Below are 57671 nucleotides of genomic sequence, written 5' to 3' on the forward strand. Positions count from 1 at the left end.
ACCTTGTGTCACAACAACCGAGACAAACCTGCGACAGATCACCCGAGACACGACAGCCGGTCGGATCGAGCTGCTCGACCCCCTGCGGGCTCACGAACAGCTCGGCCCTCGGCACCGCGCTCGACGCCCGGTAGCTCACCTTCGGCTTGTCGCCGAGGTCGTAGCGCACGTCGACGCTCTGCGGCAGCCCGTTGATGGCGGCGACCGCGCTCGGCCCCGCCGCGGTGTCGACGTAGGCGGCCTTCACCCGCTGCACCACGGAGCTCGCGGTGAACTGCACGCGCCGCGCGGCGGTGTCGAGGTCGAACCCGAGCGTGGCAGGCAGGTTCGACACGTCGAGGCGCGCCTTCTGCCTGCCGTCCACCACCCCGGCGGCGACGAACGGCTGGCCGCCCGGCGTGAACTCGGTGCCACCACGCGGGTGCTGGTCGAAGTACACGTCGATCTTGCGCAGGCCGGTGACGCGGGCGCTGGCGCCGAGCTTGGTCCCGCTCAGCACCGCCGTCGCGTGGTCGCCCTGCAGCGGCGCGTAGTCGCCGAGTTCCTTGGACACGAACACCTCGGCCGAGCCGAGCGGGGTGTTGGCGTCGAACAGGACGTGCCTGCCCGGCAGGTTCGCATCCACGTTGACGACGGTCGGCAGCTCGCGCAGCGCACCGCGCAGCACGATGGCGGGCGACCGGTCGAAGAACGAGACGTCCAAACTGGACAGTGCACCGGCGGCGTCGTAGTCGAGCGTCACCCGGTCGTTCGCCGAGTTGAGCGCACCACGCCACTGGGTGGGCAGGTTCTTCGCCGCCGCGCGGACCGAGGCGTCGAGCTGCTCCCCCGCGTAGACGAAGTCGGCGAAGAGCACGTCGTTGATCGAGTCGGTCGCGGTGTAGTCGACGATGTCGTCACCGCCGTCGCGCGGGCGGATCAGCGCGGCGGACACCCGGTTCGGCAGCTGGTCGACGACGAGCTGGTCGAACCTGTTGGCGGCACTGGAGTTCGACAGAACCTGGACGTCCAGTTTGGACCGCGAGCTGACCTGCGCGTCGACGGTTGCCCGCTGGTCCCGGTCGCTCGCGCCGGGATCGATGAACGCGTGGGCGGTGAAGACCCCCGGCACGGGCTCGAACCGCGCGCTCGCCACGGTCGGGTCGTAGGGCAGGCCCTGGTTGTCGTCGGTGACGTTCGCAAGACCCGCGGTCACCGCGAGAGAGCTCGCCGCACCGACCTGCAGCACGCTCGCCTTGATGTCGAAGATGCCGCGCAAGACCTGCACCGGCGCGAAGGTGTAGACGCCGATCGCGGCGGTGGGCAGGCCCGCACCGCGCCGGAAGCCGTCGAAGCCGACGGAAAGCCGTTTGTGCGTCGGGATGTCGTAGACGGCCCACACGTGCGCGGGCAGGTCCCGTCCGGCGAACTCGCTGGTGGGCAGGCGCAGGTTGACGAACCCGAGGCCGAGGTGCACCAGGTTGAGCAACGCCTCGATCTTGGCCTGCAGCGTGTTCCCCAGGTCCCGCAACAACTTCTCGAGGTCCAGCTTCTCGATCAGCAGCTCGGGGTGCAGGATGACGTTGAGCGGGTCCTTCAGCAGCTCGTTGACGACGTTGAGCCGGTCGGTGGCGATCGCGATCTCGCGCTCGAGGTTGGTGATCTCCCTGACGGCGCCGACGACGTCGCCCGGTGCCGCGACCGGGACGAGGTCGGTCAGCACGTCCGGCGTGCGGTCACCGGTGACGTCGACGATCGCGGGCACGCCGAGCGGGAGGGTGAGCGAGCACGACACCTGCTTGGTCGCGGACTCGGAGCAGACGCGGTAGGTGATCCTCGGGATGCCGTCGGGCAGCTGCTGCAACAACGCGAGCGGGTCGACCGGCAGCGGCGGTGGCAGGTTGCCGGAGGTCAACGCGTCGATCAGCTCCCGCAGCGTGGCCCGCCTGCCTGGGTCGACGACCTGCGCGGAACGCACCTGCGGCTGCAACGCGTTCGCGTCGAGCGCGGGCTTGCCGTCCGGCGTGGTGCGACCGGCCTTGGCGAGCGTGGCAAGCGCCTCGGCGCTGGTGACGTCGACGAGCTCCTGACCCGGCCGCAGCGGAAGGTCCAATGTGGACGGTCTGACCGGAGGGTTCGGCGTGATCGGCACGCGGTCGATCGGCACCCGGCCGTCGGGACCGGGGTCCAGTGCAGGCAGCGGCGCGATGGGCTGCGCCTTCGACGGCTCGTTCTCGATGTTCGGCGAGCCGTCGCCGCCGGGATCGATCGGGCCGAGCTCACCCGGTGCCACCGGAGGCGTCGCCGTCGCCTGCGCACCGAGTCTGTCCTCGGTCACCGCGGGGTGCTGAGCCGGTTGTGCCGGTTGTGTGGTGGTGTCCGGCGGTGGCGGTGTGGGCGTTGGTTCCGCGTGTGCGGACGGGACGAGAAGCGTGCTCGTCAAAGCGGTGATCACGGCCAACGCGCTGATGCGCAGACGTGCTGAAGCCACGACGACTCCCCCAGTCGAGTAGAGCTCTTCCCCCTGGCTCTACGGCAGACGGAGCGAAGCACAAGGCGCGAATGGACCACAGCCTTTGGTCGGCAACACCACTCGAACGGCCTAGCACAAAGGGCTTGTGACCAGCAGAAACAGAGCGTTCGTCACGTATCGCGGGCGCACGGCCGCCGATTTGGCGCCGATGACCGATCTTGTGGCCGCCGTCACCCCGAGCCTACTATCCAGTAGGTAAGACCCCCTCGGGGCCGCGTTCCTCCCAGGAGACCCTGCCCAATCCCTCCCGGGACGCCGGACCGGTCCCGCGTTCCGCCCTTTCGCACGGCGCCTACTTCAACGGAGAAGCAGCGATGAACGCCTCGTCCGCCCCTGCACGGAAAGCCCTTGCCGGAAGCGCTCTCACGCGCCGCCTGACCCGCGCTGCCGCGACGGCCGCGGTCCTCGCCGCCTGCGTCACCACACCGGCCACCTCCACCGCAGCCGAGCTGCGCGAGGTGATGTTCGTCGGCAACAACTGGGACGGCACCGCCGACGTCGTCAAGTCCACCGGCGACTTCGCCAGGATCGGCCGCCTCAACGTCATCCCCGACAAGACGCAGCGCCTGACGGAGATCTACCTCAACCCGATCAAGCTGGCGTTCTTCCTCGGCATCCGGCAGGGCCCCGGCGAGGGGCACGACCAGTTCGTCGACGACATGTACGCGACCCCCGACGGCACGGCCATGGTGGTGTCCCGCCCCAGCTTCGCCGACGTCGTCTCCCTCGACCTGGCCACCGGCAAGATCAAGTGGCGCTTCCCGGTGTCGGGCTTCCGCTCCGACCACATGGCGGTCTCCCCCGACGGCACCAAGATCGCGGTCTCGGCGTCGACCTCCAACACCGTGCACGTGCTGGACATCAACACCGGCCGCGAGCTCGGCTCGTTCAAGGCCGGCGACAAGCCGCACGAGAACATCTTCACGGGCGGCGGCCGGTACATCTGGAACATGTCCATCGGCGAGGTCAACAACAACTTCGACGCTCCCGACCAGGACTGGCTCAAGGGCGACCGGCACATCACCATCGTCGACACGAGCAACTTCCAGATCGTCAAGACCATCGACATGCGCAGCCGCCTCAACGCCTTCGGCCGCAGCGACCTGTCCAACGCCGTGCGTCCCGCGGTGTTCTCCCCCGACTTCTCGAAGCTCTACTTCCAGGTGTCGTTCTTCAACGGCTTCCTCGAGTACGACGTCGCCACCGACGCGATCACGAGGGTGAAGACCCTCCCGAAGAACCCGAACACGAGTGACGACCGCACCACGTTCGTCAACGACTCACGCCACCACGGCCTGTCCATCAACCCCGACGGCAGCAAGCTCTGCGTCGCCGGAACCATGGACGACTACGCCACCGTCGTCGACCGCGCCACCCTGCAGCAGGGCCCGCTCGTCACGGCCTCCAAGCCCTACTGGGCCACGGTCAGCGGCGACGGCCGTCAGTGCGTGATCTCCGAGAGCGGCGCCGACCAGATCACCGCGATCGACTTCGGCACGGGCCAGAAGACCGTGTCGGTGCCGGTCGGCGACCACCCGCAGCGCGTCCGCGTCGCCAAGATCACCGCGGGCTGGACCGGTCCCACCAGCTGATCACCCGCCGGAGCCGGGCCCGCCGCGGGCCCGGCTTCGAACGGAGCAGCGTCCGCCGCCGTCGCTGCCTCAATCGGCCGTCGCATCCCCGCCGCAACCGCGACACGATGAGGCGGGGAGGCGAGGCCGGTGAAGAAGATCGCCCTGGTCCTGGTGCTCGGTCTGACCGGAGCCGCGTTGAGCGCACCGGCTGACGCCGAGCCGAGAGCGGACAGCGTGCGGGTGTGGAACGAGTACGCGTTGGCAGCGGTGCGCGCCACCCGCGCCACCGACGCCGACGCGGCCCGCACCTACGCGATGCTCAACGTGGCCGTCTACGACGCGGTCAACGGACTGACAACCCCAGCCCGCACCCACGCGCTGATCCCCGGCCCTGGCCCACGCGGCGCCGATCCCCAGGCCGCCGCCGTCGCCGCGGCACACACCGTCCTCGTCCGGCTGGACCCCGACCGGACTTCCAGCTACGACAAGCAGTTGCAGACGGACCTGGACGCCCTGCGCCCCGGCCATCGCCGAGACGAGGGCGTGCGCTGGGGACGCGAAGTCGCCCACCGCGTGGTGGCCTCCCGCGCCGACGACGGCTCGACGCCCGTGCAGAGCCAGCCCGCCGGTTCGGGCCCCGGCGTGTTCCGAGCCGAGTGGTCCGGCACGCAGTACCGCACCGTGCGCCCGTTCGCGGTCTCCGACCCCGCCGCGTACGTACCGGGCCCGCCACCGGCCCTGGACAGCCTCGACTACGCCGCCGCCTTCGCCGAGGCCGCACTCCTGGGCGACGCCGCGATCCCCGCCCCCGACAAGCTCGCCACCTTCCAGTTCTGGTCCGTGCCAACCGGTTCCGCCCAACCGGCCGGCGAATGGGTCAAGATCGCCCTGACCGTGTCGCGCGATCTGCCGCTGGCGTCCTCGGCACGTCTGATGGCGTTGCTGACGATGACGCTGGCCGACACCACGGTCGCCACCGTCGGCACGAAGTTCACCTACCGCCACTGGCGTCCGGCCACGGCGATCCGAGAGGCGGACACCGACGGAAACCCGTGGACCCAGCCGAACCCGGCCTGGGCGCCGCGCGCCGGCAGCGTCGGCGGATCGCCGGAGTACCCGTCAGGACACAGCTCCTACAGCGGCGCGGCGGCCACCGTGCTGGCCGGTTTCTTCTGCGCTGACGGCATCCGCTTCACCCACACCACCGACACCGCACCGGGCGGGCAGCCCCGCACCTACCCGAGCTTCTCCGTCGCCGCTGCCGAAGCAGGCCGCTCACGGGTGTTCGGCGGCCAGCACTTCGAGTTCAGCAACCAGACAGGACTCGCCATCGGCCGCTCCGTCGCCACCGAGGTGCTCGCCACGCGCCTGCTGAAGCGAACCGGCCCCACGCACCACGGCAGCTGTCCGCTGTAGACGGTCAGTCGCGGGGTCCGGCGGCGCGCCGCAGCCGGTTGGCGATCGCCAGCCCCAGCCCGGCCTCCACCGGCAGGGACGCGATGATCAGGTCACACCCCTGCTCGTCGAGCTCACGCAGGAAGCCGTACAACCCGCGCGCGTAGGCGGGCATCGAGTCGGGGACCCGCACCACCGCGTGCACGTCGATTGGCTCGCCACCGAGTTCCGGCGGGAGGAACACCCCCACCCGATGACCCTGCTCCTGCGCGTGCTCCGCCTCGACCACGATCTTCTCGGGCTCGACGAGGACAACGCGCGCGTTCGGCGCGTAGTGCGACGGATGCTGCCCGGGAACCCTCACGTGGCTCGTCTCGGGGACCGCGAGCGACATCCCCAGCACCGCCTCGAGGTCCTCCCGCGTCACGCCACCGGGCCGCAGCACGGCCGGCACGTCCCCGGTGACGTCGACGATCGTCGACTCGACCCCGACCTGGCAGGGCCCGCCGTCCAGCACGAAGTCGACGGCGTCACCGAGCTCAGCCCGGACGTGGCCGGCCGTGGTGGGGCTGACCGAGCCGAACCGGTTGGCCGACGGAGCGGCCACTCCCCCGCCGAAGGCCGCCAGCAGTGCGAGGGCGACGGGGTGGTCGGGCACCCGCACAGCCACCGTCTCCAGGCCACCGGTCGTCTCGAACGGCACCCTCGGACCACGTCTGAGCACCAGCGCCAGCGGCCCCGGCCAGAAGCTCTCGGCCAGCAGCCGCGCGGTCTCCGGCACCTCCGCGGCCCAGTCGTCCAGCTGCTCGGCGCCACCGATGTGCACGATCAGCGGATGGGACGGCGGCCGCCCCTTCGCCGCGAAGATGCGCGAGACGGCGGCCGGGTCCTCGGCGTTCGCGCCCAGGCCGTACACGGTCTCGGTGGGGAAGGCCACGAGGCCTCCTGCGCGGAGCACCTCCGCTGCCTGTTCGGTGTCACCAGTTCGTTCCGACACTCGCGCGATTCTCCCACTGCGCGGATTCGGCCCGTGAACCGGTCAGCGAGTACCTGCCCGTGGCCCTCCCCCTGCCGAATCCTGCCGGTGTTCGGCGTTGCGCCGCGCCGCCTCCGCCCGCGCGCTCGCGGACACCGGCTCCGCGCACCAGGTTTCCAGCACGTCGCGCATGTGCGCGACGAACGCCTGGCCGGACGGGGTCAGGCCGGTGAGCGCGTCCAGCGCCTCGAGCACCGCGGCGCGCCACCGGGCGAACTCCACCTGCGCCTCGAAGTCGCGGTACCGGCGCCAGAACCCCGCCACGCCCAGATGGGCGTACGCCCCCTGCAGCAGGGCGTCAGGTGGCCGCGGGTCCGGGCGCCACGGCGCGTACAGCAGCTCCGCGGACTCCTGGTCGACGAGCGGGAACAGATCCGCCAGCACCGCGAGCTTCGCGTGCTGCACCTCGTGCGCGAACGTGAGCGCGACCTCCCTCGCGTTGTCCGGCAACGACATCGCCACGCAGCCGAACGAGTTGGCGAACGTCACGCTGATCAACCCCACCCGCGGCGCGGACAACGGGGTGAGCACGGTCAGGGCGGCCGCCACCTCCTCTGCGACGCCGCGGTGATCCTCCACCAGCGTCCGCCAGCCCTCGGTGATCCGGGCACGCCACACCGCCGCCTCCCGTTCGTCGGCGAACCGCCCCTGCACGGTCACCTCGTCCGGCAGGTCGTGGAAGGCGATCCCGTCCACCGACAGCCTGAGCCGCAGCCCGCCGTGCTCGGCGCACAGCTCGCCGACCGGCCGCCAGTGCTTCGCCGGGCGTGGCGAGATGACCGTGCGCCCGCGGCCGTCCGACACCACGCTGCCCTCGGCCGAGGTGATCACCCGCGCCGGACCGTCCGCGCGGAAGGTGCCGAGCGAGGGCAGCACGACCTCGCCGGCGGGCTCCAGGTCGATCACACCGGGCACCCTGGCCCGCACCTGCGCCGCGGCCGCCACCGCCGCGAGCATGCCGGGTGCCGCTGCCGTCACGACGCCCTTGCGCAGCAAGGAGTAGGTGCGCAACGCCCACACCCCGACGCGGGGGTGGTCCAGCACCGCGTGCACCTCGGCGAGCGGCGGCCGGGCCAGGGCCGCGAACGCCGCTCTGGTCGCGGCCGCGGCCGGGTGCCTGGTCTTCTCCGCCAGGTCGGCGATCGCGCGGACGAGCATCTTGGTCCTGCTGAGGCGAGCGGCACGCAGCAGGCCGATCGCCCGTGCGCCCCCGCCCCCGCGAGCCAGGGCGGCGAACACCGATCGCGGCACCCCGAGCGCTGCCGTCATCCGGACCTCCCCGCCAGCAACGCCACGTCCCGCCCCACCCGGTCGCGGACGTGGCTGATCAACCGGAACAGGTCGAGGCAGTACACCGAAGGCCCGTCGAACCCCGCCCCTTCCCGGTAGCGGTGCGCGTAGGACCCACCGCCGCACACCCGCCGCAGCTCGCAGTCGCGGCACGCGGGCGGAGGCACCCCGGTCCGTGCGGCACGCACCGCGGGATGCCGCGCCGCGGTGTCGAAGTCGTCGCGGGCGACGTTCAGCCCGGTGGCTCCCGCACCGTCGAAGGCGGTGCTCACCATGTCCGACAGCTCGATGGAACCGTCCGTCTCCACGACGATCATCGCGTGCGGCGTGGTTCCGATGCCCTCGACGCGCGACCACCCGCCGAGCAGCACGGTGATGATCTCGGTGAACAGCCGGACGGTGGTCTCCTGCGGAACGGCCGGGTACCAGCGGTCGAACACCGCGACGAGCCAGTCGGCGTAGGGCGTCCCCCGCGGTCCTCGCCCCGGCGGCGGGGACGACCAGTTCCCGTTGGGCAGCAGGAAGTCCACCGCGGGAGGGGAGAACTCGAGCAGCGCCTCGTAGGTGCGGACCGGGTCGTTCGCCAGGTCGACGGTGCACAGCAGGCCGGCGTAGACCTCCGGCCACTCCCGCAGCTCGGCCAGCGCGGCGGCGACGGCGTCGAAACTGCCGCTGCCGTCGTGCCTTCGCCGGTGCCGGTCGTGCGCCTCCTGATAACCGTCGACGCTCACGCCGACGCGAACACCGAGAGAGGCGAACAACGACAGGAAGGACGACGAGAGCAGCATCCCGTTGGTCTGCAGGCCGAACCGCACATCACAACCGGCGCACGCGTCACGAATGGACCGCACGCAATATTCCAGGTGATTTCGACCAGCCAGCAACGGCTCACCGCCGTGCAACACGACGTCGACCGAAGACAATCCGTGCGTGCGGACATGAGCGGCCATGCGGCGCGCCACGTGGTCGACGATTTCACGGGACATCATCCGGTCGCGCAGCCGCCAGCGCTGGTCGGCCTTGGTGTAGACGTAGCAGTGGTCACAGGCCAGATCGCACCGTCCGTGCACCTTGAGGATGAACTGCCGGAATGGCGCTCCCGATTCCATGGCTCCCTCGATTTTCGCGACAAATCTTTCCCACCCCAGCGGGTGGCGGTCGCCCAGATGGCCGATCGACAGGCAGTACAAAGGTGTCGATAATGCACTGTCCGTAATTTGTCCATGATTTGTCCATTCCACCACAGTGGGCCGAACAGCCCGATCGGAGTACATCATTCGCTAACGGCGACCGAGGGGGCACAGATCTATTATTGTGCATATCGCGCCGCTGAGGGGTGGAGAAGAACGGACGGTGCCGGCACATGGATCACGACGACGTTGAGCTGCGCTCGGATCTGGTGGATCTGACAGGAATCGACTGGGACCAGCTCGGCGCGCTTCCCGACTCCGTGCTCGCGAGATCACTCGAGCAGGTGCTGCGGAACAACAGCACGACCATCGACCAGTACTCCTCCTTCCAGAACCGGATCTGACCACTGCCCACCTGCTCACCGTGGAGCGATGATGACCGCTGACCGGCCGCCACCGGACACGAGCCGCCCCCCGGCGCCCACGATCGTCGCGTTCACGTCGCCGGCGACCGGCATCGGGCGAACCGGGGTCGTCGCCAACCTCGCCTGGGTGCTCGCGGCCGCGGGCAAACGGGTCCTGGTCGCCGACTGGTGCATCGAGGCGCCGCACGTGCACGACTACCTCAAGCCGTTCCACGTCCGCGACCTCACCACGAGAGAACTGCTCGACGAGGTGCTCGTCGTCGCACCGCGCAAGGCGCCGCCGGACGACAGCACCCTCCCGCCGATGGAGGCACGCCGCTACGACCTGCCCGGCATGCGGGCCCGGATCGACGTGGTGGTGTCCCGCGACCCGCTGACGCCGGTGCGCGGCTTCGCCTCCGCGCTGGAGGGCCCCGGCGAGATCCAGAAGCTGCGGGAGATCGTCCGCGGCGCCGCCTACGACTACGTCCTGATCGACGCGCCGACGAACCTCTCGCCGGACGCCGCCAGCCGGATGGCCCGCCTCGCCGACGTCGTCGCCGTGTGCTTCCTGCCGAAGCAGACCTCGATCGGCCCCGCCGCGCAGATCGCCCAGAACGTCTGGGACTCGACGACGACGAGCACCCGGATCATCGCGGTGCCGCTGCAGGTCGACGACGGCGAGGCCGCCGGCGCCGAGAAGAGCAGGCGTGCCATCGCCGAGGCGTTCGGCCCGATGCTCTCCGGGGAGGCTCCCCGCAGCGGGCGCACGCTGTCCGCCGCCGTGGCCGGCATCCCCCGGCACACGCACGACACCTTCGAGGAGACGCTCGCGGTGCTGGTGGACCAGCACGCCGAGCACCGCGCCGCGTACTGGAAGCTCGGGAACGCCGTCACGGCCAGCGACCTGGGCCCGCCGCAGGAGCTGCCTGCCGAGGTGCTCGCCGCGTACAAGCACGCGGTGGGGCTGCCCGCCGAGACGGTGCCAGCGGAGATCGTCCTCGTCGCCTGCGCCGCCGACCGCCGCTGGGCCGACTGGGTCGAGTCGCAGCTGACGATCGCGGGCGCACGGGTCACGCGAGCCGGGGAGGCGTCACCCGGCACGACCCTGGTGGTGATCTCGTCCGAGGAGTTCACCCGGTCGGCCGCGGCGGAACGGGTGCTCCACACGAACGGCGGCTCCCACCTCGTGGTCGTCACCCCGTCCGACGACCCGGTGCCGGAGCCGCTGACCAAGGGCGTTCGTGTGTCGCTGGCTGGGGTGGAGGACGCGTCCGAGGCGAGGCAACGGCTGCTGAAGCCGTTCACGCTGGTGGCCGGCGCCGGAGACGCGGGCGTGCGGTTCCCCGGCCGGACCGATGTGCGTCCGTCCAACCTGCCGCCCAGGCCGGCCGGTTTCGTGGGCCGCGACGCCCATCTGGAGGCCCTGCGCGACCACCTCACGGCCGCGAGCGGACGGCGCGACTGGTGGCTGTCCGGCGCACCGGGAGTCGGCAAGAGCCATGTCGCGGCGGAGTACGCCCACCGGTTCGCCTTCGACTACGAACACGTTCTGTGGATCAATGCCCAGGACCGGCGGACGATCACCGAACACCTCGCGCTGCTCGCGAAGCCGCTGCGCCTGGACCCGAACGGCGACCTCGCCGCCAAGGTGCTCGACCGGCTCGCGGCCGGTCAGGAGGACAAGAGGGTCCTGCTGGTCTACGACAACGCCGACGACCCGGAGGTGCTGCGCGACCTGCTCCCCCGCGGCGGGCCGGTCCACGTCGTGGTCACGTCGAGGCACGTCCGGCGGCCGGGTCCCGAGGTGCTCGACCGGCTCGACCGCGCGGCGAGCGTCGCGCTGCTGCGCGGCGTCCTCGGCGACCTGAGCGTCGAGGACGCGGAGGTGGTCGCGGACCTCGCAGAGGACCTGCCGCTGACGCTGCACCTGGCGGGTGCGTGGTTGCGGGAGACGGCGCGGCAGCTGCGGCAGCGGGCCAACGACCGCGAGACCGCGGCGGCGTGGGCCGCCGCGGAGTTCCGCTCCCGGTTCGAGCAGCAGGAGGTCGGCGAGCACACCGGCGCGGCCGGCCTGGTGCGCACGCTCCAGGTCCTCCTGGCGACGCTGCGCGGCGACCAGCTGGGCGAAGCCGCCGTGCGCGTCGCACAGCTGTGCGTGTTCCTGTCCAGCGAAGGCGTGGCCCTGCGCCTGCTGCGGTCGCCGCCGGTGCTCGCCACACTCGCCGGCTCGTGCGAGGCCGTGGCGTACGACGACCTCGAGCTCGACCGGGTGCTCTGGTTCGGCGCCCGGTACGAGCTGTTCGACCTGAGCTGGGCGAGGCCCGCGTCGGTCCGCCTGCACCGGCTGGTCCAGAGTCTCGTGGGCGAGCTGATGTCCGCCGAGGAACGCGGCAGCAGGCGGTCCTGCACGCTCAAAGCCCTCGCGGCGTTCAGCCCGTCGGAGTGGGAGATCGACAACGGCGAGCGCACCGAGGACCTGCGCGAGCTGCGCAAGCACATCGTCCCGTCCGGCGCCACGACCTCGACCGCGACGCCGGTGCGCCGCTGGCTCGTCAACCAGATGCGCTTCTTCATGCACGAAGGCGGTGCCGAGTCGTGGCGATTCGCGCTCGGCGTCGCCACCGACGTGCTCGCGAACTGGGAGCCGGAGGACGAGCCGGAACTGCGCATGCAGCTGCGGTTCCACATCGCGAACCTGCACCGCTCGCTCGGCGACACGGTACAGGCCCTGCGGCTCGACCAGGCGCTGCTCGCCGAGCAACGCCGCGTCCTGACCCACGATCATCCCCGGACCCTGCGCACCGCGCGCGGAGTCGCACACGGCAACCGCGTGCTGGGCCGGTTCTCCGACGCGCTCGCCGAGGACCGCTCCACGTACCGGCGGTTCCGCCAGACGCTGGGCGACGACCACCCCGACACCTTGCGGGCGGCCAACAACCTGGCGTTCTCCCTGTACCTCGCGGGTGACACCGGCAAGGCTCTTCTCGTGCAGCAGAAGAACCGCGACCGGCGCCGGGAGCTGCTCGGTGACGAGAACCTGGACGTGTGGTGGTCCACCTGCATGCTCGGCAGGTACCTCTACGAGCTCGGCCGCTACGACAAGGCGCTGGACGAGCTCAAGGAGGCGGCCGACCGGCTGGCCGGCCTGCCCGACCGGAACGCGCGGCACGAGCTGCAGACCCAGCGGGAGCTGGCGATCGCGCTGCGCCGTTCCGGACAGGCTCACCGGGCTCGGGCGAAGATGGCGGACGCCGTGCAGAACTACCGCGACCGGTACGGCGAGGACCACCCCAGCACCACGGCCTGCACGCTGAGCTACGCGGCCGACCACCACGAGACCGGCGAGTCCGCGAGAGCCACCGAGCTCGCCCGCTCCGCCCTCGACTGGTTCGGCCGAACCTCGGGCCCGTCGCATCCGTTCACCCTTCTGTGCCGGCTCGATCTGGCGGTGTTCCTGCGCGGCACGGGCGCGGACGAGGAGGCGCTGCGCGAGGCGCGTGCGGCGCGTGACGGACTGCGCGACACGCTTGGTGCGGCCCACCCGTGGTCGCTCGCGGCGGCGATCAACCACGAGGGGATGCGCGGCCGCCTGGACGGAGCCGACGTCGTGACCCGCGAGACGCGCGAGATCTACGAGGACTGCCTGGAATATCTGGGACCCGATCACCCGATCACCGCCACGGTGTCGGCGAACCTCTCGACCGGGCCGGACGAATGGGAGGACGTGGTGCTCGATGTTCCGGAAATGTGAGCAGGGGTGGTTCCGATGACCGCGGTGTTCTACCAGCCCGCGTCGCACATCGACGCGGAGTGGGACGACGTCGCCCAGATCCTCAGGGCCGCGATCGACGAGCGCGTCCTGTGTCACCTCGGGCTGTACAGCGGCGGGTGCGAGGACATGACGTTCGACGTCCTGGGTGACGAGGGCGACGAGGGCGTGCGCGACGAGTACGTGCGGATCGGCCGCGAGCTGAGCGCGCAGATCGGCGAGATCGAGGCCGAGCTCATCCCCGTCAGGACCGGTGATCTGATCCGGACCGTTCTGCACGCCTCGCGGGTGACGATCAACTGCGACTCGGTCGTCCCCGACCAGCACGTGATCGGGTTCGCGTGGGTCGAGGGGCCGTCGGGGGCGCTGTCGCTGCCCGAGGTGCCCAGGGTGCGGCGGGCCGACCAGCTGGTGTCCGGTCTCGCGGACAAGCTGCGCGAGCGGGTCAGCCTCCGCTCGCAGAACCCCGGCGGCTGGCTCACCGAGCGCCCGGCCGACGCGGACGATCCCGGCGCCGCGCCGACGGCCGACGGTTCGATCACGGTGCACGGCACCGCGACCGGCCGGTACGCCGAGCTGTGCCGCAAGGCGATCGACCTGAGCGACCTGCACTACATCGCCTACTGCCGCAACGGTGAGATGATCTTCGCGTTCGACTGCTTCGACGACCGGCGGCTCGGCAGGTACTTCAGCCGGATGATCACCAGGGCCGAGCGCAGGCAGTTCTACGCCGACCTGTGCCGGAAGCTGCCGGAACGGGTCGGGCAGCTCGGCCGCACGGCCAGCCGGGCGCTGAACGGCCGGCTGCAGCGGGTGGTGCTCGACGTCCAGCAGGGAGCGATCTACTACTACCGCATCGGGGCGGGGCACTACCTGGTCGGCGTCACCTTCGACCAGGAAGAAGTCGCGCACGCCGACGACAGGCTCGCGCGGCTGGCCGAAGAGCTCCGGACGCCGTGACGGGCGCGGTCCGGCGGAGCCCGCTGACAGCCACGGTGCTGCGGCTGCTGACGCTGCTGCTCGCCGCGCTCGCCGGTCTCGGTGCCGCGCACCTCTTCGGCCTGCGCGATGTCGAGCACTCCTCCGCGTACTTCTACGCCGCGACGGCGTTGCTGGCGATCGGCCTGTACGGCAGCACGAACGGCATCGACGTCGAGGACGTGCGCCGGCACCTGCGCATCGTGGTCCTCGCGGTCACCGTGGGCGTGCTGATGAAGGCCGCGCTCATCGCGACCGTGATGTACCTGGTCTTCCCTTCACCCGCGTACGTGGTGTTCGCCGTGGCGGTCGCGCAGATCGACCCCCTGTCGACCGCGGCGGCGATGGCGAGCTCGCGGTTGTCGGAGCGGGCGCGGAACATCCTCGCGGCGTGGTCGTCGTTCGACGACCCGATCACCATGCTGCTCACGGTGTACCTGTCGGCGTTCGCGCTCGGGCTGCTCGGCCGGGAGCCGGAGTCGGGCGCGCTGGCGCGCAGCGGTCTGCTGAGCTTCGGCACGAACGTGCTCGTGAACCTGGCGTTCGCGGCGGCCGTCGCCGCCGTGTGGCTGCTGGTGAGGCGGATCCGGCACGGCACCGGCCGGCTGGTGGCCGAGGTGGGTCTCGTGGTCGCCGCACTGGCCGTGGGCGTGTGGCAGTTCCTGATGCTGGGCGTCGCGCTGGTCGGGCTGGTCGTGCGACCGCGGATCGACCGCGTGCTCGGCAAGGTGGTGCAGGCGGCGTTCGTGATCGCCGCGCTGGCTCTCGGCGTGCTGCTCGTCGGGGGCGTCCAGGTGTGGCCGGGGGTCGTGCTGGGGCTCGCGACCTTCTTCGCGCAGGTCGTGGTCGGCCTGCTGCTGACCCGCGGGCTGACCCGCAAGGACCGCACCTACCTGGCGTTCGCGCAGCAGAACGGGATCACGGCGATCACCCTGACGTTGCTGCTCGAACCCGACTTCCCCGGCGCCGTCGCCGTCGTCGCTCCCGCCATCCTGGTGGTCAACGTCCTGCACGCGCTGTTCACGGGACTGTGCGACCGCTACGGCGACTCGGTCGCGGCCGCGGTCACCTCTCGCCGACGACCGACGCCAGCACCGCCGACTGCACACGGTTGCTGAGCTCGTTGAACGTCGTCTTCAGGTGTTCCAGCCGCAGGGACGACAGCGGCGCCGACATCTCACCCTCGACGGCGCGCGGGGTGAACTCGTCGAGCCCTTCCAGCCGGAAGAGCGGGACGTACTCGTAGATCGTGTCGTACGCGCGGCACAGGGCGCTCAGCCGCTCGCGGTCCCCCGGCTGGACCTGGCCGGTCGGCGACGGCACGTACGTCCGGTACCAGTCGTTGATCCCGTGGCGGAACGCGTCGAGCAACCGGTGCAGCAACGACGCCACGCCCAGTGCGGGAAACGTCTCCTTGGAGCGCAACGGGCCGCGGATGTTGACCCTCGCGTCGATGGCCCTGTTCAGATCGTGCTCGGTGCTGGCGAACATGGTGCGCAGCGCGGCGTCCACCTGGTCCACCGTGTCCAGCGACTCCTGGGCCGAGACGAACAGACCGGCGACGTTCGGCGGCAACCGCAGCGGTGGCGCCTGCTCGGTGCCCGGCTCACCGGACCGCACTCTGGTGGCGAGCTCGGCGAGTTCGCGCTGCAGCACCGCGAACTCGCGTTCCGTCGTGCCGCGCATCCCGGCGAGCGCGACGGTGACCTGTTCCAGCAGGCGCTGGGTGTTGGCCTGCTGCCGGCTGACCCTGCTGACCCGGTCCCGCATGGCGATGAGCGGATCACCACCGGACGCGAGCTCCAGCACGCGAACCCGTTCGGCGAGCTCCGCGGCCAGCGTGTCCACGAACGTCCAGGGGTCGTAGATGATCGGCTCGGAGCTGAAGGCCGCGCCGAGACGCGACAGCAGGTCCTCGTGCACGAGCCCGATCACGACGAGGATCAGCTCGGTCCGCTCGACGGCGGCCTGGATGTAGGTGGCGCGGTTGACCAGCGCCTCCGCCTCGGCCTCGACGAGCACGGACTCGGTGAGCAGCACCGCGCACCCGGCGTTGTCCGTCCCGACCGGCAGCCAGTAGTCCGCCCGCGAGTCCGTGTCCCGGTTCAACAGCTGATCGCGCACGTACTCGAGGCCGAGACCGTTGACCACCCTGCGGATCTCGGTCCGCACGTTGTCGATCGTGCCGAACGTGGACCGGTCGCGTGCCGCCTGGCGGATCATCGCGTCGGTCACCCTGCCCTGCTCGGGCTCGCGGGCCTCGTCCCTGGCGAGGCGGTAGAGCTTGTGGCACAGGCGGACTATCCGCCGCGCGTTGCCTTCGGTGACCTTGACCAGGTAGCGCACCGACTGCTCGTCGAAGGGGTGCAGCCGCTCACCGCGGCCGATCCGCGCCTGGCTCTGGCGGATGAGCTCCAGGGTGTCGTCGACGGTCAGCGGAGCGACCGAGATGACCCGGCCGACCCGCTGTCCCACGTCCTTGCCGAGCACCTCGAAGCTGTCCGGCAGGCCGGACAGCACCAGCAACGCCCGTGCGCCCGCGAAGACGTCGAGCATCTTCTTGAACGCGTCGATCGCGTTCTCGGTGGGTTTCCTGCTGGCGGACACCACCTTGTTCAGCTCGTCGATCGCGACGATGAACCGGCGGTCGCGGTGGCTGTAGAGCACGGCGAAGACGCCCATCGCCTCGAGCGCCGCCTCCTCGGTCGCGATGGCCGACGTGAGGCCGCGGTCCACCAGCACCTGATCCGGGGTGTGCCCGGTGAGCCACTCCCACGCGGCGGCGGTGAAGCCGGGCCGCAGCAGGAGCGTGAGCGCGGTGCCGAACGCGGTGTTCCTGGTGACGCGCCCCAACAGCCGCTGCAGCTCGCCGAGGTGCTTGCTCTCCATCAGGCCGAGCCGTTCAACGGCGTCCACCGGGTCGAGGTCGCCGTTGCGCACGGCCCTGGCCACGTTGGCGGTGAAGTCGGAGCCCGCCAGCGCGTCGGCGAGCACGTCCGCGTAGAACTCGCGCACGCGGTCGCGGACGTCGTCGCATTCGAGGTGTTCGACGAATCTCTTGTACAGGTTGACGAACGTCTTCTGTTCGGCTTCCAGATAAACCGCGCGTGTCCGATCCGGATCGCTGTGCGTTTCGGCGTGGTACAGGAGATCGCCCACCAGATGGCTCTTACCCGTTCCGTACTCGCCCACCACGGCGATGACATTTCCATGTCGGCCGGAATCGGGCGGAGCCTGCAGGAATCCGTCGAGCAGGTCGAGCGCCTCGCGAATCGCCGGCGTGGGAACGGACACCGTGGCCGCGGAGAAGCCCGGCACGTCGGCCACCGCCATCTGCTGGAATGGATTGGTGTCGCTGATCAGCTCGGGATCTGGCCGCACGTCGTTCATGGCATGAGCCCCTGACCGCTCGCTCGAAAGAAGAAATCCGTGATGTGCTCGTAGCTCACCTCGTCCATTTCGGGGGAGGCTAACGCATGTCCGGCGGCCCGTTGATCCAGGATCTCCCGGTACACACCATGGAGCAACCTTTGCAACTGACCGATCGACGGCTTCATCCTGTCCGTGACCAACCGCATCGTCTCTTCGGTCACTATCGGGTAGTCACGGTCCTTGGCATCCAGTTTCTGCCGTGCCTTCGCGAAAACCCATCCGTCTTCCACACGCAGTCGATCCACCATCAGACGGATCGGTTCGACCCGCGGGACGGCCGCCTGGACGGCGGGCCAGCAGCGCTCGACCTCGTCGACGTAGGAGCTCTCCGCCAGCAGGAGCAGCTTCGGGCGCACGAGCGCGGCGTAGTCGATCAGTTCCTGGGTCAGTTCGATGGACGGCAACAGCACGACGACCACCGCGTCGGAGGGAAGGCTCTCGCTCAGGTACCTGTACGCGAGCACGAGATCGTCCTGCCGCTCCTGGAGTTCCCGCAGATCGGAGGCTTCGAGCCACTCGCGCCGCCGGATGGCGTCCAGCACGAACCTGAACACGTACTTCTTGCGATCGGCGATCGCGATGTTGGCGCTGCTCTCGTCGGACAACCCGATCACGGCGCATCTCTTCTCGCGCAGGGCCAGGTCGTCGCTGACGAACTTGGCGCACCGGTTGAGCAGCGCCGTCTTCCCGCACGTCTCCCTGCCGTACGCGACCACGAGCCGGCCGTCCTCGATCAGACGTGACGAGTCGCCGATCGCCTCGGTGAACTCGAAGTACCGGGTCTCGGAGTGGTCGACGGGCACGTAGTACTTCTTGTGGTCGTCGTGCTCAAACGGGCACAACGGCCCGTTCGGGCGGTGCTCCATGCCGGGTATCACGTACGGGTTCACGAGGCCGCCCCCACCGGAAACTCGCGCAGCAGCTCCCGCCGCGTCCTGCCGGGGCTCTCCAGCGCCCGCACCACCACGTCGATCCTCCGGTCGAGCTCGTTGACGGCCTTGTTCACCTCGTCGGCGCGGGGACGCCGTTCCTCCCTCGACCGCTCGATCTCCCACTTCGTCTCGATGTCGTCGCCCAGCGGTCCACCGATCAGCTCCGCGCGCAACGCCGCCGGCGCCGTCCACTTCGGACGCGCCGCCTCGACCCGGACGAGCTGCGCGGCGAGGTCGTCCCGTTTGTGGCGCACGTCCTGCAGCGGGGGCGGCCCGTGGTCCGCGGTACCCCTGAGCCGCGCGTCGCAGTAGTCGCGGACCGCGCCGACGAACGCCCTGCTGGCCTTGTGCAACGCCTCGGCCTGCTGCTTGCGCCGGTTGATCCCGTCGCGCCAGGTCGTCGTGGTCCAGGTGGCCACCACACCGACGGCCAGCAGGCCCAGGCTGCTCAGCACGGAGATCACCTGGGTGAGGAGAGGGCTGGGCGCCACGGGAGCGACCGCCTCGCACGCACGGGTGAACTCACCAGGTTTCCGGTCGCGCCACTCGTCGAAGTTCATCGTCTCGTTCTTGACCGAAATTCGATCGGGCGTGGAATCCTTTCCGACGATCCCGAGCGAAATCGCTCCTTCCACGGTGCGTGCACGTTGCGCAGGCGTGGCGCATTGGACGACGGCAACGTCCGACGGCGCGCAGGAACACACCATCAACAAGGCGAACGGCCCCATCAGCAGCAGGCACAGGCGGCTTCCCACGTGGCCTCCCCACCCGGACTGGTCGTGCTCCATGCCCTGTTCTTCGTCCCCAACGCTCCTCGCGTAACGAGTACAACGACCGAATCGACTTTCCGCAGTCATTCGGTCGAATTTGCAGGCAAACGACCGGCAGATTGACCTGACTGGACTAGCGTGTGTGAACTTTGCGTGATGGACTGCGGTCGCTGCGGCCGGAGACTGCCGCAATCGAGTTCATCACGGCGAATGATGATTTCTTTCCACCTGGGCGGGAAGATTCCGTCCGCGGGTTGTCACCGCGTTCTGATTCCACGTGATCGGGCGAACTCACCCTCCAGTGCGCGTCAGGCACGAAGATATGCTGCCCCGCAGGGCGCACCGAGGGGCTGGCATGGCACTGACCGACGAGGCGATCACGAAGATCCGGGCCATGATCAGGTCCGGTGAGCTCCCTCCCGGCGCGCGGCTGCCACCCGAACCCCAGCTGGCCGCACAGATCGGGTTGTCCCGCAGCGGTGTCCGCGAAGCGGTCAAGGTCCTGGAGGCGGCCCGCGTGCTCGACGTGCGCCGCGGCGACGGCACGTACGTCACCAGCCTCGGGCCCCGGCTGCTGCTCGAAGGGCTCGGCCTGGCGGTGGAGCTGCTGCGCGACGACACCCTGCTGGAGGTCATGGAGGTGCGCCGCCTGCTGGAGCCGATGGCCACCGGCCTGGCCGCGGTTCGCATGTCGGCGGAGGACCTCGATGCGCTGGGCAAGATCCTCGAGGACATGAGGTCCGCTCGGGACGACGCCGAGCTGCTGCTGCAGTACGACATGGAGTTCCACCGCACCGTCGTCGCCGCGACCGGCAACGAGACTCTCGCCTCCGTCCTGGAGGGTCTGTCCACCCGCACCGTCCGGGCTCGGGTGTGGCGCGGCCTCATCGAGGGCAACGCCGCACACATCACGCTCGCCGAGCACGAGGCGATCTACCACGCTCTGGTCGCGCGGGACCAGCTGCTCGCGCAGTCCACCGCCATGGTGCACGTCAACACCTCGGAAGCATGGCTGCGCGCGATTCTCTCGGCCGGCTGATCATCCATAAAGGACTCTCACGGTCCAGACATCGGATCAATCACGCCCGTCGCCTCTCACTGACCGCACGCGACCGATCGTCGAACGACCGAGGTCAGCTCGTCGAACGGACTGCCGCCCGGCAACGGAAAACGTTGTGAACAAAGGGGATTCCCAACCTGATCGGGGCCCGGGTTCTGTGCTGTGAGCATCCCTCAGACCTCGGTCAACAGGCGGACGAGAGCGTTGACGGTTCAGGTTTCCTGGCCTTAACGTCAGATGTCTCGCGTGTTGCGGCTACCGCACTCCGATCGAGAGGACCTTCATGTCACCAGTCCCGCGCAACCGTCGTGCGTTCCTCACCGCACTGGGAGCGGCCGGAGCCGCCACCGCCCTGTCCGGGACCTTCGACGTGCTGCGGTCCGTCCCGGCCGGCGCCACGATCCCCGGACCGGCAAGCTACTCACCGACCTGGGCTTCGGTGGACCAGCACCCACCGGCACCGGAGTGGTTCCAGGACGCGAAGTTCGGCATCTACTTCCACTGGGGTGTCTTCAGCGTCCCGGCGTACGACAACGAGTGGTACCCGCGCAACATGTACATCGCCGGCTCCGCGGCGAACACCCACCACAAGAGCGTGTTCGGCGATCCGGCGGCGTGGCCGTACCACAACTTCATCGACGGAGCGCGGGACAAGAACGGCAACCACGTCCAGTTCGCCCCGAAGCTCAGGTCGGCGGGCGGAAACTTCGACCCCGTGGAGTGGGCGCAGCTGTTCGCCGACGCCGGAGCGAAGTTCGCCGGACCGGTCGCCGAGCACCACGACGGGTTCTCGATGTGGAACAGCGCCGTCAACGAGTGGAACTCCGTCGCGAAGGGACCCCGGCTGGATCTCGTGCGGCTGCACGCCGACGCGATCAGGGCCAAGGGCATGAAGCTGATGGTGGCGATGCACCACGCGTACAACTTCACCGGCTTTTACGAACACGTGCCGACGCAGTCGACCACCACGCTGAGGAAGCTCTACGGACAGCTCGGCGCGACCGCGGAGAACCAGCTCTGGTACGACAAGCTCAAGGAAGTCATCGACAACTTCCAGCCGGACATCCTCTGGCAGGACTTCAACCTGTCCGCTGTGGACGAAGCGCAGCGGCTGAAGTTCCTGGCGTACTACTACAACAAGGCCGTGGCGTGGGACAAGGAAGTCGTCGCCACCTACAAGGACGGCTTCAACACCAGGGGCGAGGTCTTCGACTTCGAGCGCGGCGGCCCGGCCGAGATCCAGAACCCGTACTGGCTGACCGACGACAGCATCTCCAGCTCCAGCTGGTGCTACACCGTCGGCATCGGCTACTACTCGCTCAACGCCATGCTGCACTCGCTGATCGACCGGGTCAGCAAGAACGGCAACATGGTCCTCAACATCGCGCCGATGGCGGACGGCACGATCCCCGCCGACCAGCGCACGATCCTGCTGGGCATGGGCGACTACCTCAGGCGCTTCGGCGAGTCGATCTACGCCACCCGCGCCTGGTCCGCGTACGGGGAGGGGCCGACCAAGATGGGCGGCGGCTCCTTCACCACGCCACGCGCCGGGACGAGCACCGACATCCGCTTCACCCGCAACAAGGCCGGCACCGTTCTCTACGCCACCGTGCTCGGCTGGCCCGGCAGCACCCTGAACATCACCACGCTGTCCTCCACGCGGATCAACCTCGGCACGCTCACCTCGGTGCAGCTGCTCGGTCCCGGCGCGGGCAGCTACACGAACCTGCCGAACCGCAGCCAGGACGGCTCCGGCCTGCACATCACCATGCCGTCCTCCGGCGCGCCGTTCGCCGCGCCCGCGTACGTGGTGAAACTGACCTTCTCGGGCCAGATTCCCGCACTGGGCGCGGCACCGCTGCCCACCGGCTGGGCCAGGCTCAGCAACGTGACCACCGGCCTGGCGCTCGACGGCGGCGGCAGCGTGGCGGCGGGGTCGGTCGTCAAACAGTGGACCTGGGACGGCAGCCCGAACCTCCAGTGGCAGCTGGTCGACCTGGGCACCGGCTACCACCGCCTCGTCAACCGCACCAACGGCATGGTGGCCGACAGCGCAGGAGCGACCGCGAACGGCGCCGCCGCGGTGCAGAACACCTGGAACGGCGGCGTCAACCAGCAGTGGCGCCTCAACCACGTCGGCGGCGGCCGCTACCAGATCATCAACCGGGGCACCGGAACCGCGCTGGACGGCGCCGGCAACGCGACCTCGGGCTCCACGGTGGTCCTGTGGACTCCCAACAACAGCACCAACAACCAGTGGACGATCTCGGCGGTGTGACCGCCGACGGCCGAACCCGGTGAGAATCCATTCCCCCAATTCCGGGGTCGAATGACGCCGTCGAATTTGTTCGACAACACCGCAGGTCAACCCCATATGGCCGAACGGTTGCCCCTTGAACACGCGGAACGGATCTGGCAGTTTCACAAAGCGGCGAAGTTCGCCTTCCCCCTGATCCTCCTGTTTGGCGCGGACATGTGCTCGGGGGCGAATGTTAGCGCTAACAATGCAATGCCATCTCGACTGCGAAGGAGAATCATCGTGGATTCGACGGGCCAGGTCCCGCAGCTCAGGCCGCGCAGGCGCGGCCGCTGGACGTCCGTGCTGAGCAGCGTGTTCGCCGCCGTCCTCGCGGCCTCCGCGGCGGTCGCACTCCACACCGGTGCGGCGTCGGCGGCGAGCGTCGACACGAACGCGTGGTACGTGCTGGTCAATCGCAACAGCGGCAAGGCGATCGACGTCGCGGGCGCTTCCACCGCCGATGGCGCGGCGGTCACGCAGTGGTCCCGTCACGACGGGGCCAACCAGCAGTGGCAGTTCGTGGATTCCGGTGGCGGCTACTACCGGTTGAAGTCGAAGAATTCCGGCAAGGTCCTCGACGTGGCCGGCTTCTCCGCCGCGGACGGCGGGAAGCTCCAGCAGTGGACGGACCTCAACGGCAGCAACCAGCAGTTCCGGCTCGCGGACTCCGACGGCGGCTACGTCAGGCTGATCAACCGCAACAGCGGCAAGGCCGTGGAGGTGACCGGCCTGTCGACCGCGGACGGAGCGGCGGTCGTGCAGTACAGCGATTGGAACGGCTCCAACCAGCAGTGGCAGCTGGTCCGTGTGGGTGGCACCCCGGGAACGTGTTCGCTCCCGTCGACGTACCGGTGGTCGTCGACCGGCCCGCTGGCGAACCCGAAGCCGGACTGGATCTCGCTCAAGGACTTCACCACCGTCGTTCACAACGGCAAGCACGTGGTCTACGGGTCGACGGTCGACAAGACCGGCCAGCACTACGGCTCGATGAACTTCGGCCCGTTCACCAACTGGTCGGACATGGCCTCCGCCCCGCAGAACACCATGAACATCGGCACCGTCGCACCCACGCTGCTCTACTTCGCGCCGAAGAACATCTGGGTCCTCGCCTACCAGTGGGGTCCCACCACGTTCAGCTACCGGACCTCGAGCGACCCGACCAACGCCAACGGGTGGTCGGCGCCGCAGGAGCTCTTCTCCGGGAACATCCCCGGCGGCGGCGCCCTGGACCAGACGCTGATCGCCGACGGCTCGAACATGTACATGTTCTTCGCCGGTGACAACGGGAACATCTACCGCGCCAGCATGCCGATCGGGAACTTCCCCGGCAGCTTCGGCACGTCGTACACGACGATCATGACCGACACGCGGGAGAACCTGTTCGAAGCGGTCGAGGTCTACAAGGTCAAGGACCAGAACCAGTACCTCATGATCGTCGAGGCGATGGGGACCGGCGGGCGCTACTTCCGCTCGTTCACGTCCAGCAGCCTCAACGGCACGTGGACCCCACAGGCCGCCACCGAGAGCAACCCGTTCGCGGGCAAGGCCAACAGCGGCGCCACGTGGTCCAACGACATCAGCCACGGCGACCTGGTGCGCACCAACCCCGACCAGACCAAGACCATCGACCCCTGCAACCTGCAGTTCCTCTACCAGGGACTCCCACCGGGCTCCGGCGGCCCGTACAACTCCCTGCCCTGGCGGCCGGCGGTGCTGACGCTCCAGCGCTGATCGCCTGACGCGGAACCGGTCCGGCGCCCCTCACCCGCTCACCGGGTGAGGGGCGTCCGATCAGAACGAGCCCGGCAGGACGAGCACCGCCCACGCCGCGATCGGCCCGAGGCCGACGATGACGCAGGTGTAGGAGATGACCTGCCGGTAGAAGCGGGTCCGGTCGACGCCGCGGGCATTGGCGAGGACCAGCGCGCCGTTGGTGGAGAACGGCGAAACGTCGACGATCGTGGTGGAGATGGCCATGGCCGCGACGACACCCACGACCGGCAGGGAACCGGTGAGCAGCAACGGGATCGCCATCGGGATGGTCGCGGTGAGAATCGCCGTCGACGAGGCGAACGCCGACGTGACACCGACGATGACGCACAGCACGAGCGCCACGAGCAACGGCGCGCCCAGACCGACAGCGCCGTGCGCGACCCAGTCGATGGTGCCGGAGTGCTCCAGCACCCCCACGTAGGTGACCATGCCCGCGACCAGCAGGATCGTCGGCCAGCTGATGCCTTCGACGGCTTTGCCGAGGTTCTCCCGGTCGAGCAGGGCGAGCACGGCACCCGCCGCCAGCGCCTGCGGCCACGGGCCACCACCGACCAGCCCGGCGACCTTCGGCCCGACCAGGCCGACGAACGCGCCCACGCTCAGCACCAGACCCGGCCGGACCTCCTCCGGGATCGCGTCGACGACCCGGCCGCGCCACCCGGCCGCCGTGACCGCGATCATCAGCACCCCGGACCAGAACACCAGCCCGAGCGCCTGCTCCCAGGTGAAGCCGTGCGTTCCGATGACGGAGAACACGACCAGCGCGTTGATCTCCATGCCGGGCGCGACCGCGAACGGCAACCGCGCCCACAGCCCCATGGCGTTCGTGGCCAGCCCGCTGACCAGCGCGGTGGCCACGAACGCCGCGTACCAGGGAAACCCGCCCTTGGCGAGGATCGCCGGGTTCACCAGCACGATGTAGGACATCGCGAGGAACGTCGACAGCCCGCCGAGCACTTCGGTCCGGACGGTGGACCCGCTGGCCCTGATGCCGAAGAACCCGTCCAGGCGGTCGCGGCTGGACAGCTTGCTGGTCGTCATGGGCGCTCCGGCCGTGTGCGCAACCGCAGCGCCACGAGAATCGCGACAGCGGCAACCAAGAAGACGCCGTCGCGGTATCCCTAATATCGGCCACGCCGACGAGGATTTCGCGGTCGCTGTCGGCGGCAACGGCCACGGCGCCAGGGGTTCCGACGAGATCGGCAGGCTCGCGTCGACCGTCGTGCTCGGGAAGCCGTGGGACTGCCCGATCCCGCAGGACGTGTTCGCCCCGCTCGCCGCGTCCCCGGACGCGGACGACCGCGGCGAGCGGCCAGACTTTCTCAAGCCACCGTTCGGTCTGTGCTGACAGGAGAGAAACAGTTGTCCCCTACCTCGGCTCACGAGCTGCTGCGAGACGAACGATGGCGTTCCCTGACCGCCGATCAGGAGAAGCTGCGCGCCTACGCCGACGACGAGTGGTTCAGGTCGGGCCTGGACGCGGCCTACGAGGTGCTCGGTGACAACGCGAGCCGCCTCGTGCAGCGGCACGCCGTTCTGGTGATCCAGCCGGACTGCGTCGCCGGACGGACGGCGGAGCGCTGCGTGGACCACGTGCGCCGGCAGGGCTTCGAACCCGTCCGCACGATCCGGTTCCACTTCGGCGCGGAACAGACCGCCGGCATCTGGCACTACCAGTCCAACATCTCGACACCGGACAGTCTCGACATCGCCGACCAGGTGTGCGGCAAGGGCGACTCGCTCGTGGTGCTGCTCAGGGACACCACCGCGGAGCCGGTGATCCCGGCCAGCCTGCGCCTCACCGACCTCAAGGGACGGTCGAACCCCGCCAAACGCACCGAACACCACCTCCGCACGATTCTCGGCGCCCAGACCGTTCTGGTCGTGCTGGTGCACACACCGGACGAACCCGTCGACCTCATCCGGGAGACCTCGGTTCTGCTCGGCCCGCGGATGCGCGAGCTCTACGCCGCGATGGCCCAGCCGGTTCCGCCCGGTGCCGCCGAGGAGCTGGCGGCTCACATCAGGGACCTGTACGCCGAGTCCGAGGCCCACGACCTGGATCTGCAGGCCGCCTGGGAGCGGGTGACCGCCCGCATCACCGACCAGGAGGCCCTCTCCACGCTCGACAAGGTGCGGCACGGCAACGAGAAGCTCGACTGGCCCTGGTTCACCGGCACCCTCGCCGCCGCCGGCGTCGACCCGCACGGCTGGGACGCCCTGCTCATCGGCAGCGAGCACATCGAACACGACCTGCCGGGAATCCCCCGGCTCGTCGACCGCGTCAGCATCGAGAGCTGGACGAACGGTGAAGGGGTCCTGCTCACCCGCGCGTGACCAGGGGTGCCGTGCACAGCACGAGCTGTGCACGGCACCGACCGTCAGCTCAGAACAGACCCCACTCGCTGAACTTCGCGGCAAGATCACGCAGGGTTTCCGGCGTCATCTTCTTGCGCGCTTCCTTCTCCGGCGATTCCTTGTCGGCGCCGAAGTGGTACACGCGCTCACCGGTCTTGGTGTCCACCAGGAACGAGTAGTCCTTGACCGCCGGACCGCGGATGACGAGCGAGACCGTGTTCTCCTCCGCGATGAGCACGTGCATCATCCGGTGGTGCAGCGCGTAGGTCGTCCCCTGCCGCTCCGTGCGCGCGTGCAACGCGGTGAAGGGCAACGGGAAAGCACCGTCGTCGTCGGTGCCCTGATCGCCGTACATGAAGTGCCGGAAGTGTCCTTTGAGGACCATGCTGGCGAACGTCCACCGGTGGTTGTGCGGCAGGTCGTCGCACCCGTTCCAGAACACGTGCAGCCGCACCCGGACACCAGACTCCGGATCGGCGTACAGCACGATCTTGTCCAGCGACTGGCCGACCTCGCCGAGAGTGACCGGGTCGGGCCGCTCGCACAACGCGAGCAGCCCAGGCGTGTCGGCCACCGCGTCGAGGGCGGTGCGGAGGATCTCCCTGCCCGGATGAACCTGCTGCACGAGGCGGTGGCCGACGCGGTGACGCGGGCCGCCAGGACCCTGGTGCTCTCCGGCGACTGCCCCACCGCCCGCGCGGTGGTGGCCGGGCTGCAGCGCCGCCACGACGACCTGGCCGTCCTCTGGCTGGACGCCCACGGCGACTTCAACACCCCGGCCATCTCGACCAGCGGCTACCTCGGCGGCATGGCACTGGCCATGCTGACCGGCCGCACACCTGACCTGTTCGACGACACGCTGGGCCTGCGCCCCGTCCCCGAAACCGGCGTCGTGCTCGCTGACGCCCGCGACCTCGACCCCGCCGAACACGACGCCCTCGCCGGCAGTCACGTCCGGCGCGTGCCCCTCGACCCCGTCGCGATCACCTCCGCCCTCGACCGGCTCGGCTCCGTCCCCGTCTACCTCCACCTCGACATCGACGTCATCGACAGCGCCGAGCTGTCCGGTGCGCGCTTTCCCTCCGGCCCCGGCCCCTCCCTCGTCCAGGTCGAGGAAAGCCTGGCCGCCGCCAGCGCCACCGCCGACATCGCCGGCGCCTGCATCGCCTGCGCGTGGCTTCCCGAGCACGTCAACGATCTGAGCAGCCGCCAGACGATCACCCGCGTCGCCGCGGCGCTCGGCGCCGGCCTGGCATGGCACGAACCCGCCGGCGGCTGACCCCACGGACCCAAAGCGCGGCAAGTTCGTCCACGCCGACGCGACAGCGGCGGTTCGGGGGCAGCTGCTACCCGTCCTCCGGCACCAAGGCGGCGGCAAAGCGCGTCGCGACCGCCGCCACCGCGGCACGCAGCTCCTCACCGCCCTCGACGCGGAAACCGAACGGCACGGCCGCCAGCCACTCCTGCGCGTACATCGCCGGATTGCTGGTGCTGCCGATGAGCACGCACCCGCCCCCCAACGGGTGAAGCCGTCCCATGGGAGGCCGGATCCAGGGCGCCACCTCGGTCAGCGGGGCTTCGAACACGACGCGGGTGGGGAACTCCCAGCCCGCGCCGAGGTGCTCCTCCAGCACCGCGACCGGGTCGAGGTCGCCGGGCGGTTCGAACTCGTGCGCGGTCTGCGCCACCGCGCGAACGCGGTCGACCCGGTAGGTGCGGATCGCGTCCGCCCGACGGGAATGGCACAACAGGTACCAGCGTCCGTGGCGGACGACGACCGCCCACGGGTCCACCTCCGCCTTCCACGCGGTGCCGCCCTCGCTCTGGTACGTGATCAGCACCCGGTGCCTGGCCGCGACGGCGGCGACGAGTGCGCTGGTGATGGCGGCATCCGGGCGGGCGGAGTGCCGGTCGGGCGCGGCTTTGGCGTGCTCGCGCAGGACGGCCGCCTGCCGGCCGACGTTCTCCGGCAGCGCCTGGACGACCTTGCCGAGGGCCGCACCGACCGGGTCTTCGGCGTCGGTGGCGGCCGGCTGGCCGTCGAGCACCGCCATGACCAGGCCCAGCGCCTCGGCCTGGGTGAACACGATCGGCGGCAGCTTCGTGCCGCGCCGCAGCCGGTACCCGCCGTGCGGACCGCGGCTCGACTCGACCCGGATGCCCGCCTCTCGCAGGATTCCGATGTACCGGCGGGCGGCGCGTTCCGTGACGCCCAGCCTCTCGGCGAGCTGGCCGGCGGTCGTGCCGGGACGCGCCTGCAGGATCTCCAAGGCGCGCAGTGCCCGCGCGGTCGGACTGAGATCACTCGGCACGCGGGCAGGGTAGGTGATCCTCCGGATGAACCGGAAGCAGATCGTCCGGAACTGCCTCTAGCGTGACGGTGCACCGCGGCGACCTGGCCGCGCCGAAGAGGGAGAACCGACCGTGGACATCCTGCTCATCGCCGGCCTGTGGCTCGACGGATCGGCCTGGGACGACGTCGCGTCCACGCTCCGATCGCTCGGCCACCGTCCCGTGGCGCTGACCCTGCCGGGGCAGGGTGACGGATCCACCTCGGCCACGCTCGACGACCAGGTGGCGGCAGTGCTCGCCGCCGTGGACGCGGCCTCCGGCAAGCCCGTGGTGGTCGGGCACTCGGCCGCCTGCACGCTGGCCTGGCTGGCCGCCGACGCGCGGCCGGACAAGATCTCCGTGGTGGTCTTCGTCGGCGGCTTCCCGGCCGGCGACGGAAAGCCCTACGCCGACTTCTTCGAGCTGCGCGACGGCGCCATGCCCTTCCCCGGCTGGGAGGCGTTCGAAGGACCCGACTCGGCCGACCTCGACGAGGAGGCCAGGCGCGCCTTCGCCGCTGCCGCCATCCCCGTCCCCGAAGCCGTGGCCACCGGTGTCGTGCGGCTGACCGACGAGCGACGCTTCGACGTCCCGGTCACGGTCATCTGCCCCGAGTTCACCCCCGCCCAGGCCCAGGAGTGGATCAACGCGGGCGACGTGCCAGAACTCGCCGGGGTCAGGCACCTCGACTTCGTCGACATCGACTCCGGCCACTGGCCCATGCACACCAAGCCGGCCGAACTGGCCCGGCTCCTCGCGGCGACCGGACCGGAGCGGGCAGCGCGCAGCGGAAAGGCGGATCTCGCATGACCAGGTACGTGATCGGCCCTGACGTGGCCCTCCGCCTGGCTCACGACCACGCCGTGATCGCCGCCGGAAACCAGATCCTGGCCCCGACGCTGCTTCGCTCGCAGACCCTGTCGCTTCTGCACCAACAGGTGCACCGGGGTGAGATGTCCAAAAAGGACGCGGAGCGCCACCTCGATCACCTGCGCGGCCTGCGGATCCGGCTGCTCGGCGACCGCGTCCTGCAGGCCACCGCCTGGAAGGTCGCGGACCAGCTCGGGTGGTCCGACACCTTTGCCGCCGAGTACGTCGCCCTGACCCAGCTCCAGGCGGACGCCTTCGTCACGCTCGACGAGCAACTCGCCCGTGCGGTGAAGAAGCTGGTGACGGTCGCACCGATCGACGCGCTGACCGGCTAACCGGGAAGCAGCACCATGCGCGAGGAATCCGCTTGCACGGAGATCTCGCCGAAGTTTCCCCTGAGGCAGTAGGAACCGCCGTCCAGTTCGAATGAATCAACGCCGCCGTAGTCGAGCTCCCCCGAGGCGTCCCTGGCCGGCGGCAGCCCCTGGCCGGTCCAGTGAAGAGCCGACACGCCTTCGAACCTGAGCTCGCCGCGCCGATAGCAATAGCGCTCTCCTGGCAGCGGGGCGTGATGGTCGGGATGCTCGGGAAGCAGAACGACCTCAATGGAGATCACGACCAGACCGGGCCGGGCCGTGATGTCGAGAACCCAGCTGTCCTCCAGGTAGTACAGGCGCAGCTCGTCGATTTGGCGGTAGTCGATCATCGCAGCTCGCAGTCGATCGGAGTGTGGCCCGCGGTCGTAATTCTCCCGACTCGTCGTCATCAGTGTATTTCATCGAACCGCCATTCGATTCGACTGTCGAACGGCAGCGCACGGAGCCGAGGACGTGGGAGCGCCTGCCGACCGCAGCCCGGCCCGGCGTTTCGCCCACCTGCGAGGGACCACGCAGCGCGACCGTCCGGCGAGACGTGGTTCATGCTGGTCAAGGCGTGGATCAGACCCGGACCGGCCGACGCTCGCACGAGCTAAAGAATTCGCACGAACTTTAGCAGCCACAATTCCCTCCAGCGGCCGGCCACTTGTCCGCGAGAAACCCTTTCGTCGCGTCTTGACCGCGCCGAGATCATCCTTCACAGTTTGGTGGACGCGATCGGCGCCCGCGACAGTGGCACCTCTGTCCGTGCGCCCGTCTTTAATCCTCGGATTGCCGACGGCTGACGTAATCGTTGGTTCAGAGGTCGCGCCATGGACCAATCGGTGCAATTGGTCATTCATTGCCCTGCCGCGGTTCGCCCCACCTCGCCGAAGAGGAGAACGCCCAATGGCCGGATCAGGCCCCCACTCACCAACCGCCCTCCCACGAGCGCGCAGGCGTCGCATCGCCGGTGTCACCGCCGCCGTCGCCGTGCTGCTCGGCGGACTGGTGGCGGCCTTCAGCGCGGCGCCCGTGTCGGCGGCGACCGTCGACACCAGCGCCTGGTACGTGTTGGTCAACCGCAACAGCGGCAAGGCTTTGGACGTCTACAACTCCGTCACGACCGACGGCGCGCGCATCACCCAGTGGACCCGCAACGACGGCAACCAGCAGCAGTGGCAGTTCGTCGACTCCGGCGGCGGCTACTACCGGCTGAAGTCGCGGCTGTCGGGCAAGGTCCTCGACGTCTACCAGCGTTCCACCGCCGACGGCGGCGCCATCGTCCAGTGGAGCGACAACAACGGCACCAACCAGCAGTTCCGCCTCGCCGACTCCGACGGCGGCCACGTGCGCCTGATCAACCGCAACAGCAACAAGGCCGTCGAGGTCCAGGGTGCCTCCACCGCCGATGGCGGCAACGTCGTGCAGTACAGCGACTGGGGTGGCGCGAACCAGCAGTGGCAGCTCGTCCGCGTCGGTGGCGGGACGGGGCCCACCACCACGACGAGCAACCCGCCGGGCACGTGCTCGCTGCCCTCGACGTACCGGTGGTCGTCGACGGGCCCGCTGGCGCAGCCGAAACAGGGCTGGGTCTCGCTCAAGGACTTCACCCACGTCATGTACAACGGCAAGCACCTGGTCTACGCGACGACGCACGACTTCGGCACGAAGTGGGGCTCGATGAACTTCGGGACCTTCACCAACTGGTCCGACATGGCCTCGGCCCCGCAGAACGGGATGAACAGCGGCACCGTCGCACCGACGCTGTTCTACTTCGCACCCAAGAACATCTGGGTGCTCGCCTACCAGTGGGGCGGGACCGCGTTCAGCTACCGGACGTCGACCGACCCCACGAACCCGAACGGATGGTCGGCGCAGCAGACGCTCTCCACCGCCAGCATCCCCAACTCCGGTACCGGCCCCATCGACCAGACGTTGATCGGTGACGACACGAACATGTACCTGTTCTTCGCCGGGGACAACGGCAAGATCTACCGCTCGACCATGCCGATCGGGAACTTCCCCGGCAACTTCGGCTCGGCCTGGACGGAGATCATGAGCGACACCCAGGCGAACCTGTTCGAGGCCGTCGAGGTGTACAAGGTCCAGGGCCAGAACCAGTACCTCATGATCGTCGAGGCGATGGGCCGCAACGGGCGGTTCTTCCGCTCCTTCACGTCGAGCAGCCTCAACGGTTCGTGGACTCCGCAGGCCGCCACCGAGAGCAACCCGTTCGCGGGCAAGGCGAACAGCGGTGCCACCTGGACCAACGACATCAGCCACGGCGACCTGATCCGGACCAACCCCGACCAGACCAAGACCATCGACCCGTGCAACCTCCAGCTCCTCTACCAAGGACGCAGCCCCAGCTCCGACGGCACCGAGTACGGCCTGCTGCCCTACCGGCCGGGTGTGCTGACACTGCAACGCTGATCACCTGACGCTGAAGACCCCAGGCCGGCCCGGCCTGGGGTCTTCAGCAATGCGTTCGGTGGTGACGACCTTTCCGGCTTTGCGGAGAATGTCCTTCTCCGGCGCCGCCAGTCGCCTTCGCCTCGCCGTGTCAGAGCTTTGTCAGCGCCACGATTCGTTGTGTCAGAGCTTTGTCAGCGCCATATCAGAGCCTTGCCCCAAGGCACCTGCGCTCACACAAGCCGCACGATTCCCGGCGCTGAACCGACGCCGTGACCGGGCTTTCACCGAACGGAAAGAAAACCGCATGAACACGAAGATGAAGACCCGGAGCGCCGTCACGGCGCTGGCGACCTTCGCCGTCCTGGGCAGCATGACGATGAGCACGACGCAGGCTGTCGCCGCGCCGCCCGTCGTCAACATGGAAGCCACCGTCCTGGCCGCCCAGATCGACCCCCGGCGCGCCGACGACACGCTGACCCCTGGCGCCAAGGACTCCGTGCTGGCCGTCGAGCGGGCACTCCAGGCACGCAACCTGCTGGACGCCCAGTGGGTCGACGGCTACTTCGGAACCACGACCATCAAGGCGTACGCGGCCTACCAGCGTTCGCTCGGCTACACCGGACTGGCCGCGAACGGGCTGCCCGGCGCGAGCTCGCTGGCCAAGCTCGGGGATGGGCGGTTCACCGTCTCCCACGTGATCAAGCCGGGCTCGAAGGTCCAGCGCGACGGGTACGTGGTCAACACCCGCACCCAGGCGATGCTCACCGAGGCCGAACGTCTGCTGGGACGCCGCCTCAAGCTGGATCAGGGCTCCTACAACCCCGGTGGCGACCCGACCTCCGCCGGCACCCACGACGGCGGCGGCGTCGTGGACATCAACGTCGACGGCATGTCCGCCGAGACCCGCACCGCCGTCGCCAAGGCGATGCGCCAGGTCGGCTTCGCCGCCTGGGTCCGCAGCCCCTCCCAGGGCAACTGGCCGTGGCACATCCACGCCGTGGCGATCAACGACACCGACCAGGCCACCCAGGCCCAGAACCAGGTCGGTGACTACTACCTCGGCTTCAACGGCCTCGCCAACCACCGTCCCGACGACGGCCCCCGTGTCCCGATCAAGACGTGGGAGGACTACCAGCGCGCGCACTGACCAGCAGCCTGGACTCCACCCCGATCACTGACGCTTCACGAAGAGGGAAACCCGTGAAATTCCCACGCATGATGCTCGCCGTCGCCGGGGCCGCGCTGGCCCTGGTCGCGCCGCTCATGGCCGCCACCGCCTCGCCCGCGTTCGCCGCGAGCCGGGACGGGGACTGCGACAGCGGAGAGTTCTGCTACTACTACAACAGCAACCAGGCCGGCTCGCTCTCCGACTTCACCGGCTCGATCAGCGATCTCGGCGCCACTCAGCCGTCCTGCTACGAGTTCAAGGGCGCCGGCGCCGGCAAAGGCCTGTGCGTGAAGAACAACGCGGCCTCGGTGCGCAACCGCACCAGCCACACCGTGCGGGTCTACTTCAACAGCGGCTACGGCGGCGCGCACCAGGACTTCGCCCCCGGCCAGGCCGGCAACCTCAACTCCACGCTGAAGAACAACAACGCCAGCCACAAGTTCCTCACCGGGGGCGGCGGCGGTTCGGAAAGCCCCACCAACGACTACGACGGTCGTCCCCGCGGGTTCGCCCAGAACAACTGCACCGCCTTCGCCGCCTACCGGATCGCGAGCAGGCTCGGCGTCCCGAACTTCAGCAACTCCTACGGCGGAACCACCTGGGGCAACGCCGGCACCTGGGACGACGCCGCCCGCCGCGTCGGCGTCACGGTCAACAAGACCCCGAAGGTCGGCGCCATCGCCGTCAACGACGTTCACCGCGTCGGTCACGTGGCCTACGTCAACGCGGTCCACTCCGACGGCTCGTTCGACGTCGAGGAGTACAACTGGAACAACCCGCTCGCGTACGGCACTCGCAAGAACGTCCACGTGAGCAACGCGCAGGCCGACTTCCAGTACATGCTCCACTTCTGACCGGCCAGTGATCACAACACGAGGTGCCGGCAGTTCCTACCGGCACCTCGTGTTCGCGCGTTCATCCCGTCAGGGCGACAGCCGGGTCGGACGTGGCGAACAGACCGTCGAACACCCGGACGCGGTCGAAGGACAGGGCGTGGTCGCGTGCCCGGTCCGCCATGAGTTGCCGTTCCTCTGCCGACAGGTCGAACACCACCCGGTCGATCGCGGCGGCGATGTCGTCGGTGTTCCCGGCTTCGACCAGGATCGCCGTCCCGCCCACCGCTTCGCCGACGCCGCCGGTGGTGGTCGTGATCACCGGCCCGCCGCCCGCGAGCATCTTCTCGGTCAGCGCGATGCCGAAGGTCTCGACGAAGTCCGGTTCGGGCTTGGTCGGCAGCGCGTACACGGCGCAGCCGTTCATCAGCAGCGGCTTTTCCTCGTCCTCCACGTCGGTGAGGAAAAGAATCCGGTCGTTGTGCCGGGTGATCGCCCGGAGGTGCTCCAATTCGGGGCCGTTGCCGGCGATCACGAGCTTCAGCCGGGACCGCGCCTGGCACCGGGAGAACGCGTCCACCAGGTCGTAGATGCCTTTGGCCCGTGTCACCCTGGACAGGAACAACACGTACCCGTCGCGTTCCAGGCCGCGTCGCTTCAGGGCGGCGTCCACGAGTGCCGGATCGAGGTCGAGGTAGGCCGAGGTGTCGATCGGCGGGTAGCTCACCGATATCCGGCGCGCGCACTGGCGGGCGAACCGGGTGCCGCAGTGCGTGTCGACGGCCTCCGCGCAGGCGATGATCTCCTGCCTGGTGTACTCCGACACGGCGATCACCTGGTCGTTGGCGAGGAACCGGGTGAACAGGACCACGGCTGCCCCGAACCGCCCCTCGCGCAGGCACGAGCGAATCACGTTGGTGACGTCCGAGCCGACCGCCTTCGCGATGGTGTGGACGTCAGGTGCGTAACCGGCCGCGCGTGCCGCGTCGACGGCGTCGCGCACGACGGCGTCGTGCGGAGCGAGGTACATCGAGACGCACGTGGTCGGGATCGGCTCGGCCAGCAGTTCGACCAGACGTCCCGTCAGCCCGGCCAGGTGCCGGCCGTCGGGTACCCGGTAGTCGCCGACCGGCTCCGGCCGCTCCACGGTGATGCCCTCGCTGTAGGGCATGATCCGATCCAGCGGCTTGAGCGGCAGCCCTGCCGCCTGCAGCACGGGGATCGGCCACGTCAGCAGCCGGACGTCGTCGAAGCCGCGGGTGAGCGCGACCTCGGCCAGGTTGCGGGCTTCTCCGGAGTGACCGCAGATGACTGGGTCGGCCCTGACCACGATGACGAGACGGCGGCTTGGCCTGGTCATGTGCGAGCCCCCTTTCCGGACGGGTCGGACACTGATGGCGGCAGGATCTTGCGTCCCCACTCCGACGGGTGCGGCCCGAGTTCGAGCACCAGCCGGCCGCCGGCGTGGACGTCGGTCGCGCGCAGGTGCGCCGCGTCCAGTGGTTTGCCGTCCAGCTGGGCGGACTGCACGTACTGCGGCGGCGGGTTTTCTTCCAGCCCGTCGGAACTGATGGACGTCTCGCGGTGGCCACGCGTCTCGATGACGAAATCGCGGTCTCCGAGGTGCAGCGTGGCGCGGCTGAAGGCAGGCGCGTTGACGAGGAACAGGTTCTGCCCGGCGACCGGGAACAGGCCGAGCGAGGCCCACACGTACCAGGAACTCAGCCCGCCCGAGTCGTCGTTGCCCGGCAGGCCGCCGCGACCGGTGCCGAACTGCCAGGTCAGCGCCGCGTGCACGATCTCGGCCGTGCGGTCCGGCCGAGCCGCGTAGTGGTAGGACCACGGCGCTTCCATGTCCGGCTCGTTGTTCAGCCCCTCGAACCGGTTCAGCAGGTAACCGGCCGCCATCTCCGCCGGGTCGGGCCGCTTGCCGGGCTGCGCCACCCGCGGGGCGCCGTAGCCGAAGAACGCGTCGAGTGTGCTGACGAAGGCCTCGTTCCCGCCGACCATCGCGATTCTCGCGGCCATGTCGTGCAGCAGCCGGAACGAGTAGTTCCACTTGCCGCCCTCGTAGAACGACGAGTCGACGAGCAGGCCGGTGTCGGGGTCGAACGCGCCTGCCCACAACCGGCTTCGCGCCTCGAGGTCGTCGGCGAGCTGGACGTCGTTCAGGCTGCGGGCGACACCGGAGGTGCAGTGGCAGGCGTAGGCGAGGTCGAGCGTGTGCGAGATCGGGTGCACGACGCCGTGCTCGTAGAAGTCCTCGCCGTACATCCGGCGCAGGTCGTCGTACATGTGCACCAGCGCCCAGGTCCAGTCCAGGTCGCCGAGGCCGAGGGCGTGCACGTCGGCCAGCGCGGTGTGGACCAGCGCGCTCGCCTGCCGGAAGAACCTGTCCGCGCCGCGAGCCATCCGATAGCCGATCGGGAAGTTGCCTTCCTCCTCGCAGACCCGGATCAATGACTCCAGGAGATCGACCGCCCGGTCCGGGCAGATGGCCATCAGCAACGGCAGCTGGGTCTTGTAGATGTCCCACATCGTGCAGATGTCGAACACGAAGGGCCCGGAGGACGGCCAGAACGGGCTCTCGTCGTCGGCGAAGCACGGCTTGATCAGCGAGTGGTACACCGCCGTCGCGAACACCTGGCGCCTGGCGGGTGACCCGCCCTCGACCTCCACCCTGCCCACGTGGTCGCGCCACCGGGCCTTGGTCCGCGCCAGGACGGCGTCGAACGCCGGCGCCCCGTCACCGCACTCGCGATACAGGTTCTCCCTGGCCTGTTCACAGCCTCGCAGAGAGAACCCGATCTGGATCTCGACGCTCTGCCCCGCGGTCGTGGGGCCCATGTAGAGCAACCCGAACGGGCGCAACGTGGTCTGCCTGATGCGGTCGAAGTCGAGCCGCGTGCCACCCTCGATCAGCCTGCGGTCGTGCCAGAGCATCTGTCGCCAGCCCGGACTGTCGACCTTGATGTACACCGACAGCGGCACGCCTTCGACGACCACCGTTCCCTGGGCACGGCCGTTGCCGAGGCTTTCCACATGCGCCCGCAACGGCACCGTGCGGCCGAGGTCGATGGCCAGCCCGCCGCAGGACAGGTCGACGACGATCCGTGCGCTGCGATGCTCGGGAAAGGCGTACCGGTGCACGGCGACCTTGGCGCCGACCGTGACCTCACAGCGAATGCCGGTGTCGAGAGTGGCCGCGTAGTACCCGGCTTCCGCGGTCTCGTCGTGCAGCGGCCAGGCCTGACCGAGGACGTCGAGCTGCTGCACCATCGGCGTCACCCGCACGTAGTTGTAGTACTTGCGGATCGCACCGGTACCGGACTGCTGGAAGTGGGTGAAACCGGACGCCTGCAGCCGGTCGAACATCTCCTCCGGCTGCCCCTCGGTGTTCTTCATGTAGAGGCCGTACCCGGTCGGATAGGCCCCGGAGTAGGCGCAGGCGGACACCATGCCGAGCGGGGACGTCGCACCGGGGTGGGTGTTGCCCACCTGAGCTTTCGGCCACCACCAGGTGGCCGCCAGCCCCTGCGCCGCGGGCAGTGAGGTGGCAGCCGTTCCGATGAAGGGATCAATCTCGTCGAGGATGACGAGACAGTAGGTCAGCGCGGCACCGCGTTGGTTTCAACGACATGAACATGTGGCCGGGCGCTTGACTCGGTGGCTAAGCATGATAGCTTTTAGCTAATCCGATTAGCCAACTGACCGCAGGGGTGGAGCCATGACCGAGTTCCTGAACGTGGACGGCGGGACGATCGCCTACGAGGTGACCGGCGCCGGCCCGCTGGTCGTTCTCGCCCACGGCATGGGAGACAGCCGCAAGGCCTACCGGTTCCTCGTTCCCGCGCTGGTCGAAGCCGGATTCCGGGTCGCCACAACGGATCTGCGCGGCCACGGCGAGTCCAGTGTCAGCTGGCCCTCCTACAGCCGCACCGATCTCGCGGAGGACCTGATCGCCCTCGTGAAGCACCTCGGCGGGCCCGCGGTGCTCGTCGGCCACTCCATCTCCGGCGGCGCGGCCACGATCGCCGCGGCGAAGGCACCGGAACTGGTCACCGCACTGGTCGAACTCGCTCCGTTCACCCGCAAGCAACAGGTCCGGCTGTCCGACCTCCGCGTGAGCACCTACCGCCGCGGCATGACCCACCTCCTGGGCACCGCCGTCCTCGGCAGCACCAGGCAGTGGGCCAAGTACCTGGACCTCGCCTACCCCGGCACCAAACCGGCGGACTGGGACGCCCGCCTGGCGGAGATCACCGCGATGCTGGCCGAACCCGGACGCATGAAGGTCCTCCAGGCGATGGGCAAGATCTCCCCCGCCGACGCCGGCGAGCAGCTGCCCAACGTCACCTGCCCGGTGCTCGTCGTCCAGGGAACGCGCGACCCCGACTGGGCCTCACCGCAAACCGAGGGCGAGGCGATCATCGCCGATCTCCCGGCCGGCCTGGGCAAGCTGGAGATGATCGACGGTGCCGGTCACTACCCGCACGTCCAGTTCCCACAGCAGACTCTCGCCGCGATCCTGACGTTCCTGAACGGTGTCCGCGCCTAGAGCGGGCTGGCCCGCGGACGAGATCGTGTCCGCCGGCCGACCTCACGATCGCGGCACGAGATCGCCCGGTTCGATCACCTGATCGACGACCGGCCAGCTCGCGTTCTCGACGTCGTAGAACGAAATGACGAGCTCACCCCGCCGCCCTTCACGAATTGCCTGCACCGGCCCCTGGTAGCGGAACTCACCCACCACATCGGCACGGACGTCGACGACCCAGACGACCTTCGCGGAGGCGATCGCCAGCAACGACGCCCGAGGCAGTTCGACGATGCCGACGAAGTCCACAGTGGAGATTCCGGTCGCACCCAGCGAAAGCTCCCGCTTCACCTCACCATCGCCATATCCGATCAGGCAGGCACGATCCTCGCCCGCGACCACGAGGAGCCGGCCCGTGTCCCAGCCGGCCGCCCGGTAATCGACGGTGTGGTTGTCGACAGCGGCGCTCGTGATGTCCGAGGCGAAATCCGGAAGAACCGTGCGCCACAGCGCACGATCCCCCTCCACGGCAGCGAGCACCACGTTGGGCGGCCTGGTGGACATGATCACGTCGACCTCGTCCACCGCCACCCGAACGTCGCCCGTCAATCCGAGAAACTCTTCGGAGTTGAGCAAACCGCGCAACGTCGCTTCACCACCCCTGAATGACCACCGCAGCCCCGTGCCGCGCCACGTCGCAGACGGTGATCATTCCACCGCGTTCACCTCAGGCGAGTGGTGCCGTGACGGTGAACGACGCATCACCTGCGAAACCCGAGCCGGGCGCGTACTGGTCGACCCTGACCGCGAACGCGTAGTGGCGCAGGTACCGGCCTGGATGGCTGTACGACTCCAGCGACAGCCCGCCCGCGAGGCCGGCGTGTCCGCAGAACGTGGCATCCCTGGCGAAAGTCGCGTCACCGTTGTTCACGTCCAGCCGCACGCGGAAGTCGTAGTGCCGCAGGTACCGATCCGGGAAGTTCACCGAGCGCAACGACACGCAAGCCGTGTTGGCCAGACCCGGCACGACGGTGAACGTGGCGTCCTGCCGGTCTGTGGCCGTCGAGATCTGTTCGACGTAGCCGAGGTTGTCGCGGTGCCGCACGTAACGGTCGGCGTAGTTGACCGACCGCAGCGAGCGGTTCCCGGTCGGCACAGCGGTTCCGTCACCCGAGTTCTCCCGCAGCACCGTGAAGTGCCGCGCCGTGCCGGACAGTCCCGGGAGCTCCGTCTTGCCGCCGAACGAGTACAGGTCGGCGCTGTCGGCGTAGAAGTAGCGGCCTTGGCCGTACTGGTCGAAGTAGATCCGCCAGCGACCGTCCGGGAGTTGCACCAGCGCGGGCCCTTCCAGGCCCGACCCCCACCCCGCCCAGTTGCCGGTTCCCCGGAACGTCCACGGTCCGCTCAGCGAGGTCGCGGTCGCGTGCTCGATGTACTTGGTGGTCTCGTTCTTGAGGAAGTTGTGGTAGGTGCCGCCGACCTTGATCACGAAGCTGTCGATGTAGTTGGCCGGGATGCCCAGCGCGACCGGCGACGTCCAGCTGGACAGGTCCGCACTGGTCGCGGTCACGCGGTAGGGCCGGAACTGGCCGGCCGTGCCGGTGGTGGACGCCGAGAAGATGACGTGCACGCTGCCGTCGCCGTCCTTGAACCACTCCGGCGCCCACGTGCTGCCCGTGGAACCGTTGAGCCCCAGCCTGACGTTGCGCAGGAACGTCCAGTTCACGTAGTCGGCACTGCGGGCGAAGCCGATGGTGTCGCCGGTCCATCCCGTCGTGTAGACGATGTAGTAGAAGCCGTCCGTGTGCCGCATGACGCTGGGATCGCGGATCAGCCCCGACGGTGGCGTGTAGCCGTTGGCCCGCACCAGGGAGAAGTTCGTGGCGTTCGCCGAGTCGTAGACGTACAGGTTCGACTCGCTGCTGTTGGTGAACGCCGTCATGAGGTAGTGAGGCACCGGGCCTGCGGCCTGAGCGGCGGGAAGGGTGACGGCGAGACCGGCGATCGCGCCGGCGAACGAGACGAGCGCGGCGAGCAGCGGACGCCATCGGTGGTTGCGCAGGCGCATGACCCCGGCTCCTTTCATCGTTGATGAAACCGGCGTGAGCGCTAACACTATGGCCGCAGACTCGGCAGATGACAATGGTCAGTCTTAGCCGGACATACCGATGAGCAGCGAGAACCATCAATTGTTAACGCGCACATCCGGCCGCTGTGCCAGGTCGACGTCACCGCCCCCGTTCTCCGATCCGGACCGCTCGTCCAGGGAGGGCGGAGATCATCTCCGCCCTCCCTGGACAGTTCCTCCGAAGGATCAGATCTTGCCCGCGGCCACGTCGGCGAGGTTCACGCGAGCCGTCTTGTAGTTCACCACCCAGGGCTTGGACGGTTCCGCCGCGTCCTTGACCGGGATGCCCTCGGACCGGATCGGCAGGCCGTTGTCGGCGTTGACGGTGAGGACGTACGTGGTGTTGCCCCCCTGAATGGCGGGAGCCGCGGTGAGGGTCAGCGCCGCCTGGCCGTCGACGTCGGTCTTGCCGATGGTCACGTCCTTCATGGTCGCGAGCAGCTTCAGCACACCCGCGCGGACCTCCGCGTCGGAGGCGGCGATGTACAGCGCGTGCGTGGTGTTGCTGAACAGGTGGTTGTTGATGCGGTTCTCCAGGTCCTTGCCCGTCGGCCGGTCGGGAACCTTCTGACCCGCCTTGCGGAACTTCTCCTCGACCTCCGCCATGGCCTGCGCCCACGCCTTGTCCGCCTCGGCAGGGCTCAGGCCGAGCCCCAGGGGATTGCCCGCGGCGGTGATCATGTCGAACTTGGCCTTCTCCACGTCGCCGTTGGCGGCGAGGCGAGCCGCCGCCGTCACCTTCGCGTTGAACGGCGAAGCGGGCTCGGCGGCGCCCTTGGCGACCGTGGCCGCCAGGTTCTGCGCCGAGTCGCCGGTGAAGACCTGACCCTTGTCGGTGTAGACGGTGTAGTACTGCTTCGGCCCGTCCGGCAGCAACTTGGTGTTGATGATCAGCGACGAGTCTCCCGGCAGCGTGCCGGCCGCCTTGACCGCGGAGGCCAGCTTCACCAGCGGTGACTCGACCACCACCTCCTGCGGGGCCGCGTCGGAGGGCCCGGCAGGGACGCTGCCACCACCCGTCGTCCCCATCACCACGGCCGCCGCGACGGCCGCCGCACCCACGGCCGCAACGCCGACCTTGGTCCAGGACGTCCACCGCTTCGGTCGCACGACCGTGTTCACCGGTTCCGCCATCGCCGTGTGCAGCGCCGTGCGAGCACGGTCATAGGCCTCGGAACTCGGGGACGGCACTTCACGCATGGTCTTCATCAGATCCATTTCATCCATGGGGTGTCTTCTCACGTTGTCGGGACTTGCAGCAGCGCGGCCACCTCGGGGGCCTCACGCAACGCCTTGCGCGCCTGGTGCAGCAGGCGCCGGGCCGTGCCGGCCGGGATGTCGAGCACCCGCCCGGCCTCCGCGACGGTCAGGTCCTCCCAGGCGACCAGGCCCAGCACTTCTCGCTCGTCCGGCTTGAGCCGAGCCAGCGCCCTGCGCAGCAGCGCCTGCGTGTCCACGCGGGCGTCCACCGCCGGCCAGGGATCCCAGTCGCTCGCCACGCCGGTCAGGTCCGACGCCGGCTCCTCTGCCGGTTCGGACCGCCAGTGCCGCCGCAGCCTGTTCAGCGCGACGCCGTACAACCACGGCCTGGCTTCGGGATACGAACTGTCGTAGCTCGCACGGGACTCGTAGGCCGCCACCCACACATCGCCGAGCACGTCCTCGGCGGCCTGCCGCCCCACTCTGCGCGCGAGGTAGTTCCCGATCGCGGCCTCGTGGCGACTGATCACTTCCACGAAGGCGTCGGTGTCTCCGCGCAGCGATCTGCCGATCAGTTCCGCGTCTGACGACATGAAGCTCCTCGGTTTCGCTTCGCCCTTTCACCCCGTCTTTGCCAACGCGGGCCAAAAGCGTTCAGGATGCCTCGCCTCATGACGAATGTTGCTGTTCAGCGCATGGAGTCAGGTGCGAGCAGGAATCGATCGCCATGATCGTCGCCGAGTTCGCCCGCCTGCACTCGATCAACAACGACGTGCAGGCCGTTGCTGCGTACTTTCGGCTGATCTGCGGGGACGGGGCGGCTCCTACCATGAGCGGGTGCTCGCCCTTGTTCGCTCCGTCTGGCTGGAACCCCGCCCCGCCCCCGCACCGACGCGCGTGTGGCGGGACTGGGTGCTGGTCGCCGTGCTGGTGCCCGCCGCGGTGCTCGAAGGCGTGCTCCGGCCTGATCTCCAGTGGCGACCGCTCTCGATTGCCGTGACGGCAGGGCTGGTGGCAACGCTGCTGTGGCGACGGTCCAGACCGCTGCTGATGGTCGTCATCTCGTTCGGTGTCTGTGAGCTGTCGTCGCTGATCGTGGGAGCCGAGTTCCCTCAGCAGTACGCGCTGGTCCACCAGGTGTTGTTGCCGTACGCGCTGTTCCGCTGGGGATCAGGGCGCGAGGCGGTGCTCGGCGTCGCGGTCGTCCTGGGCAAGATCGGCCTCTCCGCGGCTCTGGGTCATCTGCTCCTGACGGACGCGCTCGGCGGCCTTGTCGTGCTGGGCTCAGCGATGGCGCTGGGTACGGCGTTCCGGTTCCGGTCACGGGCCCGGGCTCGCGAGCTGGACCAGGTGAAGCTGCTCGAGCGGGAACAACTGGCCCGCGACCTGCACGACACGGTCGCGCACCACGTCTCGGCCATGGCCATCCGGGCGCAGGCGGGGATCGCGATGGCGGACTCGGACCCGGACGCCGCGGTCGACGCGTTGCGCCTCATCGACGCCGAGGCAGCGAGCGCACTGGACGAGATGCGTGGCATGGTGCGGCTTCTGCGCACCGAGGCCGACCTCTCCCCCGGCCCCCGCGTCGCCGATCTCGAACGGCTCGCCACCCGCTCGCGGCCGCCGGTGGACGTGGCGATCGCCGGGGACGCCGGCGGTCTGCCGGCACCGGTCAGCGCCGCCGTCTACCGCCTCGCGCAGGAGGCGGTCACGAACGCCCGGCGGCACGCGAAACACGCGACCCGCATCGAAGTGCGCGTAGAGGTCGACGAGAGCGCGGTGCGCCTTCGGGTGAGCGACGACGGCCAGCTCCGCCCCGCCGGCTCACCGGGGTACGGACTCGTCGGCATGATCGAACGCGCCAGCCTGCTCGGCGGCACGTGCGAGGCCGGTCCGAACGCGGGACAGGGCTGGACCGTGACGGCCGTGCTGCCGAGATGACCATCAGCGTGATCGTCGCCGACGACCAGGAGATCGTGCGCACAGGCCTCGCGATGATTCTCGGCGCACAACCCGGCATCGAGGTCATCGGTCAGGCCGCGGACGGGAGGGAGGCCGTCGCACTCGCCCGGCGGCTGCGACCGGACGTGTGCCTGTTCGACATCCGGATGCCCGAGCTGGACGGGATCGAGGCGACCCGCAGGCTCGCCGGGCCCGGCGTCGACGACCCGCTCGCCGTTGTCGTCATCACCACGTTCGACCTCGACGAGTACGTCTACGCCGCACTGCGGGCCGGCGCGCAGGGTTTCCTGCTCAAGAACGCGGGCGCCGACATGCTGTCGCAGGCCGTGCGCGCGGCGGCGGCCGGTGACGCGCTCATCGCACCCAGCGTCACCGCGCGCCTGCTGGCGACCTTCGCCGCCGCCGGACCCGCCGCGCCGCCGCGGCAACCCGTCGACCCGCTGACGGACCGGGAGGAACAGATCCTCGCCGCCGTCGCCAGAGGACGGACGAACAACGAGATCGCCGGCGAGTTCCACATCACGCTCAGCACGGTCAAGTCGCACATCACCAGCCTGATGACGAAGCTCGGCGCACGCAACCGGGTCGAGATCGCCATGTGGGCCTACGAGACCGGCCGAAAGTACGACACCGCCGCCGGACCTTAGGACGACGCGGCCGCGGCCCAACTTCCGATGAGCCGCAAGGGTTCCGACCGGCACGCTGTGCGCATGACCACGACGCGAACCCGGCCCAGACCCCAGTGGCGGGTACCGGCCCTGCTCATCCTGCTCAGCGCCGTCCCGGTGGTGGCCGGTGCTTTCCGGGTGGCACAACTGACCGGCGGGGCGCGGATCACCGCGGAGAACGCCAGGTTCTTCGCCGCGCCCGTACCGGTCCTGCTGCACATCGTGGGCGCGACCACGTTCTGCGTGCTCGGCGCGTTCCAGTTCGTGCCAGGGCTGCGGCGTCGCGCCTGGCATCGGCTCGCCGGACGCGTGGTCGTCCTCAGTGGACTCGTCGCGGCGCTGGCCGGCCTGTGGCTGACGGTGTTCTTCCCGAACCCTGGCGGCGACCTGATCAACGCCTTCCGCCTGGTGTTCGGCTCGGGCATGTCCATCGCGCTCGTCCTCGGGCTGATGGCGATCCGCCGCCGGAACGTGGTCGCCCACCGGGCGTGGATGCGTCGCGCCTACGCGATCGGCGCCGGGGCCGGCACCCAGGCGGTGGTCACGGCGGTCTGGTTCGCAGCCGTCGGCACGCCCGGCGCCGTGGTCGGGGAACTGCTGCTCGTAGCCGGCTGGGTGATCAACCTCGGCGTCGCGGAACGGCTCAACCTCAAGGAGAAGCGATGAAGGCGATCGTGCAGGACCGGTACGGCGTGCTGGAGTTCGGGACCGCGGACGTCCCGGTGGCCGGGGACGGCGAGGTGCTGGTGGAGGTGCGGGCGTGTTCGGTCAACGCCTGGGACTGGCACGTGATGCGAGGCGACCCGTACCTCGCCCGCCTGACGATGGGAATCCGCCGCCCCAAGCGCCGGATCCGGGGCAGGGACTTCGCGGGCACGGTGACGGCCGTCGGGAGGAACGTCACCAGGTTCCGCCCTGGCGACGAGGTGTACGGCGACCTCGGCCGGCTCGAAGGCGCGTTCGCCGAGTACGTGGCCGTCCCGGAAGGCCAGGCCGACCGGAAACCCGTGAACCTGACCTTCGAAGAGGCGGCCGCGGTCCCGCTCGCGGCCAACACCGCCCTCATGGGACTCCGCGATGTCGCGAAGGTCGAACCGGGACAACGAGTTCTGATCAACGGGGCGTCGGGCGGGGTCGGCACGTTCGCCGTGCAACTCGCGAAGTCCTTCGGCACCACCGTGACCGCGGTGTGCAGCACGCGAAACGTGGAGATGGTCCGGAATCTGGGCGCCGACCACGTCGTCGACTACACGCAGCAGGACTTCACCCGCGCCGGCGAACGGTACGACGTGGTTTTCGACCTGGTGGGCAACCACTCCCTGAGGTCGCTGCGGCGTGTGCTGACCCCGTCGGGACTCCTGATGATCGCCGGCGGCGGCGTGTCCCGCGGTGGCAGCCTCCTCGGCCCGATCGGCTTGGTGATCAGGGCGAAGCTGCTGGCGCCGTTCACCGGCCGGCGCGTCGTCGTGCACTCCGAGAGGCCGAGCAGCACGAACCTGGCCGCCTTGCGGGAACTCATCGAGTCCGGCCAGGTCACGCCGGTCATCGACCGCACCTACCCGTTGAGCGAAACGGTGTCGGCCATCGACTACGTCGAGATCGAACACGCCCGCGCGAAGGTCGTCATCTCGGTGTGACCTCGAACGTCCGGGCCAGGCCGCGTTCGGCGTGCTGTACTGGTCCCGTGGATCCGGTGGACGAGGTGGTGGCCGCCCTGCGAGGTCGCGACTGGGAGCGGCTCAAGATCCTGCTGCACCCGTACCTGCACTGGACGGAGGACGGGGTGACCACCCGCGGTCGGACGAAGGTGCTGGCGCGTCTGGCAGACGCGCCTTCCTCCGGCCGGCCGGTCTCGTACGAACTGCGTGACGGCCAGATCTACCGGTGGACCGTCGGGAGCTGATCCTCCCGGCTCGGCAAAAGCGGCCCCTTAGTTCAGAGACACCTTCCGTGCCAAGCTGAAACCGGCCAGGCGATCAGGCGATGAAGCCGGACATGCCGCCAACCCTCACCGTGGAATTCCGGCGAAATCGCCGGAAGCACCCAGGTGCGGGACTCTGTCCATTTCGGACGTTTCCTGGAGGTTCGTTCGGTGCTCAGCTCTCGTGGGTTCACCCTCAAGGCGACCTTGATCGCGTGGGCGATCGCGCTGGTCGCGACCGTGCCCGCCCAGGCCGCGCCACCGGAGCCGGGGCCGCCTTGCGAGGTGGGCAAGTACTACAAGCTCTGCGTGTGGTCGGGACCCAACTACACCGGCCAGTTGCGAGTCCTCCCGTACAACGTCGACCGCCTCGACATCGGGCCGCTCTTCGTGGTCCGCAGTTACAAGAACTGGCACGCCAGCGGCCGGATCACCGACGTGTTCGGCTGCGACCACGGGCTCGGTGAGTGGGAGAGGGAGCCCGTGGTGAACAACGGATGGGGGATCCCCGCCAAGGCCATCGCCAGCGGATCTTCGTAGAAACTCGCGGCGGTCGCGGGCACCCGGCCCCACGACCGCCGCACCGGGTCTACGTCGCGGGGGCGTAGAGGTTCAGCTCGGAGATGCTCCACCAGTTGCCCGCGTCGCCGGTTTGGGTGATGCGGAGGTATCTGGCGGTGATGGCGGGGAGCTGGATGGTGGTGGTCGGGTCGCTGCCCTGTCCGGTGGTGATGGCGTCGCCCCAGGAGGACGGGTCGGCGGAGGCGTGCACGGCGTAGCCCCGCGGGTGGTCTCCGGTGCTGGAGCCGTTCTCCAGGACGATCTTGGTGAGCTTCCGCGGGGCACCGAGATCGATCTGGAACCACTGGCCAGGCTGTTGGGCGAAGCCGGTGGACCACCGGGTGGAGGAGGTGCCGTCGATCGCCTTCGCCGCGGTGTCCGCGGTGCAGCAGGCATCGGCGGGAGTGGACGACGCACTGACGCGCCAGCCGGACCGGTCCACTGCGGACTCTCCGCCGCCGGGTGGAGGAGGATCACCGGCCGGCCAGGTGAACGTGGCGACCGCGCCCGCCGACAGTGACGTGCTGAAGCGCCGGCCGGCGGAGGTGACGTCGAAGGTCCGGGTGCCCGACCCGCTGTTGTGGGCGACGAGAACGGTGGACCCGTCCGGGTTCCGGAAGGCGACGTTCTCGACGTTGCCCTGACCGAAGGTGTTGGAGCCGATGCGCACCGCGCCGGGCTTCACGAACTTGCTGATGTGGCCCAGCACGTAGTACTCGGCGTTGTAGGTGACGGTGCCGTCGCTGCGCACCGTCGTCACGCCGGTGCAGGTGGTGCAGTTCATGGTCGGCCCGCCGTTCTGGTCGAGCGCCAGGTTCCACAGGACGACGCTCTTCGCCCAGTTCCGGGTGGCGCCGATGATCAGGTTGCGGGTCTGCCAGCTCAACGTGTCGGCGAACGTCCTCGCCTCGTCGCCGGTCTTGATTCCGGAGCACTCGGTGAAGTGGACCTCCTTGCCGGGGAACGCGTTGTGCACGTTCGTCTGCACACCCGGCTCACCCGCGTAGCAGTGGAAGGCCGAGCCCGCCGTGTACCGGGCGGCGGTCGAGTCGCGGAGCACGTCGAGCGGATAGCCCGGCCGGTCCCAGTTGTGGTCGAAGGCCAGAATGCGGGTGTCCAGCCCGGCCCTGGAGATCGCCGGACCGAGCGCGCCGCCGATGAAGTCGGCCTGATCCTGCGCGGACATCAGCATGCCGGGGTAGTTCCCCGGCGAGAACTCCGGTTCGTTCTGGGGTGTCACCAGGGAGACCGGCACACCGGCGTCCCGGTAGGCCTGGAGGAACTTGACGAAGTAGTTCGCATAGACCTGGTGGTGCTCGCGTTTCAGACTGCCGCCGATCAGCTCGCCGCTGGTCTTCATCCACGCCGGCGCGCTCCACGGCGACGCCAGGAACGTGGTCTGCGGGTTGATCTCCCTGGCACGCCGCAGCAGGGGCAGCACGTAGGGCTCGTCGTGGGCGATGGAGAACCGGGTCAGGTCCGGGTCCGTCTGTCCTTTCGGGACGTCGTCGTACGTGTAGGCAGACCGGGAGAAGTCCGACGCGCCAACGGGTTGGCGCACCGCGCTCAGTCCGATGCCCCGCTTCGGGTCGAACAGCTTGGTCATGATGGCGTCGCGGTGCGGCGAGTTCCAGATCAGCCAGGCGGAGGAGTCGGTGAAGGACGCCCCGAACCCCGTGATCGTCTGGTAGGTCTGACCGGGGTCGACGGCGATCGTGTCCGCGGCACCGGCCGGCCCGGAACGGAAGGCCGTCGCCGGCTGCGGGGTGAGCAACTGGGAGCGATCGGCCGTGGTGATCCACGAGCCGACCCCTTCGGCATCGGCGGCGTGCAGTGCGGCAGGCGCGGCAGCGCCTGGCACGGTCATGCCGAGCAGGACGAGGCTGACTGCGGCTGTCACGTGGGCGACCCGTGGTCGCCGGGAATCCAGACGGGTGTGCACGACTTCCTCCTCAGGATCCTCCGCGGGTTCGGGAACTCGGCACGGCTGGGCACCGAGGGGCCGACAGAGGCAGGCGCGGCTCGTGGCTGCACGCCAACCGTTGAGGAACTGTCGTCGGGCGTCATCGTCCGAGGCCAAGCACTTATTTCAAGCGTTAATTTAACGTGCTGGCAAAGTGGAGGTCAACGACGTGGCGACTCGGCGCCAGTCGTTTGATCGGCAATACTGTGGTCCGGCAAGGAAAGAAAGGGGGTGGGCGTGGTACCGCACCAGCGGAGCACCGTGCGTGACCTGCGTCGTGGCAACAGCGCCGTGGTCCTGTGGCAGCTCTACTTCGACGGTCCCGCCAGCCGTCAGGAGCTGAGCAGGCTCACGGGCCTCAGCGCGGGCACCGTCGGCAACGTGGTGAGCGACCTGATCGCGTCAGGTGTCGTGATCACAGCGGGTTCGATGGACTCCGACGGTGGGCGCCCCCACGTGTTGCTCCGCGTCAACCCCGGGTACCGCTCGGTGATCGGGGTCGACGTGGGAGAGACCTGCGTCCGGGTCGAGCTCTTCGACCTCGCGATGACCTTGCGCGCCAAGGTGTCCTACGAGCTGGCCGGCGGGCACGACGTCGAGTTCGTCGTGGACCGGGTTCTGGCCGGGATCAAGGCCGTGTGCGCCGAGGCAGGTGTCTCCGAAGGCGACGTCCTCGGCGTCGGCATCGGCGTCTCGGGCGTGGTGGAGCACGGCGCGGAGGTGCTGGTCCACGGCCAGACGTTCGGCTGGGACGCGGTCCCGTTGGAACGGCTGCTCCGCGCGGGCACGGACCTCCCCCTGCACATCGACAACGGCGCCAAGAACATGGGGCAGGCCGAGATGTGGTTCGGCGCCGGTCGCGGCTGCCGGCACGCGGTGGTCGTGCTGATCGGCTCCGGTGTGGGAGCCAGCATCATCACCCACGGCTCCACCTACCGCGGCGTGACCAGCAGTGCCGGCGAGTGGGGCCACACCACGGTCCACGTCGGTGGCAGGCGGTGCCGGTGCGGGGCCCGTGGTTGCCTTGAGGCGTACGTCGGCGCGGAGGCCGTGCTGGAGCGGTACCAGGAGGCGAGGCGTGGGCGTCGCCGGCGCGGAGCGAGCGAAGAGGCCGCTCTCGCCGAGCTGCTCGACGCCGCCGAGCGCGGTGGGGTCGCGGCCGAGGTGCTGGACGAGACCGCCACCTACCTCGGCGCGGGGATCGCCAACCTGATCAATCTCTTCAACCCGGAACGCATCATCGTGGGCGGCTGGGCGGGACTCCTGCTCGGATCACGGTTGCTCGCGAAGATCACCGCGGCCGCCGCGGAGCACGCGCTCGACCATCCGTTCGCCCAGACGTCGATCGAGCTGGGCCGGCTGGGACCGGACGCGGTGGCGATGGGTGCCGCCACTCTCCCGGTCGAACACTTCCTCGCCACCGGTGGCGCCTCGGCGCCGAGCGACCGCGACCGGATCGCCCACCGCGCCGGCAAACGTCACGACTCCGCGTAGTAGTCCCGTTTCCGGCCTTCCCGGTCGAAGGCGGCGAGGATCTTCAGTCCGGTTTGCTCGATCAACCAGTAGCTGATCCACGCCACCAGCAGGCTCACGGCCGTCAGCACGACGCCCGCGACCGGGAACGTGTGGGGATGGCCGGATGCGGGCAGCAGGCCGGCGCTGTCGAGGAGCCGCAGCATCGGTTCCTGCCACAGGTACAGGCTGTAGCTGATCACCCCGGTCCAGACCAGCGGCCGCCACCGGAGCACCGCGGGGACCGAGCCGCCGTCGTGGATCGCCGTGGCCGCGATCACCAGCATGGCGGCGAGTGCGAACAGCGGATGCCACCACGTGCTGATCGGCCTGCCGAGCGGCTGCGTGAGCACGACCGCCACGATCATGCCCGCGCCGAGCAGGCCGACGCCGTAACGCGCGGGCTTGGTGCGCAGTCCCCTGCCGTCCGCGATCAGCACGGCGAACGCGAGACCGATGGCGAACACGTCGAGTTTGGCGAGCGGGTTGAACCAGTAGGACCACTGTTCGTAGTGGGCGTCCGCCACGTACACGGCCCAGCAGCGGTAGGCGTTGCTGATCAGGGCCAGCGACGCGATCCCGCCGTACAGGGCGGTCAGGCGCGCCCGCCGGGACTCCAGCCGGGGCACGTGGCGTTGTGCGATCGAGCCGATCACCACCAGCAGCAGGTAGAAGTGCATCTCCACGGCGAGCGACCACGCGGGACCGTTGCTGTAGAAGATCTTCTCGTCGCTGTAGACGTGGGTGAACGTCAAGTGCAGCAACAGATCCCGCCAGTCGCCCGGCAGCGTCGGGTTGGTGAAGCCCCACACCAGGAGCACGGTGATGTAGTAGAGCGGCAGCAGCCTCGCCGCTCGTCGCAGCAGCACGACACGGGCGCGGCGGGGTGGGCCGGAGTCGAGCGCGGCCCTGGCGTAGGGCAGGCCCAGCAGAAACGCCGACAGGACGAAGAACAGGTCCACCCCGAAGGGAAACGCCATCAGGATCTGATGCCAGACGCCGTCCAGCGGCCAGGCGGCATCAGGGCCGTAGCGGCTGTACTGGTAGGCGTGGAAGATCAGCACCGGCAGGGCGGCCAACGCCCTGATCGCGTCGACGGAGAACCGGCCGTGGGCGATTCCGGTTGCCGTGACGGCGGTGTCGGTGCCCGCAGGCTTCGCAGGCCGGATCACGCGCGCTCCCCGGCGATCGCGGCGGGCACGGCAGCGGTCCGCGGTGTGACCACCCAGCGGCGTTCGCCGGAGAGCTCCTTGACCTGGGCAATCCGCGCGATGAGGTTCTTGAACGGCGTGTAGAAGAACAGCGACACCACGAGATAGGACCAGAACCATCGGCGGTTCCCGCGGATCTCCGGCGCGGCGAGCCGGTAGGCGAACAGCACCTGGGCCGGCCCGACCGACAGGGTGAACAGCGACGCCAGCACGAAGATCGAGATGTCCCACTCGATGGCGTGCGCGCCGTCGTGCCAGGCGATGAACGCCAGCAGCGGGAAGATCTGCAACGAGATCCAGGGATAGATCTCCCGCCAGCCGAGCAGGTACAGCAGGCCGATCTTGTTCTTCGTGGTCAGCGTGCTGGACCGCAGCACGGCTGGCAGGTGCCGCAGGGAGACCTGGAACCAGCCCTGGGCCCATCGCATCCGCTGGTTCCACAGTGCGCCGAGCGTGGTGGGCGCGAGTTCCCTGCTGAGCAACGCCGGATCGGTGACCACCTTCTTGCCGGCCAGCAGCGCCCTGATCGAGGAGTCGATGTCCTCGGTCAGCATCTCGCCGCGCATCCGGGTCTCGCGCAGCGCGCTCGTCCGCCAGAACCCGTTGGAGCCGCCGAACAGGCCGAAGCCGTGCAGCTGCGTGCGACCGGGATGACTCACCGCGTAGATCGACTCGAACTCGACGGCGACCATGCGCGCCACCGGTGACTCGTGGCCGTTGCGGATCACGCAGTGCCCCTGCACCACGTCCGCGCCGTGGGACAGCCACCGCCACGCCCGGCGGAACGCGTTCGCGTCGGGGTGGTGGTCGGCGTCGAAGACCCCGACGAACTCACCGGTGACCGCCGAGAGCGCGGCGTTGATGTTCTGGGCCTTGGAGTGGCTGTAGGGCACGTTCAGCACGACGAGCCGCGGGTCGGCGGCGGCCAGCCTGCGGAGCTCGTCCTCGACCGGCAGCCTTCTCGGCGTGTTGTACGCGAGCACCACCTGCAACGGCGCCGGGTAGTCCACCGCGAGCACCCGCTGGATCGTCTCGATGATGGTGTCCGCCTCGTTGGGCAGGTAGGCCGCGATGATCGCGGAGGCGGGCGGGTACGGCGCCGCGGGCTCCTTCGGCGGGCGCTGCGGGTCGAGCGCGCAGTAGGTCTCCCACCTGATCACCAGCGCGGTCAGCACCAGCGCGAGGCAGACCGCGACGTACGCGGGCGCGACCAGGTCGACTCCGGCTTTGCCGAACTCGGCGAGCACCAGGAACGGCAACAGCAATCCGATCGCCAGTGTGGCCGCTGTCTGCAGCGGTGTGCGCAGGATGCCGGGCAGCAGTTTCCTGCGCGGCACGTGCGTGGTGGAGGCCCAGTTCCGCGGGGTCAAATCGAGGTGTTGCGCGGCGACGCCCGCGGCGTGTTCCGCGCGTTCGACCAGCGCGTCGAGCTCATCGGTGCCGGTCCTTTCGCTGCCGGTCGTTTTATGGCCGGTCCTTTCCTCGGCGCTCGCCCAGCCGATCGCGGGGGTGACGGACAGCTGCTCGGTGCCCACGGTCAGCCGGGCGGCGGAGATCTGCCGCCCGATCCGGTCCAACCGGGACTTCACCCGCCGGGTGGCCGTGTCCGGCAGCAACAACATGAGAGTTCCGTTGCCCGCGTACCCGATTCGCTCACGAGGTGCCAATTGCGGCGTGATCCGGTGTGCCAGCTGGGTGAGCACGGTGTCCACGCCGTCGGTGCCGAACCGGGCCTCCACCTGGGCGAGCTCCATCAGGCGGACCACCGCGACCACGGTCCGGCTGGCGCGACGGCTGCGCACGCCCAGCACGTGCCACGCGATGTCGCGCCATCTTTCAGCCTCGTAGACGAGTGGCCGTGACAAGACCGCGCCAGCGCCTGGCGGGCGACTGACCTGATTGACCGACACGATATTCCCTTCGGGACGAAATCCGAGGAGGCGGCTGCAGGTGAATTCATTGCACGCCGCCCCGAAAGTATCGGCACCTTTGAGGTCCGGTCACTAGTCCGTGGGTTTGATACTGCCGGTATGGCTAGCGAAATGGTCTTGCCATTGCACAACGAGCTGTTACACCGCAGTAAATTCATTCAATGAATCAAGTGGGAAATTATGACCGGGATCACGGTTTACTTCTCCCATTGTGGGACCGCTCGTGAATTGGCCCCCTGACGCTGGTTCAGCGCGGGTAGGACGCTGTTGTGGTGCTGTTCGCAGCTCGCCGGGAGGAGGGCGCGCGGACGCGTCGGCCGACTCGAGCTCTTGATCATCGTCGCTAAGTGCTCGACTTATTATAAGTCTTGAACTATGGTCCGAGGTGGCGAGGTCGACCACGTGGTGGACTGAGATGAGGTGGGACGGTGCGGCGGCATCAGCACCCGGATTCCCCGTTCGTGTCGCGGACGGCCGGCACCCTGGCCCCGACGGTCGAGCTGCGCCGGCTGAACGGTCTCGTGGTGCCCTACGCGTACGGCGGCCCGATGCCGGGCATCGAGCGGCAGCCGTCGAGACACCTCGTCGACCTCGCCGGTGACTGGCGAGCCGAACGGGCGACCGTGGACCACCAGCTCTCCCTGACCGACCGGCGGGTGGCGCTACCGGTCATCGAGGAGGAAGGACGAGGGCGGCACCGGGTCGACCACGACGACAGCGGATGGCGCACGCACCGCGTTCCGTTGCCGGAGAACGTGACCGAGCGGTACGAGGACGGAGTCTGGTACCGGCGCGTGGTCCCGATGGCGGCACCGGGTCGCGACGAACGGGTCCGGCTGACCTTCCTCGCGGTCAACTACATCGCCGACGTGTGGGTCAACGGCAGGTGGATCGGCTGTCATGAGGGCGGCTACAGCCCGTTCAGCCTGGACGTCACGCACGCGGTGGCCGACGGGGACAACCTGATCGCGGTTCGGGTGGACAACCCGCCCTGGGACAGCCGGACCGACATCGTGCCCGCGGTGATCTCCGACTGGTGGAACTACACGGGGCTCATCCAGGACGTGTACCTGGAGCGGCTGCCCGCCGTCTCGGTGGCGAGGGTCGACGTCGTCCCCACCACCGTGATCGGTGATCCGCCCGAGTGTGCGGACTTCGTGGCGACCGTCGTGATCGACCGGCCCGGCGAGGCGCCTGGCCCCGGTCTCGTGGTCAGGGCGAGGCTTGCCGACGCCGTGGTTCCGCGCCGCCTGCTCGGCACCTCGGCGCCGGCCGACCTGGAGGGGGCTCCCGCGTCGTGGCGGGGCGAGGGGCCGCACGAGGTCGTCATCGACTCTCGGACCGGTGACGGAACGGCCCGGTTCGTCGGCGTGGTGGACCAGCCGCGGTTGTGGACCCCGCAGACCGCGAACCTCTACGTGCTCACGGTCGAACTGATCGACCGCGGGCAGGTCGTCGACAGCTTCGCCACGCAGATCGGTCTGCGCACCGTCGCTGTCGCCGCCGACGCACCGGCCGTGCTGCTCAACGGGCGCAAGGCCGCGTTCCGCGGCATCGCACGCCACGAGGACTGGGTGGACACCGGACGTACCGTCGCCTCGCCGCAGCGGGTGATCGACGACCTGGTCGACATCCGCGAAACGGGCGCGACCCTGCTACGCACCGCTCACTACCCGAACCACCCGCTGACCTACCTCGTCGCCGATCGGGTCGGACTGGCCGTCGTCGAGGAGATCCCGACCTGGTGGTTCGACACCTACCACTTCGCCGACCAGCTGCACCGCGGGACAGCGGAACAGATGTGGCGGGAGATGGTGTTCCGCGACTACAACCGGCCCAGCGTGTTGTTCTGGAGCGCCACCAACGAGGCGATCAGCGTCGAGCACCGCGCCGAGTTCCTGCGGCGCGTCGTCCACGATCTCCGGTGCTACGACGACGGCCGTCTGGTGACCCAGGCAGCGGCGGCTGATCGGCCAGGCCCGCACGACCCCACGCAGAGCCTGGTCGACGTGGCGGGATGGACCACGTACTTCGGTGTCTTCGGATCCACCGCCGCCGGGGCGGAGGCCGAGCTCACCGAGCGGTTCCTCGACCAGGCGCACGCCGCCTGGCCGGACAAGCCGGTGCTCGTCGCCGAGTTCGGCATGTGGGCCCAGGAGGACGACGCTCTGGCCGGCCGGCAACGCCAGGTCTTCGACCACACCTGGCCGGTCTACGAGCGCAGGCTCGCCACCCGGCCGGGCGGCTGGCTCGTCGGCAGCATCTGGTGGGCGGCGTACGACTGGCGCACCCCGATCGCCGGGGTCAACACCTTCGGTCTCAGCGACATCAGCAGACAGCGGCGGCGGCCGGTGCGAGACGAACTCGAGTCGAGATACCGATCCGTCTCCTCCGCGATCACCGGACCGTTGTGCTCCGCGCGACCGCCGTCGTGCCCGCGATTCGAGTTCGTCCACTGTGGAGTGCCGGAGGACCCGCGAACCCTGGCGGACTTCACGTGCCCGGACGGTGCGCACCCGATGCGCAACGCGGTCGTCGACCGCCTGGTGATGCCGAACTCGGGTCGGTGGGCCGTGCGGATGACCGCCCTCGGCTCGTGGCCGGGTATCGGGATCTACCTGTACCGCCATCCGGTCGACCTGCACGACGCGACCCACCTCTGTGCGCGGGTGCTCGCCTCGGTCGGCGGGTACCGGGTGAAGCTCGGAGTCCGGGACGTCAACCGCGTAGAGACGGACGTCCTGGTGCCGGACCCGGTTCCGGCGAACCGGTGGACCGCGGTGTGCGTCCGGCTGTCCCGGTTCGCGGGAGTCGACCTCGGCCGGGTGGAACGGGTGCACCTCACGATGGCGATCTCCGACGACCGCGTCGCTCGGGGACAACGGTTCTATGTGGACAGTGTGACCGCGTGACCACCAGGAGGAACGATGAGAGCTCTCGTCAGATGGGTCGCGGCGACCGCCGCAGTGGTCTCGCTGGCGGCGTCGGCGGCCTGCGGCGGTGACTCCCCGGCGACCGAGAAGGTCGTGGAGTTCTGGTACTACCAGCCGACCCCGGATCAGTCCAAGCAGATCAAGCAGCTGGCCAAGCGGTTCGAGGAGACGGAACCCACGATCACCGTCCGCCTCACCGAGATTCCCAAGGACGACTACAACACCAAGCTCTCCTCCGCACTGGGCGGTGGCCGCGGCCCGGACGCGGGTTACCTCGACCAGCCGCTGATGGCCCGCTACGCGAACGCCGGGCAGCTCGCCGAGGTCCCGGCGGGCACGATCACCGAGTCCGACTTCTACGACGGCGCGCTGCGCACCAACAAGATCTCCGGGAAGCTGTGGGGAATCCCCCTTCAGCAGACCACCGTGGCGCTGTTCTACAACAGGAAA

46 protein-coding genes and 1 pseudogene (1 of these 47 running past the window's edge) are annotated in these 57671 nt (G+C 69.2%); 27 read left to right on the top strand and 20 right to left on the bottom strand.

The genetic code is table 11. From position 1 onward, the window contains the following. Nucleotides 1-2470 (bottom strand): annotated as a pseudogene (locus IEZ09_RS33880) (hypothetical protein); the annotation flags it as partial. 356 nt (nucleotides 2471-2826) lie between these two features. On the opposite strand from IEZ09_RS33880, the gene IEZ09_RS33885 reads away from it, so the two are divergent. After that, complete coding sequence (locus IEZ09_RS33885) at nucleotides 2827-4104, top strand: YncE family protein (protein WP_229813196.1); 1278 nt, start codon at nucleotides 2827-2829, stop codon at nucleotides 4102-4104. Between the two features lie 129 nt (nucleotides 4105-4233). Then, the gene (locus IEZ09_RS33890) at nucleotides 4234-5502 is read left to right on the top strand and encodes a vanadium-dependent haloperoxidase (protein WP_189257892.1); all 1269 of its coding nucleotides are present in this window, start codon (nucleotides 4234-4236) and stop codon (nucleotides 5500-5502) included. Between the two features lie 4 nt (nucleotides 5503-5506). Here IEZ09_RS33890 and IEZ09_RS33895 read toward each other — a convergent pair whose 3' ends face one another. Genes IEZ09_RS33895 through IEZ09_RS33905 form a run of 3 tightly spaced genes read right to left on the bottom strand, consistent with a single transcriptional unit; the run spans nucleotide 5507 to nucleotide 8916 of the window. After that, the gene (locus tag IEZ09_RS33895; RefSeq protein WP_189257893.1) at nucleotides 5507-6478 is read right to left on the bottom strand and encodes an L-threonylcarbamoyladenylate synthase; all 972 of its coding nucleotides are present in this window, start codon (nucleotides 6476-6478) and stop codon (nucleotides 5507-5509) included. 42 nt (nucleotides 6479-6520) lie between these two features. Further along, a complete protein-coding gene (locus IEZ09_RS33900) occupies nucleotides 6521-7786 on the bottom strand; it encodes an aKG-HExxH-type peptide beta-hydroxylase (protein WP_189257894.1) in 1266 nt (421 codons plus the stop codon). Then, entirely contained in the window at nucleotides 7783-8916 is a 1134-nt protein-coding gene (locus IEZ09_RS33905; RefSeq protein WP_189257895.1) for an FxsB family cyclophane-forming radical SAM/SPASM peptide maturase, read from the bottom strand. Before IEZ09_RS33905 ends, IEZ09_RS33900 begins: the two co-directional genes overlap by 4 nt. 254 nt (nucleotides 8917-9170) lie before the next feature. Here IEZ09_RS33905 and IEZ09_RS33910 point away from each other — a divergent pair, with 254 nt between their 5' ends. Genes IEZ09_RS33910 through IEZ09_RS33925 form a run of 4 tightly spaced genes read left to right on the top strand, consistent with a single transcriptional unit; the run spans nucleotide 9171 to nucleotide 15209 of the window. Further along, entirely contained in the window at nucleotides 9171-9341 is a 171-nt protein-coding gene (locus IEZ09_RS33910; protein ID WP_189257896.1) for an FxSxx-COOH-like cyclophane-containing RiPP peptide, read from the top strand. 28 nt (nucleotides 9342-9369) lie between these two features. Then, a complete protein-coding gene (gene fxsT, locus IEZ09_RS33915; RefSeq protein ID WP_189257897.1) occupies nucleotides 9370-13095 on the top strand; it encodes an FxSxx-COOH system tetratricopeptide repeat protein in 3726 nt (1241 codons plus the stop codon). A 15-nt stretch (nucleotides 13096-13110) separates the two neighbouring features. Then, nucleotides 13111-14073, top strand: a complete 963-nt coding sequence (locus IEZ09_RS33920; protein ID WP_189257898.1) for a hypothetical protein — start codon at nucleotides 13111-13113, stop codon at nucleotides 14071-14073. Next, the gene (locus IEZ09_RS33925; RefSeq protein WP_189257899.1) at nucleotides 14070-15209 is read left to right on the top strand and encodes a cation:proton antiporter; all 1140 of its coding nucleotides are present in this window, start codon (nucleotides 14070-14072) and stop codon (nucleotides 15207-15209) included. Before IEZ09_RS33920 ends, IEZ09_RS33925 begins: the two co-directional genes overlap by 4 nt. On the opposite strand, the gene IEZ09_RS33930 is transcribed toward IEZ09_RS33925, so the two are convergent. From IEZ09_RS33930 to IEZ09_RS33940, 3 genes are read right to left on the bottom strand one after another with little or no spacing between them, the layout of a single operon-like run. Then, entirely contained in the window at nucleotides 15157-17481 is a 2325-nt protein-coding gene (locus IEZ09_RS33930; protein WP_189257900.1) for a hypothetical protein, read from the bottom strand. The genes IEZ09_RS33925 and IEZ09_RS33930 overlap by 53 nt on opposite strands. Further along, entirely contained in the window at nucleotides 17478-18413 is a 936-nt protein-coding gene (locus IEZ09_RS33935; protein ID WP_189257901.1) for a hypothetical protein, read from the bottom strand. Before IEZ09_RS33935 ends, IEZ09_RS33930 begins: the two co-directional genes overlap by 4 nt. Further along, nucleotides 18410-19015, bottom strand: coding sequence for a hypothetical protein (locus IEZ09_RS33940; protein ID WP_189257902.1), 606 nt, complete (start codon nucleotides 19013-19015; stop codon nucleotides 18410-18412). The genes IEZ09_RS33935 and IEZ09_RS33940 overlap by 4 nt, the downstream gene beginning before the upstream one ends. Before the next feature lie 565 nt (nucleotides 19016-19580). On the opposite strand from IEZ09_RS33940, the gene IEZ09_RS33945 reads away from it, so the two are divergent. From IEZ09_RS33945 to IEZ09_RS33955, 3 genes are all read left to right on the top strand, one after another. Then, nucleotides 19581-20264, top strand: a complete 684-nt coding sequence (locus tag IEZ09_RS33945; RefSeq protein WP_189257903.1) for a FadR/GntR family transcriptional regulator — start codon at nucleotides 19581-19583, stop codon at nucleotides 20262-20264. A gap of 304 nt (nucleotides 20265-20568) precedes the next feature. Then, nucleotides 20569-22566 carry an alpha-L-fucosidase gene (locus IEZ09_RS33950; protein WP_189257904.1) on the top strand — a complete coding sequence of 666 codons (1998 nt, stop codon included), beginning with the start codon at nucleotides 20569-20571 and terminating at the stop codon, nucleotides 22564-22566. Between the two features lie 261 nt (nucleotides 22567-22827). Beyond that, the gene (locus tag IEZ09_RS33955) at nucleotides 22828-24318 is read left to right on the top strand and encodes a non-reducing end alpha-L-arabinofuranosidase family hydrolase (protein ID WP_370467767.1); all 1491 of its coding nucleotides are present in this window, start codon (nucleotides 22828-22830) and stop codon (nucleotides 24316-24318) included. A 60-nt stretch (nucleotides 24319-24378) separates the two neighbouring features. Here the strand turns inward: IEZ09_RS33955 and IEZ09_RS33960 are convergent, their stop codons facing one another. Beyond that, a complete protein-coding gene (locus tag IEZ09_RS33960; RefSeq protein ID WP_189257906.1) occupies nucleotides 24379-25401 on the bottom strand; it encodes a solute carrier family 23 protein in 1023 nt (340 codons plus the stop codon). On the opposite strand from IEZ09_RS33960, the gene IEZ09_RS33965 reads away from it, so the two are divergent. Both IEZ09_RS33965 and IEZ09_RS33970 read left to right on the top strand, forming a co-directional pair. Next, complete coding sequence (locus IEZ09_RS33965) at nucleotides 25400-25708, top strand: hypothetical protein (protein WP_189257907.1); 309 nt, start codon at nucleotides 25400-25402, stop codon at nucleotides 25706-25708. The two genes, IEZ09_RS33960 and IEZ09_RS33965, sit on opposite strands and share 2 nt — an antisense overlap. After that, nucleotides 25702-26697, top strand: coding sequence for a nucleoside-diphosphate kinase (locus IEZ09_RS33970; protein WP_189257908.1), 996 nt, complete (start codon nucleotides 25702-25704; stop codon nucleotides 26695-26697). Before IEZ09_RS33965 ends, IEZ09_RS33970 begins: the two co-directional genes overlap by 7 nt. A gap of 49 nt (nucleotides 26698-26746) precedes the next feature. On the opposite strand, the gene IEZ09_RS33975 is transcribed toward IEZ09_RS33970, so the two are convergent. Next, nucleotides 26747-27343 (bottom strand): hypothetical protein, encoded by a 597-nt coding sequence (locus IEZ09_RS33975; protein ID WP_189257909.1) that lies wholly within the window; start codon nucleotides 27341-27343, stop codon nucleotides 26747-26749. Between IEZ09_RS33975 and IEZ09_RS33980 the strand changes: the two genes are divergently transcribed. Next, nucleotides 27329-27997, top strand: a complete 669-nt coding sequence (locus IEZ09_RS33980) for an arginase family protein (protein WP_189257910.1) — start codon at nucleotides 27329-27331, stop codon at nucleotides 27995-27997. The two genes, IEZ09_RS33975 and IEZ09_RS33980, sit on opposite strands and share 15 nt — an antisense overlap. A gap of 67 nt (nucleotides 27998-28064) precedes the next feature. Here the strand turns inward: IEZ09_RS33980 and IEZ09_RS33985 are convergent, their stop codons facing one another. Then, nucleotides 28065-29030, bottom strand: a complete 966-nt coding sequence (locus IEZ09_RS33985) for a helix-turn-helix transcriptional regulator (protein WP_189257911.1) — start codon at nucleotides 29028-29030, stop codon at nucleotides 28065-28067. A 112-nt stretch (nucleotides 29031-29142) separates the two neighbouring features. On the opposite strand from IEZ09_RS33985, the gene IEZ09_RS33990 reads away from it, so the two are divergent. Both IEZ09_RS33990 and IEZ09_RS33995 read left to right on the top strand, forming a co-directional pair. Continuing rightward, entirely contained in the window at nucleotides 29143-29859 is a 717-nt protein-coding gene (locus IEZ09_RS33990) for an alpha/beta fold hydrolase (protein WP_189257912.1), read from the top strand. Next, entirely contained in the window at nucleotides 29856-30254 is a 399-nt protein-coding gene (locus IEZ09_RS33995) for a type II toxin-antitoxin system VapC family toxin (protein WP_189257913.1), read from the top strand. Before IEZ09_RS33990 ends, IEZ09_RS33995 begins: the two co-directional genes overlap by 4 nt. Here IEZ09_RS33995 and IEZ09_RS34000 read toward each other — a convergent pair. Next, nucleotides 30251-30625: a hypothetical protein gene (locus tag IEZ09_RS34000; protein WP_189257914.1), complete on the bottom strand. Its 375-nt coding sequence runs from the start codon at nucleotides 30623-30625 to the stop codon at nucleotides 30251-30253. The genes IEZ09_RS33995 and IEZ09_RS34000 overlap by 4 nt on opposite strands. 559 nt (nucleotides 30626-31184) lie before the next feature. On the opposite strand from IEZ09_RS34000, the gene IEZ09_RS34005 reads away from it, so the two are divergent. From IEZ09_RS34005 to IEZ09_RS34015, 3 genes are all read left to right on the top strand, one after another. Next, nucleotides 31185-32711: a non-reducing end alpha-L-arabinofuranosidase family hydrolase gene (locus IEZ09_RS34005; protein WP_189257915.1), complete on the top strand. Its 1527-nt coding sequence runs from the start codon at nucleotides 31185-31187 to the stop codon at nucleotides 32709-32711. Nucleotides 32712-32997: 286 nt separating this feature from the next. Next, on the top strand, nucleotides 32998-33840 hold the full coding sequence (locus tag IEZ09_RS34010) for a peptidoglycan-binding domain-containing protein (RefSeq protein WP_189257916.1): 843 nt from the start codon (nucleotides 32998-33000) through the stop codon (nucleotides 33838-33840). A 53-nt stretch (nucleotides 33841-33893) separates the two neighbouring features. Continuing rightward, a complete protein-coding gene (locus IEZ09_RS34015; protein WP_189257917.1) occupies nucleotides 33894-34715 on the top strand; it encodes a CHAP domain-containing protein in 822 nt (273 codons plus the stop codon). Between the two features lie 61 nt (nucleotides 34716-34776). Here the strand turns inward: IEZ09_RS34015 and IEZ09_RS34020 are convergent, their stop codons facing one another. Both IEZ09_RS34020 and IEZ09_RS34025 read right to left on the bottom strand, forming a co-directional pair. Then, nucleotides 34777-36054, bottom strand: coding sequence for a glycosyltransferase (locus IEZ09_RS34020; protein WP_189257918.1), 1278 nt, complete (start codon nucleotides 36052-36054; stop codon nucleotides 34777-34779). Then, entirely contained in the window at nucleotides 36051-38306 is a 2256-nt protein-coding gene (locus tag IEZ09_RS34025; RefSeq protein ID WP_301326164.1) for a glycoside hydrolase domain-containing protein, read from the bottom strand. The genes IEZ09_RS34020 and IEZ09_RS34025 overlap by 4 nt, the downstream gene beginning before the upstream one ends. A 115-nt stretch (nucleotides 38307-38421) precedes the next feature. Between IEZ09_RS34025 and IEZ09_RS34030 the strand changes: the two genes are divergently transcribed. Then, the gene (locus IEZ09_RS34030; RefSeq protein WP_189257919.1) at nucleotides 38422-39252 is read left to right on the top strand and encodes an alpha/beta fold hydrolase; all 831 of its coding nucleotides are present in this window, start codon (nucleotides 38422-38424) and stop codon (nucleotides 39250-39252) included. A 42-nt stretch (nucleotides 39253-39294) separates the two neighbouring features. Here the strand turns inward: IEZ09_RS34030 and IEZ09_RS34035 are convergent, their stop codons facing one another. From IEZ09_RS34035 to IEZ09_RS34050, 4 genes are all read right to left on the bottom strand, one after another. After that, complete coding sequence (locus IEZ09_RS34035) at nucleotides 39295-39840, bottom strand: hypothetical protein (RefSeq protein WP_189257920.1); 546 nt, start codon at nucleotides 39838-39840, stop codon at nucleotides 39295-39297. A gap of 118 nt (nucleotides 39841-39958) precedes the next feature. Next, nucleotides 39959-41299, bottom strand: a complete 1341-nt coding sequence (locus IEZ09_RS34040; RefSeq protein WP_189257921.1) for a glycoside hydrolase family 43 protein — start codon at nucleotides 41297-41299, stop codon at nucleotides 39959-39961. 246 nt (nucleotides 41300-41545) lie between these two features. Then, on the bottom strand, nucleotides 41546-42586 hold the full coding sequence (locus IEZ09_RS34045; RefSeq protein ID WP_229813198.1) for a hypothetical protein: 1041 nt from the start codon (nucleotides 42584-42586) through the stop codon (nucleotides 41546-41548). Between the two features lie 11 nt (nucleotides 42587-42597). Then, nucleotides 42598-43152 carry an RNA polymerase sigma factor gene (locus IEZ09_RS34050; protein ID WP_189257922.1) on the bottom strand — a complete coding sequence of 185 codons (555 nt, stop codon included), beginning with the start codon at nucleotides 43150-43152 and terminating at the stop codon, nucleotides 42598-42600. 244 nt (nucleotides 43153-43396) lie between these two features. Between IEZ09_RS34050 and IEZ09_RS34055 the strand changes: the two genes are divergently transcribed. From IEZ09_RS34055 to IEZ09_RS34080, 6 genes are all read left to right on the top strand, one after another. Then, nucleotides 43397-44500 carry a sensor histidine kinase gene (locus IEZ09_RS34055; RefSeq protein ID WP_229813199.1) on the top strand — a complete coding sequence of 368 codons (1104 nt, stop codon included), beginning with the start codon at nucleotides 43397-43399 and terminating at the stop codon, nucleotides 44498-44500. After that, a complete protein-coding gene (locus tag IEZ09_RS34060) occupies nucleotides 44497-45168 on the top strand; it encodes a response regulator transcription factor (protein WP_189257924.1) in 672 nt (223 codons plus the stop codon). The genes IEZ09_RS34055 and IEZ09_RS34060 overlap by 4 nt, the downstream gene beginning before the upstream one ends. 63 nt (nucleotides 45169-45231) lie before the next feature. After that, nucleotides 45232-45855: a DUF2306 domain-containing protein gene (locus IEZ09_RS34065; protein ID WP_189257925.1), complete on the top strand. Its 624-nt coding sequence runs from the start codon at nucleotides 45232-45234 to the stop codon at nucleotides 45853-45855. After that, nucleotides 45852-46826: an NAD(P)-dependent alcohol dehydrogenase gene (locus IEZ09_RS34070; RefSeq protein WP_189257926.1), complete on the top strand. Its 975-nt coding sequence runs from the start codon at nucleotides 45852-45854 to the stop codon at nucleotides 46824-46826. Before IEZ09_RS34065 ends, IEZ09_RS34070 begins: the two co-directional genes overlap by 4 nt. 56 nt (nucleotides 46827-46882) lie before the next feature. Then, complete coding sequence (locus tag IEZ09_RS34075) at nucleotides 46883-47092, top strand: hypothetical protein (RefSeq protein WP_229813200.1); 210 nt, start codon at nucleotides 46883-46885, stop codon at nucleotides 47090-47092. A 189-nt stretch (nucleotides 47093-47281) separates the two neighbouring features. Further along, nucleotides 47282-47650, top strand: a complete 369-nt coding sequence (locus IEZ09_RS34080; RefSeq protein WP_189257928.1) for a hypothetical protein — start codon at nucleotides 47282-47284, stop codon at nucleotides 47648-47650. A 49-nt stretch (nucleotides 47651-47699) separates the two neighbouring features. On the opposite strand, the gene IEZ09_RS34085 is transcribed toward IEZ09_RS34080, so the two are convergent. Beyond that, nucleotides 47700-49571, bottom strand: coding sequence for a discoidin domain-containing protein (locus IEZ09_RS34085; RefSeq protein WP_189257929.1), 1872 nt, complete (start codon nucleotides 49569-49571; stop codon nucleotides 47700-47702). Nucleotides 49572-49895: 324 nt separating this feature from the next. Here IEZ09_RS34085 and IEZ09_RS34090 point away from each other — a divergent pair, with 324 nt between their 5' ends. Next, nucleotides 49896-51128 (top strand): ROK family protein, encoded by a 1233-nt coding sequence (locus tag IEZ09_RS34090; RefSeq protein WP_370467768.1) that lies wholly within the window; start codon nucleotides 49896-49898, stop codon nucleotides 51126-51128. Here the strand turns inward: IEZ09_RS34090 and IEZ09_RS34095 are convergent. Continuing rightward, the gene (locus tag IEZ09_RS34095; RefSeq protein ID WP_189257954.1) at nucleotides 51113-52318 is read right to left on the bottom strand and encodes an acyltransferase family protein; all 1206 of its coding nucleotides are present in this window, start codon (nucleotides 52316-52318) and stop codon (nucleotides 51113-51115) included. The genes IEZ09_RS34090 and IEZ09_RS34095 overlap by 16 nt on opposite strands. Next, complete coding sequence (locus tag IEZ09_RS34100) at nucleotides 52315-54222, bottom strand: glycosyltransferase (protein WP_189257931.1); 1908 nt, start codon at nucleotides 54220-54222, stop codon at nucleotides 52315-52317. The genes IEZ09_RS34095 and IEZ09_RS34100 overlap by 4 nt, the downstream gene beginning before the upstream one ends. Nucleotides 54223-54716: 494 nt before the next feature. Here IEZ09_RS34100 and IEZ09_RS34105 point away from each other — a divergent pair, with 494 nt between their 5' ends. Together IEZ09_RS34105 and IEZ09_RS34110 are read left to right on the top strand one after the other, a co-directional pair. Next, entirely contained in the window at nucleotides 54717-57200 is a 2484-nt protein-coding gene (locus IEZ09_RS34105; protein WP_189257932.1) for a glycoside hydrolase family 2 protein, read from the top strand. 15 nt (nucleotides 57201-57215) lie between these two features. Beyond that, nucleotides 57216-57671, top strand: partial view of an ABC transporter substrate-binding protein gene (locus IEZ09_RS34110; RefSeq protein ID WP_189257933.1) — the start only. The gene runs 759 nt beyond the window's last position; 456 of the gene's 1215 nt are visible here — the first part of the coding sequence; it begins with the start codon at nucleotides 57216-57218; its stop codon lies beyond the right edge, outside the window.

Source organism: Lentzea flava, assembly GCF_014648475.1.
GTDB lineage: Bacteria > Actinomycetota > Actinomycetes > Mycobacteriales > Pseudonocardiaceae > Lentzea > Lentzea flava.

Coding starts and splice junctions, on each gene's coding strand:
- IEZ09_RS33965 (WP_189257907.1), top strand. CDS start 25,400: ATGGGCGCTCCGGCCGTGTGCGCAACCGCAGCGCCACGAGAATCGCGA.
- IEZ09_RS34060 (WP_189257924.1), top strand. CDS start 44,497: ATGACCATCAGCGTGATCGTCGCCGACGACCAGGAGATCGTGCGCACA.
- IEZ09_RS34005 (WP_189257915.1), top strand. CDS start 31,185: ATGGCCGGATCAGGCCCCCACTCACCAACCGCCCTCCCACGAGCGCGC.
- IEZ09_RS33885 (WP_229813196.1), top strand. CDS start 2,827: ATGAACGCCTCGTCCGCCCCTGCACGGAAAGCCCTTGCCGGAAGCGCT.
- IEZ09_RS33905 (WP_189257895.1), bottom strand. CDS start 8,916: ATGGAATCGGGAGCGCCATTCCGGCAGTTCATCCTCAAGGTGCACGGA.
- IEZ09_RS34070 (WP_189257926.1), top strand. CDS start 45,852: ATGAAGGCGATCGTGCAGGACCGGTACGGCGTGCTGGAGTTCGGGACC.
- IEZ09_RS34040 (WP_189257921.1), bottom strand. CDS start 41,299: ATGCGCCTGCGCAACCACCGATGGCGTCCGCTGCTCGCCGCGCTCGTC.
- IEZ09_RS34010 (WP_189257916.1), top strand. CDS start 32,998: ATGAACACGAAGATGAAGACCCGGAGCGCCGTCACGGCGCTGGCGACC.
- IEZ09_RS33920 (WP_189257898.1), top strand. CDS start 13,111: ATGACCGCGGTGTTCTACCAGCCCGCGTCGCACATCGACGCGGAGTGG.
- IEZ09_RS33940 (WP_189257902.1), bottom strand. CDS start 19,015: ATGAACTTCGACGAGTGGCGCGACCGGAAACCTGGTGAGTTCACCCGT.
- IEZ09_RS34030 (WP_189257919.1), top strand. CDS start 38,422: ATGACCGAGTTCCTGAACGTGGACGGCGGGACGATCGCCTACGAGGTG.
- IEZ09_RS34000 (WP_189257914.1), bottom strand. CDS start 30,625: ATGATCGACTACCGCCAAATCGACGAGCTGCGCCTGTACTACCTGGAG.
- IEZ09_RS33960 (WP_189257906.1), bottom strand. CDS start 25,401: ATGACGACCAGCAAGCTGTCCAGCCGCGACCGCCTGGACGGGTTCTTC.
- IEZ09_RS34050 (WP_189257922.1), bottom strand. CDS start 43,152: ATGTCGTCAGACGCGGAACTGATCGGCAGATCGCTGCGCGGAGACACC.
- fxsT (WP_189257897.1), top strand. CDS start 9,370: ATGATGACCGCTGACCGGCCGCCACCGGACACGAGCCGCCCCCCGGCG.
- IEZ09_RS33980 (WP_189257910.1), top strand. CDS start 27,329: ATGAACCTGCTGCACGAGGCGGTGGCCGACGCGGTGACGCGGGCCGCC.
- IEZ09_RS33945 (WP_189257903.1), top strand. CDS start 19,581: ATGGCACTGACCGACGAGGCGATCACGAAGATCCGGGCCATGATCAGG.
- IEZ09_RS33930 (WP_189257900.1), bottom strand. CDS start 17,481: ATGAACGACGTGCGGCCAGATCCCGAGCTGATCAGCGACACCAATCCA.
- IEZ09_RS34020 (WP_189257918.1), bottom strand. CDS start 36,054: ATGACCAGGCCAAGCCGCCGTCTCGTCATCGTGGTCAGGGCCGACCCA.
- IEZ09_RS33900 (WP_189257894.1), bottom strand. CDS start 7,786: ATGACGGCAGCGCTCGGGGTGCCGCGATCGGTGTTCGCCGCCCTGGCT.
- IEZ09_RS33995 (WP_189257913.1), top strand. CDS start 29,856: ATGACCAGGTACGTGATCGGCCCTGACGTGGCCCTCCGCCTGGCTCAC.
- IEZ09_RS34045 (WP_229813198.1), bottom strand. CDS start 42,586: ATGGATGAAATGGATCTGATGAAGACCATGCGTGAAGTGCCGTCCCCG.
- IEZ09_RS33950 (WP_189257904.1), top strand. CDS start 20,569: ATGTCACCAGTCCCGCGCAACCGTCGTGCGTTCCTCACCGCACTGGGA.
- IEZ09_RS34065 (WP_189257925.1), top strand. CDS start 45,232: ATGACCACGACGCGAACCCGGCCCAGACCCCAGTGGCGGGTACCGGCC.
- IEZ09_RS33910 (WP_189257896.1), top strand. CDS start 9,171: ATGGATCACGACGACGTTGAGCTGCGCTCGGATCTGGTGGATCTGACA.